Origin of the sequence: Streptomyces sp. NPDC004539, assembly GCF_040610055.1 — a bacterium.
In the GTDB taxonomy this organism is placed as follows: domain Bacteria; phylum Actinomycetota; class Actinomycetes; order Streptomycetales; family Streptomycetaceae; genus Streptomyces.
This window is the reverse complement of record NZ_JBEXLS010000006.1, coordinates 339,456-396,348: the sequence shown is the minus strand read 5'-3', so window position 1 is coordinate 396,348 and position 56,893 is coordinate 339,456. Positions and strand designations below refer to the sequence as shown.

Here is a 56,893-nt window from a genome sequence, read left to right as displayed (position 1 = left end):
GCGCTGGCCGGGAATCTGCTGAGCTACCGGGAGACCGCGCTGTGGTCGGCGACGGCCTACTCGGTGACCGTGCTCCAGCCGGGGCTGGCCATCGTCTGCGGGCTGTGGCTCGGCAACCGGCGGCGGCTGCTGGACGCCCTCACCTCGGACCTCAGGCATCTGCGCGTCGAGACGGAACTGCGGGAGGAGGCGGCACGGACGGCCGAGCGGTCCCGGATCGCCGCCGAGATGCACGACGTCCTCGCGCACCGCCTCAGCCTGATCGCCCTGCACACCGGGGTCCTCACCACCCGGGACGGCCTCCCCGAACCTGTCGTGGAGCGGCTCGCGCTGCTGCGGGCGACGTCCGTGGCGGCCCTCACCGACCTGCGCGAGGTGCTGGGCGCGCTGCGCGACACCGACTCCCCCGCCCTCCGTCCGGCCGTGCGGGAGGTGCGCGAACTCGTCGAGGAGGCGCGGCACGCGGGCCAGCGGGTCGTCCTCGTCATGGACGGCACACCCGAACTCGCGCCCACCACACACCGGCTCGCCGTCTACCGCCTCGTCCAGGAGGCCCTGACGAACGCCCGCAAGCACGCGGCCGGCGCACCGGTGACCGTACGCGTCTCCTACGACCCTCCGGAGACGTTCGTGGAGGTCACGAACCCGGCGGGGTCGGCGGGGCCGGACGCCGCGGGGTCCGGGTACGGGCTGATCGGGCTGCGGGAGCGGGTCGGCGCGCTCGGCGGGCGGTTCTCGGCGGGGCCGGCGGGCGGGGGCGCGTGGCGGCTGACGGGGCGGCTGCCGCATCCTGCGGAGGCGGAACGGCCGTGACGGCGGGCCGGGAGGGCGGGCTTGGCGGCACGCCGGGGAGTGGCCGTGGCGGGCACGCCGAGGGGTGGCCTCGTGGGAACGCCAGAGGCCGGTGTCGTGCTCAGCTCTGGCCGGTGAAGCGGGCCAGGTCGAAGCGGCGGGCGGCGAGGTCCTCGGGGCGGATCAGCCAGTAGAGGGTGCCCTCGTCGCCGCCCCAGGACATGCCGAGGTCGCTGTCGAACTGGGCGAGCGGGACCCAGCGTTCGGCCTCCTCGTCCGAGCCGCCGGAGATCTCGTGCTCGACCGGGCCCTGGAGGGGGATCGCGTGGCCGCCGATCTGGTGGCCCGCGCTGGTGCGCAGCCGGGAGAACGCCCGGACGAACGGGCGGAGTTCGGGCGGGGTCTCGCGGGGGTGGGGCCAGGGCCGGGTGTCGCCGAGGAGGGCGCGCCGGGACTGGGGCAGCAGCAGGTCGGGGGCGCTCTCCTCGGTGCCGGCGGTGAGGTCGACGCGCGGGTAGGGGGTGAGGGGCGCGGGGGTGTCCGCCGCAGCGGTGGGGGTGTCCCGCGGGACGTACAGGACCTGGGCGCCGATCCAGGTCTCGGGGTCGTGGGCGGAGACGAAGACGTCGTCGCCGAGCCGGCCGTCCCAGAAGAAGAACAGCAGGGTGCCGTCCGGCGGGAACTCCTCGGAGAGGCTCTCGCGGGGCAGGGCGGCGCAGTCGACCGAGGCGACGAAGGACAGCGGGCCGTGTCCGGGCCACTCGGGCCAGGGGGTGGCGGCGGGGAGGTGCGGGGTGCCGCCCAGGACGGCCGCGACCGGTTCGCCGTCGGCCGCGTGACGCAGGCGGGCGCAGGGGCGCAGGAGTGCCGTCCAGGCGTCGGCCAGGGCGGGCGGGAGGTGTGCGGCGGCCGGCCGGGAGTGGTGCGCGTCGGTCATGGTCTTCCTCGGGTCGCCCGGAGGCGTTCGGCGGGGGCGGCCGGGGAACGGCCCTGGTCCCCGAGGGGGTTGAGCGTACCGGCACGTGCGGCGTCCGCGGTGCCGGGGGAGGCGGCACCGCGGACGCGCTGTGGGGGGGGTGTCGTGGTCAGCGCAGGCGGACGTCCACCCGGTACCGCCCCGACGCGAGCCGGTACGACGCCACTCCGTCCGCGTGTCCGAGGAACCGCACCCCGTCCGCCCGCGCGAGCGGTGTACGTCCCTCCCTAACCGAGTCCGCCGAGGCGGCCGGCAGGCTCAGGGTCGCCTCGGTGTTGGCCGGGACGAGAGCCTCGTACGTCAGGCTCCGGCCCGTGTCGGCCACGGTCCACTCGCTGCGGATCTCGCCGTACGGGCAGACGTGGGACGCGGCGACGTGCCCGATGCGGCCGGTCGGGTCGAGGTGGGGGCGCAGGACGAACCGTTTGAAGCCGGGGTGCTCGGGGTCGGGGGCGATGCCCGCCATGTAGGCGTACATCCACTCGACGATCGCGCCGTACGCGTAGTGGTTGAAGGAGTTCATGCTGACGGGCCCGAAACCGTCGTCCCGGGAGTAGGAGTTCCACCGCTCCCAGACGGTCGTCGCGCCGTTGCGGACCGAGTACAGCCACGACGGCATCGCGTCCTGGTGCAGGAGCCGGTACGCGAGGTCGGCGCGGCCCTCGTCGCTGAGGACGGGGGCGAGGACGTTGACGCCGAGGAAGCCGACGGAGAGCGTGTTCTCGGCGTACCGGACCCGGCTGCTGTCGGGGTGGGCTGCCTTGTACGCGGCGTCGTTGCCGATGTTGTCCGCCAGCAGGCCGACCAGTGCGCGGCGTTGGGCCTCGGTCTCGTAGAAGCCGAGTTTCAGGACCCACAGGAGCGCGGTCTGGGTGTTGTCCTCGGTCTTCTGGTTCGGGTCGGCGCCGGGCTCGATCGGGGACGCCGGGCCGAGGCTCGACCTGACGGTGACCGAACTCCCCTCCCCCGTCAGGTACTTGGCGATGAACGCCTGCCGGATGTGCCCGAACAGCTCCTCGTAGGCCCGCCCTTCGCCGGCGCGGCCGATCGCCGGTGCCATCCGGGCCATCAGGTGGGCGACGTACCCGTAGTAGACGTCGCTCGTGAGCTGGGCGCTGGTCTTCTGCGGGGCGAGCCAGTCTCCGGTGAGGGAGCCCTGTCCGGCGTAGGTGTCGCCCGTCTTCCCCCGTATCCAGTCCAGGTACCGGACCATCGCGGGCCAGTTGTCGCGGACGATCGTCGCGTCGCCGGTCATCTGCCAGACGGTCCAGGGCAGGACGACCCCGCAGTCGGCCCAACCGCTGCCGCCGCCGGGGAAGTTGTAGCGCCCGCCGGGGGCGACCCCGGTGAACTGGGCCCTGTCCTCGCCGTAGATGGTCTGGGAGTCGACGACGGTGTCCTGGAAGTGGGTGAGGAAGGCGCCCGCGTCGGTGCTGTAGAGGCCGGTGGCGGCGAAGATCTGGGTGTCGCCGGTCCAGCCGAGGCGTTCGTCGCGCTGGGGGCAGTCGGTGGGGACCCAGAGGTAGTTGCCGCGCTGCCCCCAACGGACGTTGCCGATCAGCTGGTTGACGTCGGGGTCGTCGGTGGTGAGGGTGCCGGTCTCGCGGATCGCGGAGGTGGCGACCTTGCCGGTGAGGGCGGTGATGGTGACGGTGTCGCTCGCGGTGACGGACACGTACCGGAAGCCGTAGAAGGTGAGGGTGTCCTGGCGGGTCTCGCCGGTGCGGTCGCCTTTCAGGATGTACGTGCTGGTGGCCTTGGCACTGCGGAGGTTGGCTCGGTAGACGGAGCCCTCGGGGCCGTCGGCGCCCGCGCTGTCGTCGTTGAGCATCTCGGCGAACCGCAGCTCGACCCGGGCGCCCGCCGGTCCGCGCAGGCTGTAGCGGGCGACGCCGACCATGTTCTGGCCGAGGTCGTAGACGGCGGTGTCGCCGGCGCCGATGGTGACGTGCGCGCGGGCCGCCTTCTCCGGGTCGGTGACGGTCCGGGCCCGGTCGACGACGATCCGGCCCCGCCCGTGGGGGCTGTCCTCCTGTCCGGTGACGCCGGTCGCGACGGTGACCGACTGCGGCCGGCGGTCCCAGCGGGGCATCAGGCGGGCGGAGTCGGCAGGGTAGGCGAGCAACTTGGCGCTCGCGTGGGGCACTTGGACGACGTCCCGCCAAGTGCCGGTGTCGTGACCGGACTCGGTCCAGCCCGGCAGTTCCCGACGGGCGTCGTAGGTCTCGCCGTCGTAGATGTCGTCGGCCCGCCAGGGGCCGGTGTCGGTGGCCTTCCAGGTGGTGTCGGGGGTGGTGACGAGGGAATGGGTGGTGCCGTCGGTGTAGCGGATGAGGAGTTTCGCCTTGAGGGCGAGGGGGTTGCCGTCGCCGCTGTAGTAGGTGCTGCCTTCCGAGATGCGGCCGTTGTACCAGCCGTTTCCGAGGACGGCGGCCAGGGTCAGCGTCGTTGCCCGGCCGACGAGTTCGGTGACGTCGTAGGTCAGGTAGGTGGAGCGGGCGTCGTAGTTCGTCCAGCCCGGTGGGAGGAGTTCGACGGTGGGGTTGCCGTCCTGGGGGACGGTGAGGCGGCGGCCGTTGACGTACGCGTCGTAGACGCCGAGGGCGGAGAGGTAGAGGCGGGCCTCGCGGACCCTGGTCCGCAAGGGGGTCTCGGTGCGCAGGAGAGGGGCGCCGGGGGTGTTCGGGGTCTTGTCCTTCATGCCGATCCACTGGGCGCCGTCCCAGCCGGTGACGCCGTCGGTGCTCAGCAGGCCGGTCTCGAAGAAGGCGACGGGGGCGGTGCCGATCGTGCGGCCGTGGGTGTCCCAGGCGGTGACGGTCCAGTGGTAGCGGGTCGAGGGGCGCAGGGCGGGGCCTGCGTAGCGGACGGCGACCGCGTCGGAGGACGGGACGCGTCCGCTGTCCCAGATGTCGGCGCGGGTGGCGGTGAGGCGGTCGGGGGAGGTGGCGACGAGGATCTGGTAGGCGCCCTGGGCGGTGCCTCGGGCGTCGGAGCGGGTGTGCCAGCCGAAGCGGGGGGCGGGGGTGTCGATGCCGAGAGGGTCGGTGCGGTGTTCGACGGTGAGGGCGGTCACCTCGCCGTCCCGGGAACGGGGGCGGGGTGCGGCCGAGGCCGGGGGCGGGGGGAGCGCGCCGGCGACGGCAGCTCCGGCGGTGGCGGCGAGGACGGTTCGGCGAGGGAGGCCGTGCGGGGTTCCTGGTTCATGGGTCACACCGGGGTCCTTTTCTGTGGGGGTGGGTCGGCGCCGGTTTCCTGGTGGGGCGGAGTGCGGCTTCCAAGAGGCGGCTGCCGAAGGGATCAGCGTGCGGCGCGGTAGTCGGCGTCCATCTCCTTGAGGAGCTGCGCCGGGGTGGACCGGTCGCTGAAGATCTCCTGGAGGCCGCTGAGCATGGTCTGCTGGACCTTCGCGTCGGGCCAGAGCTGGTCCATGAAGGGCACGGTGCGGCCCGTGGTGATGTAGGCGGCGAGGTCGGTGAGGGCGGGGTCCGTGCGGTGGCCCGTGCCGGGGAGGGTGGGGAGGCTTCCCTGTTTCGAGGCGAACAGGTTCATGCCCTCGGGGGACATGACGAAGTCGACGAACTTGAGGGCGAGCCGCTCGTTCTTCGCCTTGGCGTTCACGCCGTATCCGGCGCCCGCGGCGGCGGGGACGAGGGTCTGTGCGGGGGTGTCGGTGGCCGGCAGCGCCTTGAAGGTGAAGGTGCCTTCCGGGTTCTTGCCCTTGAGGAGGGCGATGACCCAGTTGCCCTGGACGAGGCCCAATGTCCTGCCGGTGGCGGCGAGTTGCTGGCTGGCCTCGTAGCTGGTGCCGAGGGGGTTCTTCTGGAAGCAGCCCTCCTTCTCCATCGCCAGGTACTTGTCGAGGGCGGTGGTCCACGGCGAGGCCGCGAAGGTGGCGTCACCGGCCCGCATCTTCCGGTCGAAGTCGCGGTCCGGCCCGTAGACGGTGGTGGCGACGAGGGCGTACAGGACGAGCTGGGTGACCCAGTTGTCCTGGATGCCGAGCGCGAACGCGGGGGTGCCCTTCTCCTTCGCCGCCCGGCAGAACGCGAGGAGTCCGCTCCAGGTGTCCGGCGGGGTCAGCCCGGCCTTGTCGAGTGCTTGTTGGTTGTAGATCGCGCCGATGCCGTTCTGGCCGAAGATCGCGGTGTACGTCTTCCCGTCGTCCTGGGCGACGGCCTTGATCGCGGCCGGGAGCTTCGCCGCCCAGGGCCGGTCGGAGAGGTCGCGGAGGTAGCCGGGGCGGGCGAGGACGTGGGTCGCGGCGGGGTTGCCGTCGCCGGGCCACACCGACATGACGTCGGGTGCGGTGCCCGAGGAGAGCTGGGTGCGGATCTGCTGCTGGTACTGGTCGGCGCCGCTGGTGGTGAGGCGGACGTCGACGCCGGGGTTGGCCGTCTCGAACGCCGCGACGACGGCCTCGACGGACCCCTGGTCGACGGAGGCGACCGTCAGGGTTCCAGAACTCCCTCCGGAACCCCCCGAGTTGGTGCCCCCGCTGCACGCGGCGAGCAGGGCGACGGCGGCCAGCGCGGCCACCGGGAGACGTGTCTTCATGGTGTGTTCCCCTCGGAGAGGTCTCATCCCCGCAGCCCTCCCGCGAAGCCGTTGATGATGCTGCGCTGGAGCGCGAAGTACACGGCGAGGACCGGCAGGACGCTGATGACCAGCGCGGCGAAGACGAGGTTCCAGTCGGTGACGTACTGGCCGACGAACCCGGCGATCGCGACCGACATGGTCTGCTGCCCGCTGCCGCTGAGGTACAGCAGGGGCGTGAAGAAGTCGTTCCACACCGCGACCGTGTTGAGCACGAGGGCCGTCACGGTCACGGGCTTGAGCATCGGCAGGACGACGTACCGGAACCCCTTGAGCGGTGTGCACCCGTCGAGCAGGGCGGCGTCCTCGAAGTCGCGGGGCAGGGCGCGCAGGAACCCGGTGTAGAGGAAGACGGTGAACGGCACCTGGAGTCCGGCGTAGTAGAGGACGAGCGCCCACGGGGTGCCGAGCAGTCCGAGGTCGCGCATCGTCTGGTAGAGCGGCAGCGCGCCGAGCTGGAAGGGCAGGACGAGGCCGAGGAGGACCACGAGGTACGTGCCCCGCGACCAGCGGGCCGTGACGCGGGCCAGCGGGTAGGCGGCGAGCGCGGAGACGGCGAGGACGACGGCGACGCTGCACGCGGTGACGAGCAGGCTGTTGGCCAGCGCCCCGCCGAGCGCGCCCTGTTCCCATGCCTGCCGGAAGTTGTCCAGCGTGGGCGAAGAGGTCGGGGTGAGCGGTGAGGAGGTGTCGGAGGCGGGTCTCAGCGCCAGGTTGACGAGGACGTACACGGGGAACGCGACGCACAGGGCGGCTGCCGTCATGGCGAGTTCGAGGGCGAGGGTGCGGGGGCGGTAGCGGCTCATGAGGCGGCCCTCTCGCCGCGGGCCAGCAGCGTGTACTGGCCGGTGGAGACGGTGGCGACGACGGCGGTGAGGACGACCGCGAGGGCGATGCCGTAGCCGAACTCGCCCAGGGTGAAGGCGTCTTTGTAGATCAGGGTGGAGATGGTGTCGGTGGCGTGTCCGGGGCCGCCGCCGGTCAGGGCGTAGACCTGGTCGAAGAGTTTGATGCCGCCGATGACCGAGAGCATCAGGTTGACGGTGAGCGCGGGGGCCAGCAGGGGACGGGTGACGGACCAGAACCGGCGCAGAGGTCCGGCGCCGTCGATGGAGGCGGCCTCGTGGATCTCCTGGGGCACGGACTGGAGTCCGGCCAGGAAGATGACCATCGAGTAGCCCGCGTACTGCCAGACGGTGACGCCGACGACGGACCACAGGGCGAGGTCGGGGTCGCCCAGCCAGTCCTGGGCGCGGGCGCCGAGGACGGTGTTGACGGCGCCGTCCGGGCCCAGCAGGTTGCGCCACAGGTAGGCGGTGACGATGGGGGTGATGACCGCCGGGGCGAACAGCAGCACCCTCAGGAGGTGGCGGGTCTTGATCGCGGAGTTCACGCCGAGGGCGAGCAGCAGGCCCAGGGCGTTCTGGACGACCGTGACGGCGGCGGCGATCAGGAGGGTGTGGCGGATCGCGGCGAGCGCGTCGGCGTCGTCGAGCATGTCGGTGAAGTTGCCGAGTCCGACGAAGGAGAAGTGCGGGTCGAGGCCGTCCCAGTCGGTGAAGGCGTAGTAGACGCCGCGGGCGCTCGGGACGAGGACGACGAAGGCGAAGAGCAGCAGCGCGGGGAGGGTGAACCACCAGGGCGGGGTGGTTCTTCGGCGGGTGGTCACAGCCGGCCTCTTCCTTGGAACGTTTCAAAGAGGGGTGCGGGTGGAGCGGTTCCGGAGTGGGTAACGTTTCCCAAAGGGTGTGGCCAGACCTTAAGGAGGGACCGGGGGGACGTCAAGAGATCGCGCAGTAGACTGCCGGGCAACGTTTCCCGTTCGATCGGAGGCCCTCGGGATGACGCCGCCCACGCAGCCCACGCCGCCACGCCGCGTCACCATCGTCGACGTCGCGCGGCACGCCCAGGTGTCGACGACCGCGGTGTCCAAGGTGCTGCGCAACGCCTACGGCGCGAGCCCCGAGATGCGGGCGAGGGTGCGGCGCGCGATCGAGGAGCTGGGGTACCGTCCGCTGGCCGCCGCGCGGGGGCTGCGGGGGCGGACGTACACGGTCGGGGTGATGCTGCCGGACATCCGCAACCCGTTCTTCCCCGAGATCCTCGACGGGATCACCGGGCGGCTCGCCGACACCGACTACCAGGTGTTCCTGGGCCCCGGCTGCAACGGCGAGAAGGAGGAGGCCCGGGTCACGGAGGCGATGATCGACCGGGGCATGGACGGCCTCGTCCTCGTCGCCCCGGTCTCCTCCCGCACCCGCCTCGAAGCGGTCGCGGCCACCGTCCCCACGGTCGTCGTCGGCCGGCACGGCCACTCCGCCGCGTACGACACGGTCGTGGACGACGACGTCGCCGGCGCCGCCCTCGTCGTCGGCCATCTCGTGGAGCTCGGGCACCGCCGGATCGCCCACATCGAGCACCGCGAGACCGATCCGACGCGGGCCGCGGAGATGCCCAACGCCCAGCGGGCGGACGGCTACCGGCGCGCGATGCGGGCGCACGGGCTGGTGGACGACGTCGTGTCGACGAGCTACACGCAGCGCGGCGGCTACGAGGGGGCGCGCGAGCTGCTGGCCCGCCCTCAGCGCCCCACCGCCGTGTTCGCCGGCGCGGACATCGTCGCGATGGGCGTCCTGGAGGCCCTCTCCGAGGCCGGCCTCACCACCCCCGGCGACCTCTCCCTCGCCGCCTACGACAACACCGCCCTCGCCGCCCTCGCCCCCGTCTCCCTCACCAGCGTCGACCAGGCCGGCCGACAGCTGGGCGACAACGCGGCCCGCCTCCTCCTCGACCGCATCGAGGACCGGGGAAAGCCGTCGGCCCAGGTGAAACTGTCACCGACCCTGGTGGTACGCCGCAGCACGGCGGCCCCGGGACAGCTCAGGCTTCAACGGAGGCCATGAACTCCAGCACACGGCGGTTGGTCTCCGTCGCGTGGTCGATCCGAACAGCGCGCAGAGCGGGGTGCGGATCGTGGACAGCTCGCCGTCGGTCAGCGGCAGCGGGGCCGGGCGGCGGACGCGGTAGGCGCGGACGGCCGTCCGGATCATGGCGCGCAGCTCGGTACCGTCATCGTGGTCCTAGTGCTTTCTGCCGAGGCCCGATGCGTCGTCGGACCGATCTCTCGGGGCGGGAAGATCCCTATCGTCGGTGGAATGAGCGATGCGGTGGAGGGCGCGGGCCGGGACCGTGCGCTGGGGGTTCTGCGGGCCTACGCGGACTGTGACGCGGAGGCGGTGGAGGGCGTGCTGGCGGGGCTGGACGAGGGGGGCCGGCTGGAGGTGTACGCCGTGCTGAGCGGGCTGCTGCACACCACGGCCGGCATCATGGAACTGACCGGCGCGCGGCACGACTCGGGGCGGATCGTGCGGTGTGCCGACGAGGTCGCCGCGGTCGCCCCGCCGCACTACGAGTTCGCGATCTCGGAGGCGACGCGGGCCTGGGCGCGGGGCGACCGGTCGGCGCTGCGGGCGGTGTCCGGGCGGGATCTGCCGGGCGCGGTCCATCTGACCGCCGTCTTCGTGACCGTGCTGGGGATCTCCCTGTGGGGGCGGAGCGGGTTCCTCGCCGTCCTGCGGACCTTCCACGACACCATCGACGCCCTCACCGACGACCGGCCCCCCGGTCCCTGACTCTCGCCGGCCCCGTCGTCGATGCCGAAAGCCTGCGGGGCCGGCGAGAACCCTGCTCCGCAGGTCACCCGGTGGCGGCGACCAGGGCCGTGAGGTCGTCCTCGTACGTCAGGTAGCGGCCCGTCAGCGCGTCGGCCTCGCCGCTCGCCAGGCGCAGCAGGTTGGCGAGAGCGGCGGGGAGGGTGGCGTAGCCGCCGGACCGGCGCTGGGCGGCGAGCCAGGAGTCGATCCGGCGCTGCCAGGGGTCCACCGCCTCGTGGGCCGGGGCGGCTCCGATGCCGAGGTCGAGGAGGCCGGGGTGGTAGCTGAAGGCGGCGATGTCGTGCGGGAGGAGTTCGATCGCCAGGTTCTCGGTGAGCTTGTTGATCGCCGCCTTGGAGACCGAGTAGGCGCTGACGTAGGGCCAGCGGGTGTGGCCGGCGTGGCTGGAGATCGTGATGACCCGGCCCCGGCCGCGCTCGATCATGCCGGGGAGCACCGCGCGGCAGGCGGCGAGGGTGCCGCCCAGGTTGACGTCCATCGCGCGCTGCCACTCCACCGGGTCGCTCTCCCAGGCGGGGCCCGCCGGCCCGGCGACACCGGCGTTGTTGATGAGCACGTCGATGCCGCCGAGGCGGTCGGTCGCGAGTTTGACGGCGGCGGCCAGTTCCGCGTCGTTGGTGACGTCCGCGACGGCCGTGACCACCTCGGGCCCGCCGTCCAGCCCTGCCGCCGCCGCTGCCTGCGACTCGGCGGTCCGCGTGGTCAGCACCAGCTCCGCGCCCGCCGCGTGCGCGGCCTCGGCGACGGCCCGGCCCAGTCCGCCGGCCGCGCCGGTGACGAGGACCCGCAGCCCGGACAGGTCCGTCGGACCCTGTGACATCACAACCTCCGGCATGATCAACCACCTTTCTGAGAAATCGACCCCATGGCGAGCGGCCCGGTTCAGCCGCCCGCCTCTGCCGACAGCTCCGCCCCCAGCTCCCGGTCCAGATGCTCCGCGAGCCCCCGCAGCGCCGCGTGGTCGAACACCAGCGTCGCGGGCAGCCGCAGCCCCGTGAGGGCGCTCAGCCGGTTGCGCAGCTCCACGGCCGTCAGGGAGTCGAGCCCGAACTCGTGCAGGTCCCGGTCCATCGACAGGGCCCGCGCGTCCTCGTGGCCGAGGAGTTCCGCCGCGATGGACCGCACCTCGGTGAGGAGGCGTTCGGCGCGCTCGGCCGGGGCGAGGGTGCGCAGGTCGACGGCCGGCGCGGTGACCGGTGCGGCCGGGACCAGGCCCCGCAGCAGCCCCGGTGCCCCTCGCAGCCGCAGCCGGCCAAGGTCGAAGGAGGCCAGGGTGAGGGCCGCCTCGTCCTGGCGGAGCGCCTCGTCGAAGAGGGCGAGGGCGAAGGGGGTCGGCAGGGGGAGCGTGCCGTCGGGGAAGTCGCGGTCGCGGACGGTCGCGGTCATCGCGGTGATCTCCTCCCAGAAGCTCCACGCCTGGGCCTGGACCGGCAGTCCCTCGGCCCTGCGGCGCTCGGCGAAGGCGTCCAGGAAGGCGTTGGCGGCGGCGTAGTTGCCCTGCCCGGGGCTGCCGAGGACACCGGCGACGGAGGAGAACAGGACGAACGCGGCGAGCGGGGTGTCCCGGGTCAGCTCGTGCAGGTTCAGCGCCCCGTCGACCTTGGGCCGCAGCACCTCCTCGACCTGGTCGGCGGTCATCCCGGTGACCACCCCGTCCGCGAGGACCCCGGCCGCGTGCACGACCCCGACCAGCGGGAACCGCTCCGGTACGAGGGACAGCGCGCCGGCGAGGGCCTCCCGGTCGGCGGCGTCGCACGCGGCGACCACCACCTCGGCGCCCAGCTCGCGCAGTTCCGCGACGAGCGCCTCCCCTCCCCCGCGCCGGCTGGTGAGCAGCAGGCTGCGCACCCCGTACTCGGTCACGAGGTGCCGGGCGAGGAGCGACCCGAGCGTGCCGGTGCCGCCGGTCACCAGGACCGTGCCCCCGCCGAGGTCGGGCCGCGCGCCGCGCGCCGGCGCCACGCGCGCCAGCTCCGGTTCCTGGAGCCGTCCCCCGGTGATCCGGACGTGCGGCCGGGCCGCCGCCACCGCGTCCGGGACCCGGTCCGCCGAACGCGGATCGGCGTCCGTCTCCACCACCAGGAACCGCCCGGGATGCTCGGCCTGCGCGGAGCGCACGAGTCCGCGCGCGGCGGCGTGCGCGAGGTCGCCGGCGTGGGTGAGGACGACGAGCGGGCCCTCCTCCCCCGCCAGCCACTGCTGGAGCCGCGCCAGTGTGTCGAGGGTCGCCTTGCGGACGTCGCCCGGCGGCGGCGTGTACACCTCGGCGTCCGGCGCCCCCGCACCCGCTGTCCCCGCACCCGTACCCGTCCCGGCCACCTCCGTCCATCGCGTCCGGTACACCGAGTCCGTCGGCACCGCCCCCGTCAGCTCCCGCAGCGCCACGCTCCGCAGCCCGAGCGTCCCCCGGAACATCGGTGCCCCGTCGAGGCTCGACACCTCCACCAGGACCTCCTGCCCGTCGGGCACGAGGCGGACGTACGCGTCGGTGTCCTGCCGGTCCCCCGCCCACACGTCGCGCCAGACGAACGGCAGGCGGACCTCGCCCCCAGAGACGTCGGAGGCGGCGGGGGCCGTGAGGGCGAGGGCGTGCAGGGCCGTGTCGCCGAGCACGGGGTGCAGTCCGGTGCCGTCGAACCCGCCGGGCGCCTCCTCGGGCAGCCGGAGTTCGGCGAAGAGTTCCTCGCCGTGCCGCCACAGGGCCCGGACGCCCTGGAAGGCGGGCCCGTACTCGTAGCCGCGGGCGGCGAGCGAGGCGTAGTCGACGTCGAGCCGCTCGGCGCCGGCCGGCGGCAGGACCGGTTCGAACCCGGCCGGGGCCGCCCCGTGGACGGAGCCGTGGGCGTTGCGCTGCCAGCGGCTGCCGGGCCGGTCGGTCCTGCTGAACACCTCGACCGTGCCCTGTGCCGGGTCCAGCACGACCTGGAGTTCGGCCGTGCCCTGCCGGGACAGCACCAGGGGCGCCTGGATGACGAGTTCGCCGACGCTCCCCCGCGCGGCCCGCAGCGCGAGGTCCAGCAGGGCGGTGCCCGGCAGCAGGCAGGTGCCGTTCACGGCGTGGTCCGCGAGCCAGGGCTGGTCGACGGGTGAGATCCGGCTCGTCGCGACGAGTTCCCCGCTGCGCGCGGACTCCACCAGCGACCCGAGCAGCGGGTGTCCGCCGGCCGTCCGGGGTGCGGCGGCGGTGGTGAGCCAGTAGCGGCGGCGCCGGAACGGGGTGGTGGGCAGCGGCACGGGCCGGCCGGCGGCGGGGGTGAGGCGGACGCCGTCCACGCCCCGGACGTACAACTGCGCGGCCGAGGCGAGGAAGCGGTCCGGGCCGCCGTCGTCGCGGCGGAGGGTGCCGGTGACGACGGCGGTGGTGCCGGTGTCGTCCAGGGTCTCCTCGATCGCGGGGGCGAGGACCGGGTGGCCGCCGGACTCGACGAAGACCCGGAACCCGAGCTCGGTGAGGTGTTCGACGGCCGGCCGGAAGCGGACGGGTTCGCGGAGGTTGCGGTACCAGTACTCGGCGGTGAGGGCGGAGGCGTCGGCCCACTCCAGGTCGACGGTGGAGTACATCGGCACGGCCGGCTCGGCCGTGCGCACCTCGCCCAGCCGGGCGAGGAACTCCTCGCGCAGGGGTTCCACGCGGGGCGAGTGGGAGGCGTAGCCGATGCGGACACGGCGGGCGTGGACGCCGTCGAGGGCGCACTCCGCGAGGAGGCCCTTGAGGGCGAGGTCGTCCCCGGCGACCGACGTCGAGTTCGGGCCGTTGAGCCCGGCCACCCACAGCCGGTCCGGCCACCTCTCGACGAGCCAGTCGACCTGCTCGCGGGGTGCCGACACGGCCACCATGCCGGTGCCGCCGCCGAGTCCGGCGGTGACCTGTCCGCGTACGGCGACGATCCGCGCGGCCTCCTCCAGCGGCAGCGCGCCGGCGACGTGTGCGGCGGCGATCTCGCCGACGGAGTGGCCGAGCACGGCGTCCGGTTCGACGCCGTGGGCGCGCCACAGGGCGGCGAGGGAGACGGTCACGGCGAACAGGGCGGGCTGGACGACGTCCACGCGTTCCAGCCGGGCGGGGTCGGCGAGGACCTCGGTGAGCGACCAGTCGACGTGCGGGGCGAGGGCGCGTTCGCAGGCGAGGAGGGACTCGGCGAACACGGACTCGCCCAGGAGTCCGTCGGCCATGCCGACCCACTGGGTGCCGTGTCCGGGGAACACGAAGACGGTCTTGCCGTCGACGTCGGCGGTGCCGGTGACGACGTTCGGGGCGGGTTTCCCGTCGGCCACGGCCCGTACGCCGGCCAGGAGTGCGTCGTGGCCGGTGCCGATGACGACGGCTCGGTGGGGGAAGCGGGCGCGGGTGGTGGCGAGGGAGTGGGCGAGGGCGGAAGGGGTGGTGGCCGTGGTGGCGGGGAGGAGGCGGGCGGCCCAGTCGCGGAGGCGTTCGGGGGACTTGGCGGACAGGGGCAGGGCAACGGCCTCCGGTTCGGGGGCGACCGGCGGCGCGGGTTCGCCCGGCGGCTCCTCCAGGATGAGGTGGGCGTTGGTGCCGCTGATCCCGAACGAGGAGACGGCGGCCCGCGCCGGGCGCCCCCGCTCCGGCCACGGCATGCTCTCGGTCAGCAGCCGGACGTCCCCCGCCGCCCAGTCGACGTGCGAGGTCGGCGCGTCCACGTGCAGGGTCCTCGGCAGGGTGCGGTGACGCATCGCCTGGACGACCTTGATGACCCCGCCGACCCCGGCGGCGGCCTGCGTGTGCCCGATGTTCGACTTCAGCGACCCGAGCCAGAGCGGTACGTCGCGCCCCTGCCCGTACGTCGCGAGGAGCGCCCCCGCCTCGATCGGGTCCCCGAGCCGGGTCCCGGTGCCGTGCGCCTCGACGGCGTCCACGTCGCCCGGCCGGAGCCCGGCGTCCTGGAGGGCGAGGCGGATCACCTCGCGCTGGGCGGTGCCGCTCGGCGCGGTGATGCCGTTGGAGGCGCCGTCCTGGTTGACGGCCGACCCGCGGATCACCGCGAGCACCGGGTGCCCGGCGCGGCGCGCGCGGGAGAGCCGTTCGACGACGACGAGTCCGGCGCCCTCGGCCCAGCCGGTGCCGTCGGCGGCCTCGGCGAACGGCTTGCACCGCCCGTCCTCGGCGAGCGCGCCCTGTTTGCTGAACTCCAGGAAGCCCTGCGGGCTGCCCATGACGGCGACCCCGCCGGCCAGGGCGAGTTCGCACTCCCCGCGCCGGACGGCCTGGGCGGCGAGGTGGAGGGCGACGAGGGAGGAGGAGCAGGCGGTGTCGAGGGTGAGGGCGGGTCCGCGCAGGCCCAGCGTGTAGGCGATGCGGCCGGAGGCGACGCCGCCCTGGACGCCGGTGGCGAGGTAGCCCTCCAGTTCGCGGGGGACCCGGTCGAGGTCGCCGATGTAGTCGTGGAGCATGAGCCCGGCGTAGACGCCGACGCGTTCGCCCCGCAGGGAGGCGGGGTCGACGCCCGCGCGTTCCAGGGCCTCCCAGGCGAGTTCGAGGAGCAGCCGGTGCTGGGGGTCGGTGGCGAGGGCCTCGCGGGGCGAGATCCCGAAGAACTCGGCGTCGAAGTCGCCCGCGTCGTGCAGGAATCCGCCGCGCCGGGTGGTGGAGCCTGCATGGAGCCGCTCCAGGTCCCAGCCGCGGTCCTCGGGGAAGCCGGAGGTGGCGTCGGTCTCCTCGGCGACGAGCCGCCACAGCTCGTCGGGGGTCGTGACACCGCCGGGGTATCGGCAGGCGAGCCCGACGAGGACGACGGGGTCGTCGTCGGCGGCCGTGGTGACGGCGGGGGCCGACTCCTCGGCGCCGCCCGTGAGTTCTGTGTGCACGTGGCGGGCGACGGCGCGGGCGGTGGGGTGGTCGAAGACGAGGGTGGTGGGCAGGCGCAGGCCGGTGGCGGCGGCGACGCGGTCCCGGAGGCGGACGGCGTCGGCGGAGGTGAGGCCGTGCTCGCGCAGTGCCTGGTCGGGGTCGACGGCGGTGGACTCGCCGAGGACGACGGCGACTTCGCGGGTGACGACGTCGAGGAGGGTGCGGTGGAGGTCGCCGCCGGTGAGGTCGGCCCGCTCGGGGAGCTGCTGCGGTTCCACCGGACTCAGGGCGGTGACGAGGGTGGCGCCGGGCCTGCTCAGGGCGACGTCGAACGCGTCGCGGACCCGCCGGTCGGTGAGCCCCTCGGCGAGCACCAGCGTCGTCCCGGCGACGGTGACGGTGGTACCGGTGACGGTGACGGGGATGCCGTCCTCGACGAGCTGTGCGCCGTGTCCGTCGGTCAGATGTCCGGCGAGGAGGTCGACCAGGCGGGCGTCGTCGCCCGTCACGGCGACCTCGCGGCCGGCCCAGGACCGCAGCGGCTCGGCGCCGGGCACGGGGACCGGCTCGCCGTCGGCCCGGACGAGTCGCAGCCCCTCGTGGGCGCCGGAGACGCCGAGGAGCCGGCCGGGGAGGTCGGCCAGCAGACGGCGCAGCACCTTGCCGGTGGCCGTCCTCGGCAGCGCGGCGACGGCCCTGATCTCCACCGGCACCTTGAAGTAGGCGAGTTCGCGCCGGCAGCGGGCGAACAGGTCGGCGCAGTCCACGCCGTCCGGTCCGGGTACCACGAGCGCGGCCGGGAGCTGCCCGAACTCCTCGTCGTCCAGGGCGGTCACGGCGGCGTCGCGGACGCCGGGCGCCTTGAGGAGGACGGCCTCGATCTCGGTGGGGTGGACGTTCTCGCCGCCCCGGATGATGACGTGGTTGCGGCGGCCGGTGATCCACAGGTAGCCGTCCGCGTCGCGGCGGGCGAGGTCGCCGGTGTGGTACCAGCCGCCCTTCAGCGCCTCGGCGGTGGCCTCGGGCCGGTTGTGGTAGCCGAGCATCAGGTTCGGGCCCTTGACCAGGATCTCGCCCTCGGCGCCGGTGGGGACGTCCGCGCCGGTGTCGGGGTCGACGACGCGCAGGCCGAGGCCGGGCAGCGGCAGTCCGCAGGAGCCGGGGCGGGGGTCGCCGCCGGGCCGCATGGTGGCCATGGGGCCGTTGGTCTCGGTGCAGCCGTAGTGGTCGGTGAGCGGGACGCCGAACGCGGTCCGGAACGACTCGGCGAGCGCGGGGGTGGTGACCGCGCCGGCGACGAGGCAGACCCGCAGCGCGGGCAGGGTGAGCCCTTCGGTGGCGGCGGCGTGGACCAGGTTGTGGTACATCGTGGGCACACCGGCGAGGAAGCTGTAGGGGCGGGCGCGCAGTTCGGCGAGGACCTCGGCGGGGGCGAACCCTGGGACGAGGTGCGCGGAGGCCCCGACGGCGGTGACGGCCACGACGCACAGGCTGTGGCCGAAGGAGTGGGACAGCGGCAGCGGCCACAGCAGCGTGTCGTCCGGGGACAGTTCGATGATCGGCGCGTAGCAGGTGGTGGCGTTCCACAGGACGGCGCGCAGGGTCGACAGGACGCCCTTGGGGAGGCCGGTGGTGCCGGAGGTGTAGAGCAGGAACGCGGGTTCGTCGAGGCCGAGGTCGTCGCGGGGCGGGGTGTGCGGGTCGCGGGTGACGATGTCCTCGTAGCCGTCGTCGACGACGATCACGTGCCGGTCCCCGGGCGGCAGGGCGGTGCGGACCTGGCCGGCGTGGGCGGTGTCGGTGATGACGGCGAGGGCGTCGCTGTCGGTGAGGACGTGGGCCAGTTCGGCGTCGGAGGAGTGCGGGTTGACGGGGACGGCGACGCAGCCCGCCCGGTTGACGCCGAGGTAGCTCTCCACGATCTCGACGCGGTTGCCGAGGAGGATCGCCACCCGGGAGCCCTTCGGCAGTCCGAGGCCCGCGAGGTGGCCGCCGAGGCGGGCCGTGCGGCGTTCCAGGCCGGCGTGGGTCACGGTGCGCCGGGGGTCGGAGAACGCGATCTTCGTCCCGCGTGACTCCGCGTGCCCGCGCAGCAGTTCGGGCAGCGGTCGGACCAGGTCGCTGGGGGTCGCGCGCATCTGTGTCTCTTCTCGCGGTGCGGTCATGGATGGACTTGCGTCAATGATCCGGCACTGCCGGGCGGAACGTGCGGGGTGCCCCGGGGCTGCGTGCCCCCGCCGCCGCGGGCCCCGGGGTGCGGTCGGTGCCGCGGTCAGTGCCTCGGCGTCAGGTGGAAGATGCAGCTGTAGGGGAGGTCGAGTTCGGTGCGGTCGGCGAGCCGCCACGGGGAGCGGGCGATGGCGGCCTCCCAGTCGCCCGGGGAGGGGATGTACTGGTCCATGAGGGCGTGGGTGTACTCGAAGCCGAGGGAGAAGACGGGGGCGGCGGCGTCGCTGCTGAGGTCGGAGCGGTAGGTGTCGCCGAGGAGGAGACGGCGGGCGTCGGGGAACGCCCGGCGGACCTGTCCGAGGGAGGTCACGCACTCCTCCAGCGGCCACAGGTCGTGGCCGGGGAAGAAGGAGAACACGAGGTCGACTCCGGGGTGGCGGCCTCTCGCCGGGCGGGAGACGTCCGCGTGGACGATCTCGACGCGGTCGCGGAGTCCGGCGTCGGCGACGGCCTTGGTGGCGGTCTCGACGGCGCCCTCGTCGGGGTCGAGGCCGACGAACCGCTTGCCGGGGTAGCGGTGGGCGAGCCGGATGACACGGTGTCCGCTGCCGCAGCCGAGGTCGGCGGCGCACTCGAACGCGAGGCCCGCGGTGACCCGGTCGAAGACGGGGTCGACGTGGAAGCGGCCGTAGTCGTGGCAGGCGCGGGCGATGGCGCGGCCGTCCCGCAGCCGCGCGGCGTCCTGGCCGCGGCCGGCGCGGGCGAAGGTGTCGGCCTGGGCGAGGATCGGCGCGTGGCCCTTGACGAGCCACACGAGGTAGCCCTTGTTCTCCCGGAGTTCGGTGAAGCGCGGGCCGGGGACGAGGGTGACGCCGTCGTGGACGGTGGCGACGGCGTCGGCGCCCTCCAGGACGTCCGCGATGAGGCGCAGGGCGCGGAAGCTGAGGCCGTGGTCGCGGGCGAACGTGTCGAGGGCGCAGGCGCGGTGCTCGTCGAGCTGGTCGACGAGGCCGAGTTCGGCGGCGGCGGTGACGGCGGAGGCGAGGACGGTGCCGTTGAACGCCTGGCGCATGGAGAGGGGGGCGACGGTGTCGGTGGTCATCGGGGGTCTCCTGGGGGCGGGTGGGGGGTGCGGGCGGCTCCGGCGCGGCGCACGAAGGCGAGGACCTCGCAGGGGGTGGCGGTGCCGGCGGGGGCGACGCGGGGGCGGAGGATCATGCGAGCGCTCCCACTGCGTTCGCGACGAGGAGCGGCGGCGCGGCTCGCGGGCGGCCGTCGCGGCGGCCGGGGCGGAGCCGGCGGGCGCGGGCACCGGGGCGTGGCGTCGGGGTGCGGGTTCCGGGGCGGGGCCGGGGTGGGGGCGCCGGGCGGGGAGCCGGGGGGCGGACACCCGGCCGGTGCCGAGGAGCGACTCGACGCGGCCGGCGGCGGTGTCCGGCGCCGTGCGCGGCCGGCGCGCCTCGACGCGGGCGGGCCCGGCGGGGGCGCGTCCCCTGCGGGCCGGGGTCCCGGACGCGTCACGGGCCCGCCCCTCGTCCGTCGAGGCCGGCGCACGTCAGCCGAGCGGGGCAAGGTCGCCGGGGCAGCCGTGCTCGCGGGTCACGGGGGTGACGCCCGTGCGGCCGGCCGGGGCCCGGACCCTCGGTCTCCCTCCGAGGGCGGCGGCGGTCCTCATCGGCCGCGTTCCGGTCTCGGCGGGCGCCATTCGAGGTGTCTGCGCACGGCGTGCCTTCCTGTCGAGCCGGTCATGCGGGGGAACCCCGGCGGGTCGGGACACGGAACGCTCGTGTGTCGGAGAGCTCGCTACCGGGCTGCCACCAGAAAAGACCTAGCGCATTCAGGGGTCACGCCGTCGTGCCACGGGGTGGCACGACGATGGTTGGAGATGGGCGAGTGCAGGTGACACTGCGCCGGGAAGTCCCTCGTGGTCACTTCCCCGCGAGGTCCAGGGCGATGTCGACGATCATGTCCTCCTGGCCGCCCACCAGTCCCCGTCGGCCGACCTCCATGAGCAGCGTCCGCGCGTCCACCCCGTAGCGTCCGGCGGCGGTCTCGGCGTGCCGCAGGAAGCTGGAGTAGGCGCCCGCGTACCCGAGGGTGAGGGTCTCGCGGTCGACCTGGACCGGGCGGTCGCGCAGGGGCCGTACCAGGTCGTCGGCGGCGTCCTGGAGGGCGAACAGGTCGCAGCCGTGTCTCCAGCCGAGGAGGTTCGCGACGGCGGTGAACGCCTCGATGGGGCAGTTCCCGGCGCCGGCGCCCTGTCCGGCGAGGGAGGCGTCGACGCGCGTCACGCCTTCCTCGACGGCGGCGACGCTGTTGGCGACGGAGAGGGAGAGGTTCTCGTGGGCGTGGATGCCGATCTGGGTCCCGGGGTCGAGGACGTCCCGGTAGGCGCGGACGCGGTCGCGGACGCCGTCCATGGTGAGCCGGCCGCCGGAGTCGGTGACGTACACGCAGTGCGCGCCGTAGGACTCCATCAGCTTGGCCTGGTCCGCGAGTTCCCGGGCGGGGGCCATGTGGCTCATCATCAGGAACCCGGAGACGTCCATGCCGAGTTCGCGGGCGGTGGCGATGTGCTGGGCGGCGATGTCGGCCTCGGTGCAGTGGGTGGCGACACGGACCGAGCGGACGCCGAGGGCGTGGGCGTGCCGGAGTTCGGCGATGGTGCCGATGCCGGGGAGGAGGAGGGTGGTGAGGACGGCGTTCTCGACGGCGTCGGCCGCCGCCTCGATCCACTCCCAGTCGGTGTGGCTGCCGGGCCCGTAGTTGAGGGAGCCGCCCGCGAGCCCGTCGCCGTGGGCGACCTCGATCGCGTCGACCCCGGCGGCGTCGAGGGCGCCCGCGATCCGGGCGACGTCGGCGGGGTCGACGCGGTGGCGGACGGCGTGCATGCCGTCCCGGAGGGTGACGTCCTGCATGTACAGCTCGGTGCTCATCGTCCGGCCTTCGCGATCGTCTCGGCGACGCGCACGGCGGCCGAGGTCATGATGTCCAGATTCCCGGCGTACGCGGGCAGGTAGTGGGCGGCGCCCTCGACTTCGAGGAACACCGAGACGCGGGTGGTGACCGGCCCGGCGTCCTCGGGCAGCAGGGTGTGCACGGGTTCGTCGTCCGTGACCGGCGTGAACTGGACCTCCTGCTTCAGCCGGTACCCGGGGACGTACTGGGCGACCCGCTCGGCCATCTCCTTCACGGACGCCCGGATCGCGTCGTGGTCCGCGTCCCCGATCAGGCAGAACACCGTGTCCCGCATGATCATCGGCGGTTCGGCGGGGTTCAGGACGATGACCGCCTTGCCGCGCGCGGCCCCGGCGACCGTCTCGATGGCGTGCGCGGTCGTCTCGGTGAACTCGTCGATGTTGGCGCGGGTGCCGGGCCCGGCGGACTTGGAGGCGATGGAGGCGACGATCTCGCCGTAGTGGACCGGGGTGACGGCGGCGACGGCCGCGATCATCGGGATGGTGGCCTGGCCGCCGCAGGTGACCATGTTGAGGTTCGGCGCGTCGAGGTGCTCGTCGAGGTTGACGGGCGGCACGACGAACGGGCCGAGGGCGGCGGGGGTCAGGTCGAGGAGCTTCTTGCCGTAGGGCGCGAGCTTCGCGGCGTTGGCGATGTGCGCCTTCGCGGAGGTCGCGTCGAAGACGATCGCGATCTCGTCGAACCCGGGCATCGCGATCAGCCCGTCCACGCCCTCGTGGGTCGTCGGCACCTTGAGCCGGGCGGCGCGCGCGAGGCCGTCCGACTCGGGGTCGATGCCGACCAGCGCGGCCATCTCCAGCGTCTCCGACAGCCGGAGGATCTTGATCATCAGGTCGGTGCCGATGTTGCCGGACCCGATGACGGCGACCTTGGTCCGTCCGGTACTCATGCGTCCCTCTTCTCCGAGAACACGGCCGTGACCTCGCCGAGCGCCCCCACCTCGGCCCGTATCCGGGTCCCCGGCGGTGCCGGGACCATGGGTCCGAGCGCCCCGGACAGGACGACCTGCCCGGCGCGCAGCGGCTCCCCGAAGGCGAGCGCCGTCCGTGCCAGCCACTCCAGCGCGTTCAGCGGATCGCCGAGGCAGGCGGCCCCCGACCCCTCGGAGACGAGGACGTCACCGGCGTACAGCCGCATGTCCGCCTCCCGGGGCTCGAACTCGTCGAGGGTGAGCCGGCGTCCGCCCAGGACGTACAGTCCGCTGGACGCGTTGTCGGCGACCGTGTCCGTGAGGGAGATGTCCCAGTCGGCGATCCGGCTGTCGACGATCTCCAGCGCGGCGACCGCGTACGCGACGGCGTCCCGGGCTCGCGCCGGGTCGGTCACGTCCGCCCTGAGGACGAACGCGATCTCCGCCTCGGCCTTGGGCTGGAGGAGTCTCTCCGAGGGCACCTCCGCGAGCGCGGAGACGTCCATGTCCGCGAAGAGGACACCGAAGTCGGGCTGGTCCACGCCCAGTTGGGCCTGGACGGCGGGTGAGGTCAGGCCGATCTTCCGGCCGGTGACGACCGCGCCCCCGGCGAGGCGGCGCCGGGTCAGCTCCTGCTGGACGGCGTAGGCGGCGTCGAGGTCCGTCGTGCCGAGGAGGTCACGGACGGGGGCGACGGGGCTTCCCGAGGCGCTCGCCCCGGCCAGTCGCTCGGCGGCTTCCTGCACGGTCATCCGGGTCACCTTCCCTGTGCCGTCGCGACGGCGAACCCGGCGATCCACGCGGGTATCGGCTCGTAGAAACGGGATGTCATGTCGTAGGCGCCGGTCGCGGCCAGTGAGGCGAACGCGGCGATCCAGGAGCGGACCTCGTGTGCGGAGCCGCCGCCCTCGACGGCCATCCCGGCGACGGTCCAGCTGTCGAACTCGGCCAGCTCGCCCTTCTCCAGGTGGTCGAGGAGCCGGTTGTCCCAGGTGGGGTTGATGGGGATCATCGCCGAGGAGCCGGCCACGTAGTCGCGGCCCGCCTGGACGACCCGCTGCTCGCCGCGCGCGCGTTGTTCCGGGGTCGGGGGGCGGCCCTCGATGAGGGCGTCGGCGACGCGGGGCGGGGCACCGTCGAGGACGGGGACGGGCGGGTCGTGGGAGAGGCCGCCGGAGGCGAGGAACAGGACCCGCCGGTCGAGTTCGGCGGCGGCCTCGCCCAGGGCGGTGCCCAGGGCGCGGACCCGGCTGACCGGGCCGAGCGGGGTGGCGACACCGTTGACGAAGACGGGGACGACGGGGACGCGGTCGATGCCGCCGAAGAGGACTTCGAGGGGCTGCGCGAATCCGTGGTCGACGGTCATGCGGGCGGAGACGGTGAGGTCGACGCCCCGGTCCAGGACGCCCTGGGCGAGGGCTCTGGCGGCGGCCGTGTCGACGGACAGGGGGCCCGCCTGGGTGTCGAAGTCGCCGACCGCGTGTGCTTCGGTGGCGAGACAGAAGGGGGGCATCTCCTTGTAGAAGAAGCCGTTGTAGTGGTCGGGGGCGTAGAGCACGACGAGTTCGGGGTCGAAGTCCCGGATGAAGGAGCGTGCCGCGTCGACGGCGTTCTCGACCCTCAGGAGGACGTCGGGTTCGGGGTCGTTCTTCCCGATGAGCGGCGAGTGGGACAACCCCACGGCGGCTGCGGTCATGGCGAAGGTTCCTTAGGGGTGGATGACGAGCTTGCCGGTGAGTCCGCCGTCGATCATGAGCTGGAATCCCTTGTGGATGTCCGTCAGCGGCAGCGTCCGGTCGATCACGGGACGGGTGCCGGTCGCCTCCATCATCCGCAGCATCGCGACGAGTTCGGCGCGGGTGGCGCCGGTGGAGCCGAGGACGCGCTGCTGGAGGTAGAAGATCCGGCCGAGGTCGGCCGGCGGGTTCGTGCCGCTGGTCGCGCCGGCGATGACGACCGCGCCGCCGGGGCGCAGGGACTTCAGGGAGTGCGACCAGGTCGCCTCGCCGACGGTCTCGATGACGACGTCGACGCGTTCCGGGACCCGTTCCCCGGTGGCGAGCGCGGCGCGGGCGCCCCAGGCGAGCGCCTCGGCGCGTTTGGTCTCGCTGCGGCTGGTGGCGTAGACGACGGCCCCGGCGGCGACGGCCAGCCGGATCGCCGCGGAGGCGACGCCGCCGCCCGCGCCCTGGACGAGGACCCGGTCCCCGGCGGTGATCCGGGCCTGCGTGAACAGCATGCGGTAGGCGGTCGTCCAGGCGACGGGCAGGCAGGCGGCCTCGTCGAAGGAGAGCCAGGCCGGTTTCGGCACGAGGTTGCGGGTCGGGACGGTCAGGTACTCGGCGAAGGCCCCGTCGTGCCGCTCGGACAGCAGCGCCCGGTCGGGGTCGAGGGTCTCGTCGCCGCGCCCGGCGTCCGGGTCGCCGAGGACGGGGTGGACGATGACCTCGTTGCCGTCGTCGTCGTAGCCGGCGGCGTCGCAGCCGAGGACGATCGGGAGCCGCTCCGGCGGGTGGCCGACGCCCCTCAGGGTCCACAGGTCGTGCATGTTGAGGGAGGAGGCCACGACGCGGACCCGGGACCAGCCGGGCTTCGGCGCGGGCTCGGGGACGTCGCGCAGCACCAGGCCCGACAGCGGGTCGGCGGCGCTCTGGGAGATGGCGGTTGCAGCTAGCACCCGGTCACGTTCGCCCGGACCGGGCGGGGTTCCCCAGCTCGTGTTCCGCTGTGCAGCACACAAGGCGGGTCCGGAGCTGCCGGGCGGCGCGGCGTGCTTAGAGTGGTCGTGTGTCCTCGGAAAACGCGCTGGTGGCGCACAACGTCCGGTTACTCAGGGAGCGGCGCGGGCTGTCCCAGACCGAGCTGGCGCGGCGGGCGGGGCTCGCGAAGCAGACGCTGTCGCGGCTGGAGCAGGGGACGGGCAATCCGACGGTGGACACGCTGTTCGCGATCGCTGCGGCGCTGCGGGTGCCGGTCGCCCGGCTGGTCGCGGACCGGGGCCGGACCGTCGCCGTGCACCGGGGCGAGGAGGTCGGGTGGGAGCGCGCCGCCGGTTACGAGTGGCGGGCGCTCGGGCAGGTGTACGGCTCGGGTGTCGTCGAGAACTTCCTCGTGCGGGTCCCGGCCCGCGAGGGCGGGGCGGCCGAGGCGCATCCGGCGGGCACGCTGGAGCAGGTGTACGTGGTGAGCGGGCGGGTGCGGGTGGGGCCCGCCGACAGCCCGGTCGAACTGTCGGCGGGCGATTCGGTGCGTTATCCGGGCGACCGGCCGCACGTGTACGAGTCGCTGCACGGGGTGAGCGTCGTGCACGTCATGGTGAGTGTGCCGTACGGCGGAGTGCGGCTCTGAGGCGGTGTCACGGCGGCTCGTTCTTCCGGACCGGCCCGGTGTGCCGTCAGGCCGTGGGGCGGACGGTGAGGGTGCGGGCCGCGGCGTAGGCCACGCGGCGCAGGGCGGGGGCGTAGCGGACGGGGTCGAAGCGGTGGTCGGCGCCGGCGACGGACAGGCCGGCGACCGGGCGGCCGGCGGGGCCCATGATGGGGACGGCGACGCAGGTCAGGCCGAGGGCGACCTCCTGGCGGTCGTAGGCGATGCCCTCGCGGCGGATACGGCCGAGGTCGGAGCGGAGCCGGTCGGGGTCGGTGAGGGTGTACTCGGTGCGCGCGGGCAGTCCCGCGGCGACGGCGGCCTCGGCGGCGTCGTGGTCGAAGGCGAGGAGGGCCTTGCCGACGCCTGTGCAGTAGGCGGGCAGCCGGGCGCCGATCCGGGAGGGGGAGCGGGTCGTGCGGTGGCCGTGGATCTTGTTGACGTAGACGATCTCCGTGCCCCGCAGCACCGCCAGGTGAATCGTTTCGTGAGTGAGTTCGTACAGATCGGCGAGGTACGGCAGGAGCCGTTCCTGGAGGAGCTGCGGGGTGGGGCCGTAGACGCGGTTGCCCATGTCGTAGAGCTGGGTGCTCAGCCGGTAGTTGCTGCCCACCCGCTCGACGAGTTCGTTGCGCTGGAGGATGCCCAGCAGGCGGAAGGCGGTGGACTTGGTGAGGCGGGCCCGGCGGGCCAGTTCGCTGACGCCGATGTCCTCGTCCTCCTCCGCGAGGGACTTGAGGAGGCCGAGCGCCTTGTCGACCGCGGTCTGCTGGTCGGTCGCGGCATCGGGGTGAACGGACATGGGGGGAGGAGCAGGCATGGGGGACTCCTGAGGAAGAAGCACCGGCTGACCATTGAAGTGGACGCCTGTCCAATCTATGAGACCCACGCGGCGCTTGTAAACGTCTTGTGCGCAGGCCCGCAACAGAGGTCCCGCCGTACGCGTCTGCGCAGGCGGGACCCCTTTTCACTGGGTGAAAACCCGGTCGCGGGTCTCGGGCAGGGCGAGCGCGCAGCCGAGGCTCACCAGGCACAGGGAGCCGGCGTAGGCGCCGAGCACGAGGGGGGACTCCCAGTGGGCGGTGAGCCAGGTCGCGACGAGGGGGGCGAAGCCGCCGCCGAGGGTGTTGGCGAGGATGAAGGCGGCGGAGGCGCCGGTGTAGCGCAGGCGGGCCGGGAAGAGTTCGGGGAGGAACGCGGCGATCGGCGCGAACATGAACGTGAAGAGGGTGAGGCCGACCGTGAACGCGCCGGTGATCAGCCAGCCGTTCCCCGTCTCCAGCGAGCCGAACATGGGCAGCGCCCACAGCACGCTGCCGGCCGCGCCCGCGATGATCACGGGCCGCCGGCCCACCTTGTCGGCGACGCGGGCCGTCGGCACGGTCACCAGCGCGGCGACGCCGGCGGCGACGCTGGCGGCGGTGAGCATCGTGGACTGGGGGATGTCGAGCGCCTTGGGGCCGTACGACAGGCTGTAGACGACGGTCAGGTAGTAGACGGCGGAGCCGCCGACCGTCACACCGAGGCCGAGGAGGATCTTGCCGGGGTGTTCCCGCAGCAGGGTGCCGAGGGGGAAGCGCGGGGCGGGTTCGGCGGAGCGCTGCTGCTGGAAGACGGGCGATTCGGTGACCCGGCTGCGCACCCACAGGCCGATGACGACGAGGAGGGCGCTGAGCAGGAACGGGATGCGCCAGGCGCCGTCCTCGAAGCCGTCCTTGCCCGCGATCGCGAGCGTCGGCAGGATCACCGCGCTGGACAGCAGGAAGCCGAGCGGCGGCCCCGCCTGCGGGATCGACGCGTACAGGGCGCGCCGCCCCGGGGGCGCGTGCTCGGCGGCGAGCAGCACCGCCCCGCCCCATTCGCCGCCCATGCTGACGCCCTGCACGAGCCGCAGGGTGACCAGCAGGACCGGGGCGAGGACGCCGGCGGTCTCGTAGGTGGGCAGCAGGCCGACGCCGACGGTCGCGACGCCCATCATGACCAGCGACAGGACCAGGGCGCGTTTACGGCCGAGGCGGTCGCCGATGGTGCCGAACAGGACGACGCCGACGGGGCGGGCGAGGAACGCGGCGGCGAAGGTGAGGAACGCGGCGAGGGTGGAGACGGTGGAGTTCCCGGAGGGGAAGAAGGCGGGGCCGAGGACGAGGGCGGCTGCGGTGCCGTACACGGCGAAGTCGTAGTACTCGACGACGGTGCCGACGAGACTGGCGACGGCGACGCGGGACACGTCGGTCTTCGGTGCCGGGGGTGCCTCGACGGCACGGGTGGTTTCGGACATGGAGCGGCTCTCCGAACGTTCGCGGACATGACGGACGCGAGGTGCACGAAGGTCATGAACGACGTGAAGGGGACTGGAGACGGGACTGTAGAGAGGGGGTGATTCCGTGGCGGCGCCCGTGTGCCGCTGTACGGAACGGGCGTGGTGAACGCCCTGGAAAGCGGTGTGCCGCACCACGGAACGGGCACTGGGCCGCCGCTTCCCGGGTGACGTCTGCTGGGGTCATGCAGCAGCCTCCCCGTGTATCCGGACCACCGGTCGACGTCAGCGCGTACGTCGACCTCGACGACGGCCTCGTCGACCGCACGATCTTCGCCGACGCCCAGGTGTACCGGCAGGAGCTGCGCCGCGTCTTCGCGCCGAGCTGGCTGTTCCTCGCGCACGAGAGCCAGTTCACGAAACCCGGCGACTTCTTCACGACGTACATGGGCGAGGACCCGGTGATCGTGGCGCTGGGCCGGGACCGGCGGCTGCGGGCGTTCCTCAACGCGTGCCGGCACCGCGGGATGCGGGTGTGCCGGGCCGACCAGGGTGCCGCGAAGGCGTTCACGTGCAGCTACCACGGCTGGTCGTACGACATGTCGGGGAAGCTGGTCAACGTCCCCAACGAGGACGACTATCCCGCCCAGTTCGACCGGGCGGGGTGGGGGCTCGTCGAGGTCGCGCAGGTCGAGACGTACAAGGGCCTGGTGTTCGGGACGTGGAACCCCGAGGCGCCGCCGCTGGCCGAGGCGCTGGGCGGGATGACCTGGTACCTGGACGCGATGCTGGACCGCGATCCGGAGGGCACCGAGGTGGTCGGCGGGGTCCACAAGTGGGTCCTGGAGGGCAACTGGAAGCTCGCCGCCGAGCAGTTCGCCTCCGACTGGTACCACGTCAACATCTCGCACGCCTCCGCGCTGATGGTCATGTCCCCCACCGGCAAGGGCCCGAAGACGGAGATCGTCCAGACCCCGGGCCGCCAGTACACCGACCCGCTCGGGCACGGCGCCGGCTTCCCCACGCACCCCAAGAGCCGCTTCGACGACCGGGTCGTGCACGACTGGTACGACTACGACGCGCTGCGCGAACGCCTCGGCGACGCCCGCGTCGAGGGCCCGATGACGACCGGCCACGCGACGGTCTTCCCGAACTTCTCCTACCTCCCCGTCAACGGCTCGATCCGCGTCTGGCACCCCAAGGGGCCGGACAAAATGGAGGTCTGGGCCTGGACGATCGTCGACCGGTCGATGCCGGACGAGGTGAAGAACGCCCAGCGCCTGTACAACCTGCGGACGTTCGGGCCCACCGGGATCTTCGAGCAGGACGACGGCGAGAACTGGAGCGAGGTCCAGGCCACCGCGCACGGCTTCGTCTCCGGCTCCATGACCCTCAACTACCAGATGGGCCTGGGACTCGAGGAGAAGGACGGCGTCCACCCCGGCATGACGGGACGCCTCTACAGCGACGGCGCCGCCCGCGGCTTCTACGCCCGCTGGCGCGACCTGATGAACACGCCCGCCTGGCACGAGAAGGAAACATCATGAGCACGACGAGCACCGGAATCCGGGTCGCCGAGGTGGGCGGCATCGAGGAGGGCGAGGCGCTGCGGGTCCCCGCCGAGGAGACCGGCCACGGCGACGCCATCGCCGTCTTCCACGACGACGGCACCTACTACGCCCTCGACGACACCTGTACGCACGGCCAGGCGTCGCTGGCCGAGGGCTGGATCGAGAACGGTGAGGTGGAGTGTCCCCTGCACAGCGCCCGTTTCTGTCTGAAGTCCGGTGAACCGCAGTGCATGCCGGCCACCCTCGCCCAGCGCACGCACCGCGTCGAGGTCCGTGACGGCGGCGTCTGGCTGCACCCCGGGACCGACGCGTGAAGCACATCGCCGTGGTGGGCGCGGGCCTGGCCGCCGTCTCCACCTGCGCGGCCCTGCGCGCCCAGGGGTACGACGGCGGACTCACCCTGTACTCCGCCGAACCGGGTCTGCCCTACGACCGTCCCCCGCTCAGCAAGGACGTCCTGCTCGGCAAGGCGCAGCGCGCGGACGTCCTGCTGCGTCCGGCCGACTGGTACGACGCCCACCGCGTCGTCCTGCGCCCGGGCATCCCGGTCCGGGCCGTCCGCCCCGGTGAGGGCGGGCTCGAACTCGACGACGGGACACGGGAGAAGGCGGACCGCGTCGTCCTCGCGACCGGCGGCACCCCGCGCACCCTGCCCTTCCCGGGCACGCACACCCTGCGCACCTGGGAGGAGGCCGAACGCCTGCGGGAGCGGCTGCTGCCGGGGGCCAGGGTCGTCGTGGTCGGCGCGGGCCTGATCGGCGCCGAGACGGCGGCGGCGGCCCGGGTACTGGGCTGCGAGGTCACCCTGGTCGACCCGGTCCCGGTGCCGCTGGCGGCCGTCGTCGGCGACGCCGTCGCGGGCGCCCTGCACCGCAGGCACACCATCGAGGGCGTGCGGGTGATCACGGCCGGCGTGGACCGCGTCGAGGGCTCCGTCGTCCACCTCACGGGGGACGCGGGACAGGTCGTCGCCGACACGGTCGTGGCCGGCATCGGCATCCGCCCGGCCACCGAACTCGCCCTGACGGCCGGGCTGTCGGTGGACAACGGCATCGTCGTCGACACCGGCCGGCGCACCTCCCACCCGCACGTGTACGCCGTCGGCGACGTCGCCCGGCACGACGGCAGTCCGGTGCGGCACGAGCACTGGGAGGCCGCCCAGCGGGACGGCGAGGCCGCCGCGCACGGCCTCCTGGGGCGGCCGGTGCCCGAGGAGGGCGCTTCGTGGTTCTGGTCCGACCGGCACGGGTCGCGGCTGGAGGCCGTCGGCACGATGGCGGACGCCGAGCGGGTCGTGCTGCGCGGCTCCCCCGAGGTCAGCGGCTCCCCCGACGACAGCGGCTCGCCCGACGGCAGCGGCTCCCCCGGCGCCGGTTTCGTCGCGTTCGGGCTGCGCGGCGGGCGGCTGGTCGCGGCGGCGGCGATCGACCGGGTCCGCGAGATCAAGGCGGCCCGCCGCCTGATCGACCGGGGTGTGCCCGTCGAGGCCGCCCAACTCGCCGACGAGACAGCCGACTTGCGGACCCTGCTGAAACGCTGACACCACCCGCCCGACCCGTGCCACCCCGTGGCACACGCGCTCCCCGAACCACCCCCGCCGCGCTGGAATGACCCCCAGCGCGGCCCGCAGGAGGACCCCCTCATGAGCATTCACCCCCCGGAGACGGTGTCCGACACCGACATGCGGCTCCACTTCGAGGTGCAGCGCCTGTACGCCGTCGAGGCGCGCCTGCTCGACCAGCACCGGTACGCCGACTGGCTGGAGCTGTTCACCGAGGACCTGCACTACTGGGCGCCGGTGCGGACGAACCGGCTGCGCCGGCAGCAGGCCATGGCGGACGGGGCGCCGGGCGAGGTCGCCATCTTCGACGAGACGAAGGCCAGCCTGATCTGGCGCATCCGCCGCTTCGACTCCGGGATGGCGTGGGCGGAGGACCCGCCGTCACGGACCCGGCACCTGATCACCAACGTCCTGGTCGAGCCCGGCGAGGAGCCGGACACCTGGACGGCGACCTCGGACTTCCTCTGCTACCGCAACCGGCTGGAGCGCGAGGTCGACCTGTACGCGGGCGGCCGTACGGATGTCCTGCGCCGGGCCGGCGACGGCTCGCTGCTCATCGCGCGCCGCACGATCCTCCTCGACCAGAACGTCCTGCTCGCCAAGAACATCAGCACCTTCCTGTGAAGCACCCTTTCTGTGACGTACCGGAGAACCACGTGAGCACAGCACAGACCGAAGAGCCGAAACTCGTCGAGCACACCGCGGCGACCACACTCGGGACCGTGGCGGTGAGCGAGGCCGGGGCGGGTCCGGCGCTGGTGATGCTGCACGGCGGCGGCCCCGGCGCGAGCGCGGTCGCCAACTACCGGCAGAACCTGCCCGCGCTGGCCGGGCGGTTCCGGGTGATCCTGCCCGACCAGCCCGGTTTCGGCGGGAGCTACCGGCCCACCGAGGCCGACCTCGACGCCCGCTCCATCACCGAGATCACGGTCGACGCCCTCCTCCAGACCCTGGACGCGCTCGGCGTCGACCGCTTCCACCTCCTCGGCAACAGCCTCGGCGGCGCGGCGGCCATCGCGACCGCCCTCGAAGTCCCGGACCGGGTCGAGAAGCTGGTCCTCATGGCACCCGGCGGCGGCTGGCTGCCGTTCGGCCCGACGCCGACCGAGGGCCAGAAGGCGATGTTCCGCTACTACAACGGCGAGGGCCCGACGCTGAAGAAGATGCGGGACTTCATCGGGGTGATGACGGCCGAGCCGAAGCGCTGGGCGGACACCGCGCAGGCCCGCTACGAGGCGTCCCTCGACGAGTCCCACATCGCCTTCTACCACCGCTACAACGCGTCCTTCGCGAAGCGGCACGGCATGGACCCGCTGTGGCAGCGGGTGCACAGGATCAAGGCGCCGACGCTGCTGCTGTGGGGGCGCGACGACCGCACGATCACCCTGGACGGCGCGCAGCTCATGCTGAAGCAGATCCGGGACGTCCAGCTGCACGTGTTCGGGGGCTGCGGCCACTGGGTGCAGCTGGAGCGGCAGGCCGAGTTCGAGCGGCTGGTCACCGACTTCCTCGCGGAGGGCTGAGCCATGGGCTGGCTGGACAGTGACGTCGCGCTGATCACCGGCGGCGGTTCGGGCATCGGGCGGGCGGTCGCCTTACGGTTCCTCGACGAGGGCGCGCGGGTCGCCGTGTTCGGGCGCGGCGCCGAGCAGTTGAAGGAGGTCGTGGAGGAGGCGGGCGACCTCGGTGAGCGGCTGCTGACCATCACCGGGGACGTGCGGGAGCCGGACGATCTGCACCGCGCGGTGCGGGCGACGGTCGAGCGGTTCGGACGCCTGGACGTGCTGGTGCCGAACGCCGGGATCTGGGACTACCACCGCAGTCTGACCCGGCTCGACGGCAAGCAGCTCGCGGAGGCGTTCGACGAGCTGTTCGCCGTGAACGTGAAGGGGTACGCGCTCGCCGTCGAGGCGGCCTGGCGGGAGCTCGTCGCGAGCGGCGGCAACATCGTCATGACGCTGTCCAACGCGTCCTTCCACACCGACGGCGGCGGCGCCCTCTACACCGCCAGCAAGCACGCCTGCCTGGGCCTGCTGCGCCAGTTCGCCTACGAGCTGGCCCCCCGGGTCCGGGTCAACGGCGTCGCCGTCGGCGGGATGCGCACCAAGCTGCGCGGCCCCGAGAGCCTCGGCCTCCAGGGCCGTACGCTGGCCGACTCGTTCGCCCGCAACGAGGCGTCCGGGATCGAGCAGCAGCCGCTGATCCCGCTGTACGACTCCAGCGTCGAGCCGGAGGACTTCACCGGCCCGTACGTCCTGCTGGCGTCCCGCGTCAACAGCTCCACCGTCACCGGTGCCGTGATCCCCGCCGACGGCGGCATAGCCGTGCGGGGTTTCCGCAGCGCGGCCGGCGGCGCCGGACTCTGAACCACCCCCTGTCTCGCCTGTTTCGCCTGTTTCCCGTTCCTCCCGTACGACCGCCATCGAAGGAGCCGACGCCATGGCCGCCGTCGACATCAGCCCCGCCACGGCGCTCTGTCGCAGAGCCCAGTCACCGACCCCCGCCGCCCTCGTCTACGAGGGCCGGGAGATCTCCGCCGCCGAACTCGCCGCCCGGTCGGCCGAGTTCGCGACCGGCCTGGCCCGGCACGGGCTGCGCCGGGGCGACCGGATCGCCTACCTGGGCTTCAACAGCGTCACCTTCTTCGAGACGTTCCTCGCCGCGGCCCACCTCGGGGCGGTGTTCGTGCCGGTGAACTTCCGGCTCGCGGCGGACGAGGTGCAGCACATCCTGGTGGACAGCGGCGCCCACACGCTGGTGGTCGAGGAGGGGCACCGGGAACTCGTCGAGTCGGTGCTCGCGGAGGTGCCGGCCCGCCGTCATCTCCTCGTCGACACCGACCCCGCGTGCCCGGCGGCCTCGGAACCGGCCGCCGTGTGGACGCCGCTGTCGGCGCTGCTCGGCGACGGGTCGCGGGAGCGGAGCGTGCTGCACGACGGCGACCTGGCGATCCTGATGTACACGTCCGGGACGACGGGCCGCCCGAAGGGGGTGATGCTGACGCACGGCAACGTGTGGTGGAACGCCGTGAACGTGGACAGTGTCGTGGACACCCGCGCCGACGACGTGAACCTCGCGGTCGCCCCGCTGTTCCACATCGGCGGCCTCAACGCGCTGACGCTGCGCACCCTGCTGCGGGGCGGCACGGTCGTCGTCCGGCGTGCCTTCGACCCCGAGCGGTGCGTCGCGGACCTGGCCGAGTACCGGGTGACGAGCTTCTTCGGGGTGCCCGCGATGTTCGCGGCGCTGACCCGGGTGCCCGGATTCGAGCTGGCGGACCTGGGCGCGCTGCGGGCGGCGATCGTGGCGGGCGCGCCGGTGGCACCGCAGCTGATCAGGGAGTACGGCGAGCGGGGCGTCCTGCTCCAGCAGGCGTGGGGGCTGACCGAGACGGCGCCCTTCGCGACGTACCTCCCGGCGGGCCTGACGCTGGAGAAGACGGGGTCGGCGGGGACGCCGATGCCGTACACGGAGGTCTGTCTCACCGAGCCCGGTACGGGGGCCCGTATCCATGAGGCCGACGCGCGGGGCGAGATCTGTGTGCGGGGGCCGAACGTGACGTCGGGGTACTGGAACAACCCGGAGGCGACGCGGGCCGCGTTCGACGACGCGGGCTGGTTCCACACCGGGGACATCGCGCACCGGGACGGGGACGGGCACTACTTCATCGTCGACCGCCTCAAGGACATGATCATCTCGGGTGGGGAGAACGTGTACCCGGCGGAGGTGGAGCGCGTCCTGCACTCCTGTCCCGGGGTCCTGGAGGCGGCCGTCGTCGGTGTGCCCGACCCGAAGTGGGGCGAGACCGTCCTCGCCGTCCTGGCCTGCGCGCCGGGGACCGCGCCGACGGTGGAGGAGGTACGGGAGTTCGCGGGCCTGCATCTGGCCCGCTACAAGCTGCCGACCCGGGTCCTGATCGCCGGTGAGCTGCCGCGCAACGGGAGCGGGAAGCTCGACAAGGCGGAGCTGCGCCGCTGGGTCGAGCGGCAGACCGCGCCGGCACTCTGAGCCGGGTCCGGGCGTGCCTGATCCACGCCCGGGCCCACTTCACCACCTGGGAAATCCTCCATGATCCATCGCGTCGCCCAGCACCCCGTGCGTGCCTGCTACCCGTACGGCGGTCACGACCTGCTCGTCGAACTCCCCCTCCCGGAGGGGGAGTTCCTCCCCGCCCTGTTCGCCGCCCACCCCCGCTGCCGCCGGATCGTCGCCGCGCCCGCCGAGGACGACGCCCCTGGCCGGCTCGCCCTGGAGGAGGCGGGGTTCCGCCCGGTCGCCGAGGCGGACCTGCCCACCGGGACGGTCGTGCTGTACACGGCCGAGCCCGCCAAGATCATGGGGGTTTCGACGGCCCTGGACGACATGCCGCATTGAGCGGAGTCCGCGGGGGTTCTGCGGATTCGGGGTCCCGGGGACGGGGGATGCCATAGAGTGCGGCCACTGTTCTCGGGGATGGGGGAACCCCAGTGCTGTTGTCTCGTCGGCGCGTTGTGATGCTGGGCCTGCTGGTCGTCGCGGGCAGCCCATGGGTACAGAAGCCGCTCCTGGAGCACTACTACGAGCACTACTACGACGACGGCTCCACGCAGTGGCTCATCCAGGCGGCGTTCGCCCCGGCGTGGCAGTACGACCCCGCGAAGACGGACGGCGGCGAGTATCTGCTCTCGAACGGGCTGCTCACCGCGCTGATGTTCGCGGGCGTCCTGCTGCTCCCCGCGCGGATGCCGACGCGGCTGCCGGAATGGCTGCGCTGCGTCCTCGGGGCCGTCCTGGCGGCAGAGGCGGCGTACCTGGTCCAGTGGGCCGTACCGGAACTGTTCTACGCGCACGCCTCGGCCATCGAGTTCGGCGGGGAGACGCTGAGGAACTTCCTGCGCTCGGGCCTCGTCTTCGGGCTCGCCGCCGGGCTGCTGTTCGCACTGCTGAGCAAGGGGTCGCCCGGGACGCGCGTGTCCGCCAGGACGGTGCGGGCGTTCTCAGGCCGGAGGAGTAGAGGGACGAGAGAGGGGCTGGGTGTGAAGACGGTACCGATGAGCATGCCGCTCGGGCGTACACCGGGGGACGTCACCAGGTATCTGTGCGCGGCTGCCTACACGGACGAGATCTTCGCCCGCCGGGTGGTGGACGAGGTGCTGGCGGACGAGGCGAGCGCGGTCGCGCCGTCGCCGGACGTCGATCTGGTCGCGGTGACGCTGCACTGCCTCAAGGCCGAGAAGCTGCGTTACGGGCGTGACCTGCGGCTCTCGGCCGCCTTCGCGGTCGTGGCGGTCGTCGCGCCGCTGTGGCTGATCCCGGCGGGGATGCTCCTCGGGGTCGTGCAGCGTCCCGTGCAGCCCAGCCTGTCGACACGTGGCCGCCACCATCCCGACGGCAAGGTGCTGGTGAGCGCGGGGATCTCGGCCGGTGTCGTCGGGCTGCTCGCGATCTACTTCGCCGTGCTGCTGTCCTCGCTGCCGCTGCCGGGGTTCATCGCGTGGCTGCTCGGCGCCTACGCGGGCGGTGTCCCGGCGGTGCTGGCGTCGCTGGGCGCGGTGGCGTTCGCGTACACCATGGTCGTCCGGCACGAGACGCAGATCGACCAGTTGCTGCGGTCGACGATGACGCGCGGGACGTTCGGGTCCGCGCCGCCGCCGGCGCCGCCCCACAAGGACTGGATCACGAAGCGGCTCGGGGCGATCGGCGAGGCGCAGAACGGGAACGTGACGATCTACAGCGGCTACGCCCCGTGGATGGGGTACGGCGCCACTCAGTCCAAGTACCCGCTGACGGTGCCGCTGCTGCCGGCCGACGACCCGACCGGCGCGGGCCGGCCCGCCGAGCCCCGGCCGTTCACGGTGACCGAGCTGATCGACCACGTCCGCACCCGGTTGCGGTCGACCGCCGGTGAGGAGGCGCTCGGTTCGCTGGCGATCGAGGACCGGGTCTTCGTGAACGGGACGACGCTGGCGGACGACGCGCGGTTCATGCGGGCGGAGACGCTGGTGCCGGTGACGCGGCTGGCCGACGAGACGGTCCGGGAGATCATGCTCCGGCCGACCGGGCACGTCCGGCACTATCTGGCGGTCCATGTGCCGCTGTGGGGCGGGGACGTCGTACCGAGTGTGCTGCTGCACTTCTCGACGGCGAGCCAGACGCTTCAGCTGCACATCGACAACCATGTGATGAGCCCGGTGTTCGCGGCGTACCACGCGGTGGACCGGCTGCGCGGTCCCGGGCTCGGGGCGGACGCGCGGCGCGGGGTGCTGGTGAGCGCGATCGGGCGGACGGGCGGGGCGCTGCTGGCGGCGCCGATGCGGGCCCGGCACCACGCCCGGTTCGAGACACGCCACTCGCGGCGGATGGACGACGAGTTCAAGGCGATGGAGCAAGACCCGGGGTACGACTACGGGGCGCGGGTCAGTGTGCGGGAGCTGGCGCTCGGGCCGGAGTACCAGAACTATTTCCAGGTGCTGGACGCCGAGCGGGTCACGGCGCTGATCCAGCGTCACACGTTCGCGGCGATCCGGGAGTTCCTGGACGAGCGGGGGTACGACACGACGGACTTCCGGGCCCAGCAGCAGACGATCCTGAACCAGGGGGTCATCCAGCAGGGCGGGACGAGCTTCGTCGGCAACCAGGCGATCGGGCCCGGCGCGAGTGCCGTCCAGGGTGTCCCGAAGCAGCAGGGCGGGCCGGCCGCCGCACCGAGCGCGGCCGGGGGCGCCGCCAAGTGACCTTGATCCAGGGGGGTTTCAGCCATGAGTGACGAGGGGCGTCAGGGCCCGTTCATCAACCAGGGCGTCGTCCAGTACGGCGGTACGAGCAATGTCGGCAACCAGGCGGTCGGGCCGGGGGCGACGGCGCATTCGGGCGAGGTCTCCTTCCAGACCTTCGACGCCGGGCGGACCGCCGAACTCCTCGCCCACGTCGAGGCGTTGCTCGCGGCGCACCGGGCGCAGCTCTCCGACCCCGAGGCGACCGGCCGGGAACTGCGGCGGCTGCGGGACGAGTTGGAGGAGCCGCAGCCGGAGGCGGGGGTGGTGCGCCGGGCCCTGACCCGCCTGAACGACTTCGTCCAGCCGGTGACCCCGCTGGTGGTCGCGGTCGGTCAACTGGCGCAGTCGATGCAGGGGTTGCCCGGCTTCTGACCGGACCGTCCCGAGGGCCGCCCCGCACGGGGCGGCCCTTTTCGGGATTCTCCGGACCTCCGCTCCCCCGGCGGTCTACGGTACGAGCACGAGGCGTTGCCCACCGTGACCGTCCGAGGAGGCTCCCGTGCCTGCGCCCTGTGATCCCGCGTACGCCCCGATCGGTGACGTGAGCACCGCGCTCCTGATGATCGACTCCCGGCTCAAGACCCTCTACTCGGGGCGCACCACGACCGACCCCGAGCAGCAGGAGCTGATCGACCAGTACACCGACTCGATGACTCCGCAGGGCGCGCGCGACGTCCTGGACGGCGCCTGCACCCTCATCTACATGTACATGAAGTGGCTGCGGCTCGCCCACGCGGAACACGACCGGGACGTCGTCGAGTACGTCGTCCCCAGCCTCGTCGCCACTCTCCGCCAGATGCCCCGCAGCGTCGGCCCCGAAGCCATCCCCACCATGGTCGGTCTGGTCGTCGCCTCCGCGATGGAACTCAGCCCCAGCCTGTGGCGCCAGCAGTACGGAACCTGGACCAAGGTCGAGATGACGGCCCTGGAGGCGACAGCGACCCTCCTCGCCGAGCACATCAACCGCATCACCGACGACCAGGACTTCGCCACCCGCATCATCACGGACGCGTTGACCCGGGCGGAGGAGGACGCGGAGGGGGAGGACGACGAGGAGGGGGAGGAGGACGACTAACAGGCTTCGGTGAGGCCGTGGCGCAGGCGAAGGAGTCCTCGGCGGATGTGGCTCTTGACGGTGCCGAGGGGCCAGCCGGTGTGTTCGGCGATCTGGGTCTGGGTGAGGTCCTCGTAGAAGGCGAGGCCGAGGGCGCGGCGTTGGGCCGGGGGGAGTTTGGCGAGTTCGGTGCGGACGAGGAGCCGGTCGAGGAGGGCCTCGGGGTCCGGGGGTGCGGTGGGTGCGGGGCGGAGTTCGGCGCGGCGGGTGCGGGCGGTGAGGGCGTCGGCGATGCGGTGGCGGGTGATGCCCATGATCCAGCCGGGGAAGGTGCCGAGGTGAGGGCGGTAGCCCTGGCGGCCCCGCCAGACGCCGAGGAAGACCAGCTGCGTGACGTCCTCGGCCTCCTTCGCGTCCCCGAGGGAACGCCGGGCTGCACTGTGCACCAGCGCCGACCACCGGTCGTAGGCCGCGGCGAGACACGCCTCGTCACCCGCGACGACCCCCTGGGCGAGTTCGTCGTCCGCCAGCGCGGTGGGGTTCATGGCGGGGGGCTCCTCAGGTCGGGGGCCCCATCGTGCGAGTGTGCGTGGCGGGCCTCAACCTGCGTCGGTTGTGCGTCGTGTTGCGGGAGGGTGGGCGGATGAACAGCTTGCGGCAGGGTGCGGTCAGGGGCGCGGCGGACTCCCGGAACGAGGGTGCGGACGGCGTCCCCGGCGCGCCCCGCTCCGGGTCCCTCCGCCCCGGCCCCTCCCCCGGCCTCACCACCGGCGCCCTGGCGCAGCGTCTCGGGATCGCCCCCACCACCCTGCGCACCTGGGACCGCCGTTACGGCATCGGCCCCGCCGCGCGGACGGACGGGCGGCACCGGCGGTGGGGTGCGGAGGACGTGGCGGTGGTGGAGCGGATGTGCCGGCTGACGTCGGCCGGGGTGGCTCCGGCGGAGGCGGCGCGGGTGGCGGCGGGCGGCGGGGACGCGGAGGCGGTCGCCGACGAGGCGGAGCAGGTGCTGCCGCTCGGGGACGTGCGGCGGGAGTGCCGGGGGCTCGCCCGGGCCGCCGTCCGGCTCGACGCGCCCGCCGTGGAACGGCAGTTGAGCGCGGCGGTGGAGACGTACGGGGTGACGGTCGCCTGGGAGGAGGTGATGGCGCCGGTGCTGCACGCGGTGGGCCGCAAGTGGGCCTCCTCCGGGGACCGGTACGTCGAGGTGGAGCACCTCCTGTCCTGGCACGTCTCCACCGCCCTGCGCCGCCGCGCCGCCCCCGCCCCGGGCCCCGACCCCGTCGTGCTGGCCTGCGTCCCCGACGAACAGCACACCCTCGCCCTGGAGGCCCTGCACGCCGGCCTCGCCGAACGGGGCCTGCCCACGAGGATGTTCGGGGCGGCCGTCCCGGTGCCCGCGCTGACCGCGGCCGTGGACCGGCTCGGCCCCGCCGCGGTCGTGCTGTGGGCGCAGACCCGGTCCACGGCGAGCCTCGCGCTGGCCCGGCGGATCGCGGGTGCGCGGTGGGGCGTGAAGGGGGCCCGCCGGGGGCCGCTGGTGGTGCTGGGCGGGCCCGGCTGGCTGGGGCGGGTGGGCGAGGGCATGGTGTGGCCCGGCGGTCTGCGGGACGCGCTGGACACGCTCAGTCGAGGCCGCGGGCCCGCTTGAAACGGGCGAGTCCGTCGGAGAGGTCGACGATCGGGTCGGGGTAGTCGCCGGCCGCGAGCCGGTCGAGGCCGCGCAGCTTCCACGGTTCGTGGACCGACGGCGCCTCCAGCGCGGCGAGTTCGGGGACCCAGCGGCGTACGTACGCGCCGTCGGGGTCGTAACGCTTCGCCTGCGTCACGGGGTTGAGGACGCGGTTGGGGCGGGAGTCGGTACCGGTGCCCGCCATCCACTGCCAGTTGAGCTGGTTGTTCGCGACGTCGCCGTCGACGAGCAGCTCCAGGAAGTGCGCGGCGCCCACCCGCCAGTCGACGTACAGGGTCTTCGTGAGGAAACTCGCGGTCAGCAGGCGGCCCCGGTTGTGCATCCAGCCCTCGTGCAGGAGCTGGCGCATCGCCGCGTCGACGATCGGGTAGCCGGTGCGGCCCGCCTTCCACGCCTCGACGTCCTCCCGCGCGTCGTCCTCGGTGCGCCAGCGGTCGTGCTTGGCGCGGTAGTCGGTGTGCGCGGCGTGCGGGCGGGCGGCGAGGACCTGCCGGTGGAAGTCGCGCCAGGCGAGCTGCCGGACGAACGCCTCCGGCCCCGGGCCGTCCACCGTGCGCGCCCGGTGGACCAGCTCCACCGGGGAGAGCGTGCCGAAGTGCAGGTGCGGGGAGAGCTTGGAGGTGGCGTCCCCGGCGAGGTCGTCGTGCCGGTCCTCGTACGCCGCGATCCCGCCGCGCAGCCAGGCCGCGAACCGTGCCCGCCCGGCCGTCTCGCCGCCCCACTTCCCGGTGTGCGCGGGCAGCGGCTCGGACTCGACGCCGTCGGGGACGCGTACGGTGCGCGGGGCGGCGAGGGGGTTGCGCAGGGGGGTGCGCGACCAGTGCCGGTGGTACGGCGTGAACACCGCGAAGTGGTCCGAGCCGGCCGGGAGCACGGCGCCGGGGGCGATCGCCGTGCTGACCGTGTCGTGCACGTGCAGCCGGACGCCCTCCGCCTCCAGCGCCTTGCGCAGCCGCTCCTCCCTGCGCTGCGCGTACGCGCTGACGTCCGCCGCCAGGTGGACCTCGTCGGCGCCGGTCCGGGCGGCGGTCCGGCACACCTCCTCGACGGGTTCCCCGGTGCGCAGGACGAGCCGGCCGCCGCGTTCGCGCAGGCCGGTGTCGAGGTCGTGGAGGCAGTCCGCGAGGAACGCGAGGCGGTGGGGGGCGGCGAAGCCGGCGGCGTCCACGGCCGGGTCGCGGACGAACAGGGGGACGATCTGCCGGGCGCCGTCCAGGGCCGCCCTCAGCGGGGGGTGGTCGTGGAGGCGGAGGTCTGAGGTGAACAGGACGATCGAGGTGTGCATGACGCTGGCTCCCGGGGCGGTCGGTTCTCCGAGAAGCGTTTCCCTCCGGGGGGCGGGATCGGATGCACGGTCACCGGAACGCCGTACCGGGTCCGCCGTCAGTCGCCGATCCTGACGTCGACGGCCCTCATGTCCAGCCCCGGTTCCCGTTCGGCGGCCTCCCACACCCGGTCTCTGACGCGGGCGGCGAGCCGAGGGAGTACGGCGCCGGCGGGGGCCCGGACATCCACGCGGACCTCGACGCCGCCGCCGTCGGCCCGGAGAATCCGGCAGCAGTCCGCGCGGACTCCGGGCACCGTCTCCGCCGCCGCCCTCAGGGCACGCGCCACGTCGGTGGGGTCGGTCATCGCCGGGCCTCCCGTACTGGTGTCGGACGGCACGGTGCCGTCCCGTACGGATCACTTCCGCCGTGGGGCGCCGTCCGGATGCACCTCGATGCCCTCGATGTCGAAGCGGCCGTCCGCCGTGAGCGGGTCGGGGGTGCCGGCCGGGTCCAGGAGGTGCGCCACGAGCGCGGCCGTCGTCCGGTGCCAGGTGCGGTAGCGGCGCAGCATGGCGTGATCGCCCCCGGCGACCACCCCCCACTCGACGCGCGCGGCGATCCCCTCGGCCCGCCGCATCACCTCGGCGGTCTCCTCGGCGGAGGTGACGCGGTCCCGGTCGCCGTGCAGCGCGACCACGTACCGGCCGGCCACCTGCTCCACCGGCTCCCCCGCCGGCCACCACGGCGCCAGCCCCACGACGCCCCGCACCAGCTCGTGCCCGGCGGCCCGCAACGCCGCCCGCCCGCCCATGGAGTGCCCGACCAGCACAACAGGCACGTCCCCCATCCGCTCCCCCACCTCGTCGAGCGCCCTCAGGGTGTCCCGCACCGGGTCGGCCCGCTCCCCGTTCCACCCCCGCACCCGGTACCGCACCCGCGTGACCAGCACATCCTCCTCGACCACGTCCACCACGGCCCGCCGCACCGGCTCCATCCGCAACGCCGCCAACTGCCGGCGCCGCGCCGGCCGCACATCCCTCTCCGCCCCACCGTGCAACACCATCACCACCGCCCGAGCCGCCCCGTCCACCAGCACCCCTCTCGCTCCGTCCCCCACCGATCTTCCCCCACCCCGCCCCGCACGTCACTCCCCTCACCAACTCCCGTACGCCTCTCCGGTCCCCGGGTCGCCGTCATGCGGACGTCCGGTTCCGGCCGGCGCGGGCCGGGGCGTTCACTCCAGCGGCTCGTACGCGAACCAGTCGAAGTGGACGGTGCCTTCGGCGGCGTACATGCCGAGTACGCGGCCGGTGAAGCCGCCGGCGACCTCGGTGGAGAGGTAGCGGCCGTCCAGGGAGGCGAGTTCGGTGAAGGTGCCGTCGGGTTCCTCGACGCCGAGGGTGAGGGTGTCGGGGCCGGTGCGGGAGTCGAGGGGTTTCGTGGGGGTGATGTCGACGCGGAGAACGAGGGGGCCGGGCGGGACGGGGTGGGTCGCGACGACGGGGTCCAGGGAGCCGACGCGGGCCCGGACGCGGACCTCGCCGGGGCCGGCCTCGACGGCGTAGTGGTGCTGTTCGTCGAGGCGTACGGCCAGGCCGCCGCGCCCCTGGGCGGGGTCGATCAGGGTGCGGGCGCGGCAGGTGAGGTGCTGCTGGCGGCGGCCGGTGAAGACGGCGTCGGGTGCGTCGAGGGAGGTGCCCCGGGCGTGGAGGGTGAGCCAGCCGGGGCGTTCCCCGGTCGTGCAGTGGGCGGCGGGCCGCTCGCGCGGGGAGATCCACTGCGGGGCGAGGGCGGCGTCGTCGAAGTCGTCCCGCTGTCCGTCCGTCGGGTGGGGGCCGGAGACGGGTTCGCCGACGACCGGCCAGCCGTCGGCCCAGGTGACGGGGGCGAGGAACGTCTCGCGGCCGAGGACGTGCCAGCCGGGGGTGCCGCCGCCGGGGCGGACGCCGAGGAAGACCATCCACCAGGTGCCGTCGGGGGCCTGGACGAGGTCCGCGTGGCCGGTGTTCTGGATCGGGTGGTGGGTGCCCCGGTGGGTGAGGACCGGGTTGTCGGGGCAGGGCTCGAACGGGCCGTCGGGGGCGGGGCCGCGGGCGATGGCGACGGAGTGGCCGCGTTCGGTGCCGCCCTCGGCGATGAGGAGGTACCAGTGGTCGCCGACGCGGTGGAGGTGCGGGGCCTCCGGGGCCTGCGCGCCGGGGCTGCCGGACCAGACGGCGCGGGCGGGGCCGAGGGTCTCGCCGGTGGTGGGGTCGATGCGGTACTGGCGGACGCCGGCGACCGTGCACCAGCAGGTGCCGTCGTCGTCCCAGGCGAGGTCGGGGTCGATGCCGTGGACGTCGGGCAGCAGGACCGGGTCGGACCAGGGGCCCGCCGGGTCGGTGGCGGTGACGATCAGGTTGCCGTCGGTGCTGACGTTCGTGACGATCAGCCAGAAGCGGCCGTCGTGGTGGCGGAGGGTGGGGGCGTACAGGCCCCCGGAGGAGAGGGTGTCGGGCGGGAGGCGCAACTGGCCCGGCCGGTCGAGGGCGTTGCCGATCTGCGTCCAGTGCAGGAGGTCGCGGCTGTGGAAGAGGGGGATGCCGGGGAAGTACTCGAAGCTGGAGCAGGCGAGGTAGTAGTCGTCGCCGACCCGGCAGACGCTGGGATCGGGGTGGAAACCGGGGATCACGGGCTGGTTGCCGACCATGGGGTTCACGATCCCCGGGACCGCCGGGGCTTGGCAAGTGTCGTGCCGTGGATCAGAAAGTTTCGTCCGGTGGCGGCGCCGTGCTCTCCCTGACCGTCAGCCGCGTCGCGATCTCCAGGCCGGTCTGCGGCGCCCGCTCGCCCCGCCCGAGGAGCAGGGCCAGCTCGGTCGCGGCCACGGCCATCTCGGTGAGCGGCTGGTGCACGGTGGTGAGCGGCGGATCGACCCAGCCGACGACCGGCAGATCGTCGAACCCGACGACGCTGAGGTCCCCGGGAATCCGCAGCCCCGCCTCCCGGGCCGCCTGGTAGACCCCCAGCGCCTGGAGGTCGTTGGCGGTGAAGACCGCCGTGGGCCGGGCGGGCAGCGCCAGCAGGGCCCGCGCCGCCTCGTGCCCGTCCTCCCGGGTGAGCGGCGCGTGGACGACGAGGTCCGGGTCCTCGGGCAGTCCGGCCGACCGCAGGGCCGAGCGGTACCCGTCGAGCCGTGCGGCGCAGCAGAGCTGGTCGCGGGGGCCGCCGATCATGGCGATCCGGCGGTGCCCGAGCCCGGTGAGGTGGCGGGTCGCCGCGCGGCCCCCGGACCAGTTGGTGGCGCCGACGAACGGGACGTCGTCCGGGAGTTCGACGATCGGGTCGAACACGACGAACGGGATGCCCTTCGCGGTGAGCTGGGCGCGTTCGGCCTCGGTGAGCTGGGCGACGGACAGGACGCAGCGGGGCCGCCGTGAGACGGTGTCGTCCCAGCCGGGGACCGCGTCGTGCAGCCCGAAGCGCGACACCATCAGCCCGACGCCGTGCCGTCGCGCGACCTCCTCCACGCCCCGGATGATCTCCACGGCCCACATGTCCCGCAGCTCCCGGAACACCAGCTCCACGACGTTGCTGCGGCTCGCCCCGGCGGGCTTGCGGTACCGGTACTTGTCGACGAGCGCCTCGACGCGCGCCCGGGTGTCCGCGGAGACCCCCGACTTGCCGTTGATCACCTTCGACACGGTCGGCACGGAGACCCCCGCCGACTCGGCGATGTACGCGATGGTCACCGGGCGGGGCGTCCCGGCTCCGTCGGCTGCGTGCTCCCCCAAGGTGGCCTTCCTCGTCGGTCGTGCCGCCATTCTCGCACCGGCCTCTGGCCGACCCAAGATCCCGGTGTTAGCTTCTCCGCCGCACGGCACGAAAGTTTCCATCGCATCCAGCTTCCTGAGCGGGGGCCGCACGGCCCCCGCGCCCCCACCGAACGGAAGGTGCTCGTGATGAACTCCCCCGGCAGACATGCCCTTTCGCGGCTCCCCGCGCTCCTCGTGGCCCTCCTCCTCGCCCTCCTCCTGTCCCCCGTGACCCCCGCGCACGCCGCCGACCCTCCCCCGCCGAGCTCCCCCGCCGCCCGCAGCGCGGTCGCGGCGATGCAGCCGGGGTGGAACCTCGGCAACACGTACGACGCGATCCCCGACGAGACGTCCTGGGGCAACCCGCCGGTGACGAAGGCGCTGCTCCAGCAGGTCAAGTCGCAGGGTTTCCGCAGCATCAGACTCCCCGTCACCTGGGGCGGACACCAGGGCGGGGCGCCCGGCTACACCATCGACGCGGCGTGGATGGCGAAGGTCGCGCAGGTCGTCGACTGGGCGCTGGAGGAGAATCTCTACGTCATGCTGAACCTGCACCACGACTCGTGGTCGTGGCTCAACACCCTCCCGTCGAACCATGACGCGGTGCTCGCCCGCTACACCGCGACCTGGACGCAGATCGCGGCGCGGCTGCGGGACCGCTCCGACCGGCTGGTGTTCGAGAGCGTCAACGAGCCGACGTTCACCGGGACTTCGGGGGACGACGAGAACTACCGGCTGCTGGCCGAGCTGAACCGGGTGTTCCAGTCGACCGTACGGGCGTCCGGCGGCGGCAACGCGAACCGGCTGCTCGTGCTGCCCACGCTGTACACGAACTCGGACCAGGGCAGGCTGGACGCGCTGGCGGCCGAACTGACCGCGCTGCGCGACCCGATGATCGCGACGACGATCCACTTCTACGGCTGGTGGCCGTTCAGCGTGAACATCGCCGGGTACACCCGGTTCGACGCGGCGTCCGAGCAGGATCTGACCGGGCAGTTCGACCGCGCGTACAACACGTTCGTCGCGCACGGCGTGCCGGTGATCATCGGCGAGTACGCGCTCCTCGCCTACGACCACACCCGTCCCGGCATCATCGAACGCGGCGAGGTCCGCAAGTACTTCGAGATGCTGGGCAACTACGCGCGGGACCGGCAGCTCACGACGATGCTGTGGGACGCGGGCCAGTTCCTGAACCGGGGCACCCTCCAGTGGCGGGACCCGGAGCTGTTCGCGCAGATCAAATCGAGCTGGACGACACGTTCGGGCACGGCTTCCACGGACCAGGTGTTCCTGTCCAGGTCGACGCCGATCACGGCCCGTACGCTCACGCTCGACGCGAACACCACGAACTTCCAGGGCCTGCGCCAGGGGACCCGCAACCTCCTCCAGGGCCGTGACTACACCCTGAGCGGTGATCAGCTCACGCTCACCGCGACCGCCCTCACCGAACTCGCGGGCAATCGGGCGTACGGGGTGAACGCGACGCTCCAGGCGCGGTTCTCACGCGGGGTGCCCTGGCGGATCGACGTCGTCTCGTACGACACCCCGGTCCTGTCGAACGCGTCGGGGAACGCGAGCGGGCTGAGCGTCCCCACGCAGTTCCGGGGCGATCAGCTCGCGACGATGGAGGCCAGGTACGACGACGGGAGCAACGCGGGTCCGGCGAACTGGACGTCGTACCAGCAGTGGGACAGCGCGTTCTCCGCGTACACGAGTGACGCGATCAAGCTGACCCCGGACTTCGTCACGTCGCTCAGGGAGGGTGCCCGGGTGACGCTGACGTTCCATTTCTGGAGCGGGGCGACGGTGACGTATCACGTCGTCAAGTCGGGCGGGACGGTGACCGGGACGGTCTAGAACGCCATGCGGACGGTTTTCCGCAGGGTGAGGAACTCCTTGTCGAACTCGGTGTCCGTGCGCTCCGCGTAGCGGTTGACGGAGATGTCCCGGCTGCGGAGGCGGCCGGTGACGCGGAGCGCGCGTTCCGGGTCGCGGGTGAAGAGCGTCGTCGTGCGGGCGGTGCCGGCGTGGACGGCTTCGTCCTCGTGGGCGAACGGGGCGACGGTGACGACGGGGCCGGGCAACTCGTCGATGTCCGCGGGGAGTTCGGTGAGCACGGTCGGGCGGACGAACCAGTCGTCGCCGGTGAGGCCGCCGGTGACGATCCGTCCGCCGCCCATGAGGAGGCCGGCGACCTTGTGGTACTGGGCGGGGCCGGCGAGCGGTCCGACGACGGTCAGCGGGTCCGCGGGGTCGCCGACCTGGAGTGTGCGGGCGGTTTCGGCGAGCCGGTCGAGGAACGCGCAGTACACCCGTTCCTGCACGAGGAAGCGTGAGCCGTCGAAGGCCGCGCCGGTGACGGCGGCGTCCAGGTCGGCGTCGTCGCACACGATCACGCTCGGGCGTTCCACGAGGTCGAGGGCGACCGGCGTGAGGTTGACGGCCGCGCCCATCGCGACGACCCGGCCGGTGACCCGGGAGCCGGTGAAGGCGATCCGGTCGACGGCGGGGTTGCGGGTGAGGGCGGCGCCGACGTCCCCGAAGCCGAGGACGACGTTGAGGACACCGTCCGGGATTCCCGCCCGGAGGGCGAGGCGGCCCAGCAGGGCGGCGGAGGCGGGGCTGTCCCCGGAGGGCTTGAGGACGACGGTGTTCCCCCGGGCCAGCGCCGGGGCGACGATCCGTACGGCGTTCAGGAGAGGGGTGTGCCAGGACACGATCCCGGCGACGACCCCCGCGGGCGTCCGGGCGTCGTCCTCGACACAGTCGACGGCGAACCGCACGCACTCCGCGGCCCGCGGAACGTCGCACCCCGCCCGCGCCCGCCCCACGTCCCGTCCGTCCGCACGGGCGAACTCCCCGGCGGACTCCTCCACGAGCCCCGCCAGCCGATACAGCAACCGCCTGCGCTCCGGCAGCCCCGTCCGCGCCCACGGCCCCCCGTCGAACGCCCGCCGCGCCGCGGCGACAGCAAGCTCCGCGTCCAGCGCGGCCCCCCGCGCCACAGCGGCGTACGGCGCACGCGTGACGGGGTCGACATCGTCGTACAGAGCTCCGTCGACAGAACCTGTCTCGGCCCCGTCGATGACGTGCAGGATCTTCACGGCGCGCATTCCTCGAACGACGATGACGGCTCGTCAGTCTTCAACGATTTCGCGATACATGTCAAGGAATTGCCGGATGAGACCGTTTCTGAGACCGATAGCACCGCCTGTCCGGGCCCCACCCGCAAATCATCCACACACGGCCCCGGCACATTCAGCCATTTCGGTGAGCGTCTGCTTGTCACGCCCTCACCCCCTCCCCGGTCATAGGGGTATGACGGCATCGTGTCGTCCGCGCGGAGGAGGGGATTCGTGGAGGAGCAGGCGGTGTACGTGCTCGATCCGACGGGTGCGGGGCGGGAGGTGGAGCACCGGGTGCTGCGGGAGCGGGGGCCGGTGACGCGGGTGGAGGTGCTCGGGGTCGAGGTGTGGGCGGTCACGGAGCCGGAGGTGATCAAGGGACTGCTGACCGATCCGAGGGTGTCGAAGGACGCACGGGCGCACTGGCCTCGGTTCGCGGAGGTGGTGCCTCGGTGGCCGCTGGCCTTGTGGGTGGCGGTGGAGAACATGTTCACGGCGTACGGGGAGGACCATCGGAGGCTGCGGCGGATGGTGGCGCCGTCGTTCACGGCGCACCGGATGAGGGCGCTGGCGCCGACGGTGGCGGGGATGGTCCGGGAGCTGGTCGGCGGACTGCCGGCCGGGGAGGAGGCCGTGGATCTGCGGGCGCGGCTCGCGTACCCGTTGCCGATCGCCGTGATCAGCCATCTGCTGGGCGTGCCGAAGGAGCGGGCGGACGACTTCCGCGAGGTGGTCGACGGGGTCTTCGACACGACCCTCACCCCGGAGCAGGCGCAGGCGAACACCGCGCTGCTGTACGAGAAGCTGGCCGGCCTGGTCCGTACGAAACGGGAGTCGCCCGGCTCCGACCTGACCTCGCAGTTCATCGCGGCCCGCGACGAGGAGGGCACCGGCTTCTCCGAGGAGGAGCTGCTCGGGACGCTGGTGCTGATGCTGAGCGCCGGCTACGAGACGACGGTGAACGTCATCGACCAGGCGATCACCCTCCTCCTGACGCACCCCGGCCAGCTGGAGCTGGTCCGCTCGGGCGAGCGCGGCTGGCCGGACGTCGTGGAGGAGACCCTCCGCCTCGAACCCGCCGTCACCCACCTCCCGCTGCGCTACGCCCTCACCGACATCCCCCTCCCCGGCGGCGTCACCGTCGCTCAGGGCGACCCGATCCTCATGTCGTACGGCGCCGCGAACCGCCACCCGAATCCGCGCGGCGCCGACGCGGACGTCTTCGACCTCACCCGCGCCGACAAGGAGCACCTCGCCTTCGGCCACGGCGTCCACTTCTGCCTGGGCGCCCCCCTGGCCCGCCTGGAGGTCACCGAGGCCCTCGCCCAGCTCTTCGCCCGCTTCCCGGACATCCGCCTGGCCGTCCCTGCGTCCGCCCTCCGCCCCCTGCCCTCCCTGATCAGCAACGGCCACCAGGAACTCCCGGTCGTCCTCGGCCCCTGAACCGCGTCCTCAGCCGTCCACGAGGTCCAGCGCCCCGAAAGTGTGCCGCTGCCACAGGCGGCGGGACGTCTCCTGCGGGTAGGGAGTGACCGTCGGGGCGGTGGACAGGGTGAGGGTGAGGCGGCGGTCGGGGGTGTACGGGGGCCAGCCGGGGGTGCCGGTCGCCGCGAAGGTGGTCCAGGCGTGGCGGAGGTGGGTGGAGAGGGCCTCGGCCTCGGGGGTGGGGGCGGGGCCGATGAGGAGGTGGGCGAGGGGGCCGTCGTAGACGCCGAAGGTGAGGGGGACGTCGAGGGCGTGGCAGGCGCCGGTCGACCAGGTGAGGTCGTAGAGGTGGGCCCGGCCGCCGCCCGCCGTGTGCGCCTCGGCGAGGTGGAGGGAGGGCATGCGGAAGAAGCGGTCGGACTGGACGAGTTCGTAGAGGCGCTCCGGCGACGCGTCGGGGTGGGCCAGGTGGTAGTCGGGGCCGGGGCCGAAGTACGCCAGCGCCTCCTCCGCCATCGCCTCGTCGACCCTGCCGAGCAGCCCGCCGGTCAGCAGGAACAGCCGGAACTCGTCCCGGTTGTGCCCGACGACCAGCTCCACGTCCGACGCGACCCCGGCGGCGAGCCCCTCCCAGGGCGCGCACGGCAGGACGTCCCCGTCGACGACGGGCGCGTACGGCGTCGTCGTGAGCGCGGTCGGTCCCCAGCGCGCCAGGTGGTCCCGCATCCGCAGCCGGGTCCCCGCCTCGGGCAGCCGGCGCGGGTCGACGCGCGCCAGGTCGGCCACCGTCGGCCGCAGCCCCAGCGTCGCGGCGAGCGCGTGGGCGATGTCCCGGGCCAGCGGGACGGCGAAGAAGCCGCCGGGCACGCTCTGCGCGACGGCCCGCCGGAACAGCCCCCGGGCGCGCGGCATGGTCATGAGCGCGGCGATGGAGCCCGCGCCCGCGGACTGGCCGAAGAGGGTGACGCGCCCGGGGTCCCCGCCGAACGCGCCGATGTTGTCGCGCACCCACTCCAGCGCGGCGACCTGGTCGAGGAGCCCCCGGTTGGCGGGAGCGCCCTCGATCAGCGCGAACCCCTCGACGCCGACCCGGTAGTTGAGGGTCACGACCACGACCCCGCCCTCCCGGGCGAGGCGTCCGGCGTCGTAGCCGGGGTCGGAGGTGTCGCCGAACTTGTAGGCGCCGCCGTACAGCCAGACCATGACGGGCAGCCGGCCCGCGGGCTCAGGCGTCCAGACGTTGACGGTCAGCCAGTCGTCCCCGCCGTCCCCGGGACCCTCCTGCGGGACGGGCGGCCCGAACGCGAGGGCGTCCCGGACGCCGTCCCAGGGCCGGGGCGGCTGCGGCGCGGCGAACCTCAGCTCCCCCACGGGCGGCCGGGCGTACGGGACGCCCCGGAACACGGCGAGCCCGTTCTCCCGGTGGCCCCGGACGGTACCGGCGGTGGTGCGGACCTTCGTCATCGGCGTCTCCTCACCTTCGTATGATCACCCTGCGACGTACTGGTGACATTTCCTTCTTCGGAAGGTCTGTCGGACGTCACCCGGAACCAGCACAATCGGGCCATGACGATCACCGCGGCCAAGGCGCCGCCCCAGCACGACACGCTTGTCGACCTGGTCCGGGGGGTGCTGACGGGCGCCGTGGTCGGCGGATCGCTGTCGGCCTTTGTCGTCGGGATCGTCATCGAGAAGGTGCCGCTGATCGTCGCGTCGCTGGCCGTGCCCGCGGTGTACGGGCTGCTGCTGTTCCTCGTCGGCGGGCCGCGCCGCGCCCGGGAGGCGGCCGTCGTGCCGCGCACGGCGCTGGCGATGATCGAGAGCGTGGAGGCGATCGGCAGCGAACACAGCGACGTGCCGGTGAAGTTCGAGGTCAGCGTCGTCCCCGAGGACGGTCCCGGGTACCGGGTCCGGTTCCGGCAGGACATCAACCTCGCGGAGCTGCCGGCCTACCGGCCGCGCGGGGTGGTCGTCGTCGAGTACCCGCCGGACACGCTGTGGAAGATGCGGATCGTCAAGCGGCCGACGCCGGAGTGGGAGGAGCGGGCGGCGGCGGCCCGGCTGGACTCGGTGCCGGGTCCGGTCGTGGAGGCCAACGCGGCGGAGGGGTGCGCGCTCGGCTGTCTCACGGTGCTGGCGCTGCTGCTCGCGGCGGCGGGCGTCGTCTTCGCCTTCCGGGGCGACCTGTTCGACTCCGGCCCGGCGTCGCCGTCGTCCTCGTCGTCGTCCTCCTCTTCCTCCTCCGACTCGCGGTCGCAGACGGACACGACGGTCGTGACGTCGTCGACCGGGACGCTCTCGCTCGGGCCCGGCCAGTCGATGCTGGACGCCGGTGAGCTGCGGCGGTCCGTCGAATCGTTGACGCAGGGAGGAACCAAGGGGGAGGCGCTCAGCGTCGTCGTGCAGGAACGGCTGCTGACGGTCGTCTTCTCCCCCAGTGGCGCGAAGGGCACCGGGTTCGATCCCCGGTCGCTGCCCTTCGACCGTGTCCCCGCGCTGGTCGAGCAGGCCGGGAGCGGTCTCGGTACCCGGCAGAGCTGGCAGCTCACCGCCGCCGGTACGGACGGGAACGTCACGCTCAGGGTCTCGGTGACCGGGAGCGGGGGTGCGGGCTCGCTGGAGGCGGACGGGCAGGGGAACGTCGTCCGGCACAGCGGGAGTTGAGGGAGAGCGCATGGGTCTGTACCTGGCGGTGTGGTGTGCGGTGCTGGGCGTGCTGGCGTTGGCCGGGTACGGGAGGTCGCTGTCGGGGATGAGCCGCGCGCAGCGCACGGTACGGGCGCCGGCCCGGATCGAGCAGGTACGGGAGCCGCTGCACGGGGGGTCGAAGCGGGACGGGGTGTCCGTGGTCGTCTCCTACGTCGAACCGGAGACCGGGGAGCGGGCCGTCGTCACGAACGAGGGCGAGCGCGGGGAGATGATCACCGCGGCCTGGGTGGGGCGGGAGATCGAGGTGAGCCATCTGCGGGGCAGACCGCACGCCTACGAGTTCTCCAGCGCCCCCGTGGAGCCGGGGCGCGGGCTCGGCTGGCCGAACTTCGCGGTGTTCCTGATCTACGCCGGGGTGGTGGTGTATCTCGCGGTGGAGCGGGCGTGGCCGTGGGCGCTGGTCGGGTTCTGCGGGCCGTGGGCCGTCATGGGCATGCTCTATCTGCCGGGGAACGCGCGCGAGAGCCGGCGCCGCAGGGACCGGCTGGCGACGATGGACGCCGTCCCGGGGACGGTGATCGCGGTCCTGAAGGACGTCAGTTCCGACTCCGAGGGCGGCACGGTCACCACGATCACGCCGGTCGTCCGGTTCACGACGGCCGAGGGCGTGACCGTGACGGCGCACTGCACGTCCGGCATCCCGAAGCCCGAGACGTCGTACGGCCGTGACGTCCTGGTCCACCATCTCCCCGGCAACCCGGCCGACTTCACGCTGGACGTCGCGGCCGAGCGCCGCTCCGAGAGCTGGGAGACGCCGTTCGTGCTCGCCCTGGTGACCGTCCTGGTGGGGGCGACCGTCGCGGGAGCGGTGCTGCTGGCCTGAGTTATGTTCTCCCCCATGGAACCGCTGACGTTCGATTACGAGAACCTGCATCTGCGTGTGGACCGGGGGGTGTTCGAGCAGTTCGACCTGGACAGCTCGGCGAGTTCGTTCCGCACTCCGCTGGCCTGGCTGGGCGCGACGGTGCACTTCAAGAAGCCGGACCGGCCGGGGACGCTGTACGTCGGTGTGGTCCGCGATCCGCGGGCCGCGCTGTACGGCACCGACCGGCTCGGGTTCCGGTACGCGACGTCCCCGTCCTTCCAGGTGCCGCCCGGCGACGAGGCGTTGTTCCGGGCGTACTTCACTCAGGTCGCGCTGCTGGCCGACCGGGCGGTCGTCACGGCGTGAGTCGTCACGGTGTGAGGGGCAGCGCCTCGAAGCGGTGGTCCTGCCAGAGGCGGCGGGAGGTCTCCAGCGGGTAGGGCTCGACGGAGGGCTCCGTGTCGAAGATCCGGGTGAGGCGCCGTTCGGGGTCGTAGGGGTGCCAGCCGGGGTCGCCGGTCGTCGCGAAGGACGTCCAGGCGGTGCGGATCTGGTCGGTGAGGAGGCGGGCCTCGGCGGTGTCGCCGGGGCCGATCGCGGCGGGGCCGAGGTGGGCGTCGTAGGTGCCGAAGAGCAGGGGGCCGTCGAGGCCGTGGCAGGCGCGCAGGAGGCCGTTCGTGCCGGGGGACTGCCAGGCCAGGTCGTACAGGTAGGCCGTACCGCCGCCCTTCGTCTGGGCCTCGGCGAGGTGCAGGACCGGCATGCGGAACAGCCAGTCGGACTGGACGCGTTCGAAGAGGTCCTCGGCGCCGAGGCCGGGGAACGCCGCGCGGAAGTCGGTGCCGGGGCCGAAGTGCTTCACGGCGTGGGCGGCCTGTTCGTCGGTGACCTTGCCGAGGAGGCCGCCGAGGAGGAGGAAGGTGCGCCACTCGTCGCGGTTGTGGCCGATGATCAGGTCGACGTCGCGTCCGGCGCCGTCCGCGAGGCCCTGCCAGGGGGTGACGGGGAGGATCTCGCCGTCGACGACGGGCGAGTAGAGGCTCAGGGTGTGGGCGAAGGCTCCCCACCGGTCCTCGCGGAGCCGCATCTTGTCCTGGACGGCCCGTCCGATCGCGGGCAGGTCCAGCGGGCCGATCCCGGCCAGGGCGGCGGCGGTCGGCCGCAGTCCCGCCTCGGCGGCGACGGCGGCGCCGATGTCACGGGCTAGGGCGTCGGAGAGGTACGTCCCCGGCAGGCTCTGTCCGACGGCCCGCCGGAAGAGCCCGGCCGCGCTCGGCATCACCATCAGCGCGGCGACGGACCCGGCACCGGCCGAGTCTCCGAGGACGGTCACCCGGTCGGGGTCGCCGCCGAACGCGCCGATGTTGTCGCGCACCCACTCCAGCGCGGCGACCTGGTCGAGGAGCCCCCGGTTGGCGGGAGCGCCCTCGACGGACAGGAACCCCTCCGCGCCGAGGCGGTAGTTGAGGGACACGAAGACGACGTCGCCGTCGCGGGCGATGTCCTGGGCGTCGTAGCCGGGGCTGCCGGAGAAGCCGTGCTGGTAGGCGCCGCCGTGTATCCACACCATGACCGGGCGGTGGGCCGCCGGGTCCGGGGCGGGGGTCCACACGTTCAGGGTCAGCCAGTCGTCGCCGGTCGTCCTGAAGAGTCCGCTGTCGTCGGTGCGTCCGGCCATGCCCGCCTCCTGCGGGGAGGGCGGGCCGAAGGCGAGGGCCTCACGGACGCCGTCCCAGGGGAGCGGGGGGCGGGGGGCCTGGAAGCGGTCCTCGCCGATCGGGGGGCGGGCGTAGGGGATGCCCCGGAAGACGGCGAGGCCGGCTTCGGCGCGGCCTCGGACGGTTCCTGAGGTGGTGCGGATCTGGGGGTGGTCTGACATGTCGGCCTCTCTGGATCTCTCACTGACAGCTTTGTAAAGCACTCCATTTAACAGTTGCCCATTTTTTGACAGCTGTCTAGTCTCGGAGTCATGCCCGTCAGCCAAGACCGCCGCGTCCTGCGCAACCGCGCCGCCCTCATGGCAGCCGCCGTACGCCTGGTCTCCGAGCGCGGTACGACCGCGCTGCCCGTCGCCGAGCTCTCGGAGGCCGCCGACGTCAGCCGCCAGCTCGTCTACCTCCAGTTCGGCGACCGGGACGCGCTGCTGGTCGCGGCGGCGGCCGACCTCGTGGAGCGCGAGCTGCTGCCCGAGGTGCGGGACGCCGCCGTCCCGCACGAGACGCGGATGCTGGCCATGGCCCGGCACTTCGCCCGGCACCGCCCCTTCTACCGGGCGCTCCTCACCGGCTCCTGCGCCTTCCCCATGACCCGCGCGATGAACAGGCTGTTCGGCACGCTCATCACGACGGAGTCGCTGCGGGAGGCGTTCGAGGCGTTCGACGAAGCGGCGGCGGCCGACATGAAGGCGTTCATCACGGGCGGCACGGGCGCGCTCGTCAACGACTGGATCGTCGACGCCGACGACCCCCTCGACCCCGAGGAGCTGGCGGCCCGTCTGCTGCGCCTCACCACCATGCTCTCCCCCAGCCGGAGGTCCCCCCGATGAACATCGGCAGCCACCTCGTCCAGCGCGCCCTGCGCCTGCCCCCGCCCCGCACCCGCGACCTGACGGTCACCCGCGATCTGCGCGTCCCGATGCGCGACGGCGCGGTCCTGCTCGCCGACCACTGGCGCCCGGCGGACACCCCCGGCCTGCCGACCGTCCTCGTCCGCGTCCCCTACGGCCGCGCCGGACTCCTCGGCAACTCGATGGCCCGCCCGCTCGCGGAACGCGGCTTCCAGGTGCTGATCCAGAGCACGCGCGGCACCTTCGGCTCCGACGGCCCCTTCGACCCGCTGCGCCGCGAACGCGAGGACGGCCTCGACACCCTCGACTGGGTGATCGCACAGCCCTGGTTCGGGGAGTCGATGATCCTGTTCGGCCCGAGCTATCTCGGCTTCGTCCAGTGGGCGGTCGCCGACTCCCTGCCGCCGCAGGTCAAGGCGATGATCCCGGTCGTCACGGAGTCCGCGCTGACCCTGGAGTTCCTGCGCCCGGACGGCTTCTCCCTGGAGACCCCGTTCGGCTGGGGCGTCCAGGTCGCCGGGCAGGAGCGCCCGTTCGCGATGCCGCGCCAGCTGCTCGGCGCGAAGCGGGTCCAACGGGCGCTGCACACACTGCCGTTGAACAAGGCCGACCACGCGGCCGTCGGCCGCCGGTACGACTACCTCCAGGACATCCTGGTCCACGACGCCGGCTCGCCGTTCTGGCAGGCCCTCGACCACCGCGACCGGGTGGCGGACACGCGGGTCCCGGTGAGCAGCGTCGGCGGCTGGTACGACATCTTCCTGCCCGGCCAGCTGCGTGACTTCCGGGTCCTCCAGGACGCCGGCCGTCCGGCCCGCCTCACCGTCGGCCCCTGGACCCACACCTCTCCTGGCTCCGGCGCCCTCGCCGTGACGGAGGCCCTCGGCTTCGGCCTCGACCTCGCGGAGGGCCGCGAACCGGCCGGGCGGGCGCCGGTCCGGCTGTACGTGATGGGCGCGGACACCTGGCGCGACTTCCCGTCCTGGCCGCCCCCGGACCACACACCCCGCCGCCTCCACCTCCAGCCGCACGCCGCCCT

At 73.3% G+C, this 56,893-nt stretch carries 47 protein-coding genes and 1 pseudogene (2 of these 48 only partly in view); 23 read left to right on the top strand and 25 right to left on the bottom strand.

All coding sequences use genetic code 11. The features are described 5' to 3' along the window. Positions 1–813, top strand: the 3' portion of a protein-coding gene (locus ABZX85_RS15935; RefSeq protein WP_355867935.1) for a histidine kinase. Its footprint begins 219 nt before the window's first position; the window shows 813 of its 1,032 coding nt (coding positions 220–1,032); its start codon lies off the left edge, out of view; it ends in the stop codon at positions 811–813. Between the two features lie 100 nt (positions 814–913). Here the strand turns inward: ABZX85_RS15935 and ABZX85_RS15930 are convergent, their stop codons facing one another. From ABZX85_RS15930 to ABZX85_RS15910, 5 genes are all read right to left on the bottom strand, one after another. Beyond that, positions 914–1,729: a YwqG family protein gene (locus ABZX85_RS15930; protein ID WP_355867702.1), complete on the bottom strand. Its 816-nt coding sequence runs from the start codon at positions 1,727–1,729 to the stop codon at positions 914–916. A gap of 148 nt (positions 1,730–1,877) precedes the next feature. Next, positions 1,878–4,982, bottom strand: a complete 3,105-nt coding sequence (locus ABZX85_RS15925; protein WP_355867699.1) for a family 78 glycoside hydrolase catalytic domain — start codon at positions 4,980–4,982, stop codon at positions 1,878–1,880. Positions 4,983–5,068: 86 nt separating this feature from the next. After that, positions 5,069–6,325, bottom strand: coding sequence for an extracellular solute-binding protein (locus tag ABZX85_RS15920; protein WP_355867696.1), 1,257 nt, complete (start codon positions 6,323–6,325; stop codon positions 5,069–5,071). 23 nt (positions 6,326–6,348) lie between these two features. Then, on the bottom strand, positions 6,349–7,170 hold the full coding sequence (locus ABZX85_RS15915; RefSeq protein WP_355867693.1) for a carbohydrate ABC transporter permease: 822 nt from the start codon (positions 7,168–7,170) through the stop codon (positions 6,349–6,351). Further along, positions 7,167–8,033 carry a sugar ABC transporter permease gene (locus ABZX85_RS15910; protein WP_355867690.1) on the bottom strand — a complete coding sequence of 289 codons (867 nt, stop codon included), beginning with the start codon at positions 8,031–8,033 and terminating at the stop codon, positions 7,167–7,169. The genes ABZX85_RS15915 and ABZX85_RS15910 overlap by 4 nt, the downstream gene beginning before the upstream one ends. A gap of 172 nt (positions 8,034–8,205) precedes the next feature. Between ABZX85_RS15910 and ABZX85_RS15905 the strand changes: the two genes are divergently transcribed. After that, positions 8,206–9,267 (top strand): LacI family DNA-binding transcriptional regulator, encoded by a 1,062-nt coding sequence (locus ABZX85_RS15905; RefSeq protein ID WP_355867687.1) that lies wholly within the window; start codon positions 8,206–8,208, stop codon positions 9,265–9,267. Here ABZX85_RS15905 and ABZX85_RS15900 read toward each other — a convergent pair. Then, positions 9,245–9,437, bottom strand: a pseudogene (locus ABZX85_RS15900) (alpha/beta hydrolase); the annotation flags it as partial. The gene ABZX85_RS15905 and the pseudogene ABZX85_RS15900 sit on opposite strands and share 23 nt — an antisense overlap. Positions 9,438–9,519: 82 nt before the next feature. Here ABZX85_RS15900 and ABZX85_RS15895 point away from each other — a divergent pair. Continuing rightward, the gene (locus ABZX85_RS15895) at positions 9,520–9,996 is read left to right on the top strand and encodes a hypothetical protein (RefSeq protein ID WP_355867685.1); all 477 of its coding nucleotides are present in this window, start codon (positions 9,520–9,522) and stop codon (positions 9,994–9,996) included. A gap of 64 nt (positions 9,997–10,060) precedes the next feature. On the opposite strand, the gene ABZX85_RS15890 is transcribed toward ABZX85_RS15895, so the two are convergent. From ABZX85_RS15890 to ABZX85_RS15855, 8 genes are all read right to left on the bottom strand, one after another. Continuing rightward, entirely contained in the window at positions 10,061–10,873 is an 813-nt protein-coding gene (locus ABZX85_RS15890; protein ID WP_355867682.1) for an SDR family oxidoreductase, read from the bottom strand. 47 nt (positions 10,874–10,920) lie between these two features. Beyond that, positions 10,921–17,985, bottom strand: a complete 7,065-nt coding sequence (locus ABZX85_RS15885; RefSeq protein ID WP_355867679.1) for a type I polyketide synthase — start codon at positions 17,983–17,985, stop codon at positions 10,921–10,923. Positions 17,986–18,119: 134 nt separating this feature from the next. Then, the gene (locus tag ABZX85_RS15880) at positions 18,120–19,118 is read right to left on the bottom strand and encodes a class I SAM-dependent methyltransferase (protein ID WP_355867676.1); all 999 of its coding nucleotides are present in this window, start codon (positions 19,116–19,118) and stop codon (positions 18,120–18,122) included. An 826-nt stretch (positions 19,119–19,944) separates the two neighbouring features. Beyond that, positions 19,945–20,952 carry a 4-hydroxy-2-oxovalerate aldolase gene (gene dmpG, locus ABZX85_RS15875; protein ID WP_355867673.1) on the bottom strand — a complete coding sequence of 336 codons (1,008 nt, stop codon included), beginning with the start codon at positions 20,950–20,952 and terminating at the stop codon, positions 19,945–19,947. Further along, positions 20,949–21,884 (bottom strand): acetaldehyde dehydrogenase (acetylating), encoded by a 936-nt coding sequence (locus tag ABZX85_RS15870; protein WP_355867670.1) that lies wholly within the window; start codon positions 21,882–21,884, stop codon positions 20,949–20,951. Before ABZX85_RS15870 ends, dmpG begins: the two co-directional genes overlap by 4 nt. Beyond that, a complete protein-coding gene (locus ABZX85_RS15865; protein ID WP_355867667.1) occupies positions 21,881–22,657 on the bottom strand; it encodes a fumarylacetoacetate hydrolase family protein in 777 nt (258 codons plus the stop codon). The genes ABZX85_RS15870 and ABZX85_RS15865 overlap by 4 nt, the downstream gene beginning before the upstream one ends. Before the next feature lie 5 nt (positions 22,658–22,662). Next, entirely contained in the window at positions 22,663–23,601 is a 939-nt protein-coding gene (locus ABZX85_RS15860; RefSeq protein WP_355867664.1) for a 3-carboxyethylcatechol 2,3-dioxygenase, read from the bottom strand. A gap of 12 nt (positions 23,602–23,613) precedes the next feature. Continuing rightward, positions 23,614–24,582, bottom strand: a complete 969-nt coding sequence (locus tag ABZX85_RS15855; protein WP_355867661.1) for a zinc-binding dehydrogenase — start codon at positions 24,580–24,582, stop codon at positions 23,614–23,616. A 110-nt stretch (positions 24,583–24,692) separates the two neighbouring features. Between ABZX85_RS15855 and ABZX85_RS15850 the strand changes: the two genes are divergently transcribed. Then, complete coding sequence (locus ABZX85_RS15850) at positions 24,693–25,253, top strand: XRE family transcriptional regulator (protein WP_355867658.1); 561 nt, start codon at positions 24,693–24,695, stop codon at positions 25,251–25,253. Positions 25,254–25,299: 46 nt separating this feature from the next. On the opposite strand, the gene ABZX85_RS15845 is transcribed toward ABZX85_RS15850, so the two are convergent. Together ABZX85_RS15845 and ABZX85_RS15840 are read right to left on the bottom strand one after the other, a co-directional pair. Beyond that, positions 25,300–26,091: an IclR family transcriptional regulator gene (locus ABZX85_RS15845; protein ID WP_355867655.1), complete on the bottom strand. Its 792-nt coding sequence runs from the start codon at positions 26,089–26,091 to the stop codon at positions 25,300–25,302. 147 nt (positions 26,092–26,238) lie between these two features. Beyond that, positions 26,239–27,549 (bottom strand): MFS transporter, encoded by a 1,311-nt coding sequence (locus tag ABZX85_RS15840; RefSeq protein ID WP_355867652.1) that lies wholly within the window; start codon positions 27,547–27,549, stop codon positions 26,239–26,241. Positions 27,550–27,773: 224 nt separating this feature from the next. On the opposite strand from ABZX85_RS15840, the gene ABZX85_RS15835 reads away from it, so the two are divergent. The 11 genes from ABZX85_RS15835 to ABZX85_RS15785 all read left to right on the top strand — a co-directional run bounded on the left by ABZX85_RS15835 (position 27,774) and on the right by ABZX85_RS15785 (position 38,490). Continuing rightward, positions 27,774–29,075 carry an aromatic ring-hydroxylating dioxygenase subunit alpha gene (locus ABZX85_RS15835; RefSeq protein WP_355867650.1) on the top strand — a complete coding sequence of 434 codons (1,302 nt, stop codon included), beginning with the start codon at positions 27,774–27,776 and terminating at the stop codon, positions 29,073–29,075. Next, positions 29,072–29,413: a bifunctional 3-phenylpropionate/cinnamic acid dioxygenase ferredoxin subunit gene (locus ABZX85_RS15830; protein WP_355867647.1), complete on the top strand. Its 342-nt coding sequence runs from the start codon at positions 29,072–29,074 to the stop codon at positions 29,411–29,413. The genes ABZX85_RS15835 and ABZX85_RS15830 overlap by 4 nt, the downstream gene beginning before the upstream one ends. After that, positions 29,410–30,639: an FAD-dependent oxidoreductase gene (locus ABZX85_RS15825; protein WP_355867644.1), complete on the top strand. Its 1,230-nt coding sequence runs from the start codon at positions 29,410–29,412 to the stop codon at positions 30,637–30,639. Before ABZX85_RS15830 ends, ABZX85_RS15825 begins: the two co-directional genes overlap by 4 nt. A gap of 102 nt (positions 30,640–30,741) precedes the next feature. Continuing rightward, the gene (locus ABZX85_RS15820; RefSeq protein WP_355867641.1) at positions 30,742–31,284 is read left to right on the top strand and encodes a 3-phenylpropionate/cinnamic acid dioxygenase subunit beta; all 543 of its coding nucleotides are present in this window, start codon (positions 30,742–30,744) and stop codon (positions 31,282–31,284) included. 32 nt (positions 31,285–31,316) lie between these two features. After that, positions 31,317–32,183, top strand: coding sequence for an alpha/beta fold hydrolase (locus ABZX85_RS15815; protein ID WP_355867638.1), 867 nt, complete (start codon positions 31,317–31,319; stop codon positions 32,181–32,183). A gap of 3 nt (positions 32,184–32,186) precedes the next feature. Beyond that, entirely contained in the window at positions 32,187–33,026 is an 840-nt protein-coding gene (locus tag ABZX85_RS15810) for an SDR family NAD(P)-dependent oxidoreductase (RefSeq protein ID WP_355867635.1), read from the top strand. A gap of 73 nt (positions 33,027–33,099) precedes the next feature. Beyond that, entirely contained in the window at positions 33,100–34,668 is a 1,569-nt protein-coding gene (locus ABZX85_RS15805; protein ID WP_355867632.1) for a long-chain fatty acid--CoA ligase, read from the top strand. Between the two features lie 60 nt (positions 34,669–34,728). After that, positions 34,729–35,034, top strand: coding sequence for a hypothetical protein (locus tag ABZX85_RS15800; RefSeq protein WP_355867629.1), 306 nt, complete (start codon positions 34,729–34,731; stop codon positions 35,032–35,034). A 92-nt stretch (positions 35,035–35,126) separates the two neighbouring features. Next, a complete protein-coding gene (locus ABZX85_RS15795) occupies positions 35,127–37,373 on the top strand; it encodes a hypothetical protein (protein WP_355867627.1) in 2,247 nt (748 codons plus the stop codon). Positions 37,374–37,397: 24 nt separating this feature from the next. After that, positions 37,398–37,787 (top strand): hypothetical protein, encoded by a 390-nt coding sequence (locus ABZX85_RS15790; protein WP_355867624.1) that lies wholly within the window; start codon positions 37,398–37,400, stop codon positions 37,785–37,787. 127 nt (positions 37,788–37,914) lie between these two features. Continuing rightward, positions 37,915–38,490 carry a hypothetical protein gene (locus ABZX85_RS15785; RefSeq protein WP_355867621.1) on the top strand — a complete coding sequence of 192 codons (576 nt, stop codon included), beginning with the start codon at positions 37,915–37,917 and terminating at the stop codon, positions 38,488–38,490. Here ABZX85_RS15785 and ABZX85_RS15780 read toward each other — a convergent pair. Next, positions 38,487–39,014, bottom strand: a complete 528-nt coding sequence (locus ABZX85_RS15780; protein WP_355867618.1) for a sigma-70 family RNA polymerase sigma factor — start codon at positions 39,012–39,014, stop codon at positions 38,487–38,489. The two genes, ABZX85_RS15785 and ABZX85_RS15780, sit on opposite strands and share 4 nt — an antisense overlap. A 98-nt stretch (positions 39,015–39,112) precedes the next feature. Between ABZX85_RS15780 and ABZX85_RS15775 the strand changes: the two genes are divergently transcribed. Next, the gene (locus ABZX85_RS15775; protein WP_355867615.1) at positions 39,113–40,120 is read left to right on the top strand and encodes a MerR family transcriptional regulator; all 1,008 of its coding nucleotides are present in this window, start codon (positions 39,113–39,115) and stop codon (positions 40,118–40,120) included. Here the strand turns inward: ABZX85_RS15775 and ABZX85_RS15770 are convergent. From ABZX85_RS15770 to ABZX85_RS15750, 5 genes are all read right to left on the bottom strand, one after another. Continuing rightward, entirely contained in the window at positions 40,095–41,447 is a 1,353-nt protein-coding gene (locus ABZX85_RS15770) for a deoxyribodipyrimidine photo-lyase (protein ID WP_355867612.1), read from the bottom strand. The two genes, ABZX85_RS15775 and ABZX85_RS15770, sit on opposite strands and share 26 nt — an antisense overlap. Positions 41,448–41,545: 98 nt before the next feature. Next, positions 41,546–41,794 (bottom strand): hypothetical protein, encoded by a 249-nt coding sequence (locus tag ABZX85_RS15765; protein ID WP_355867609.1) that lies wholly within the window; start codon positions 41,792–41,794, stop codon positions 41,546–41,548. Positions 41,795–41,845: 51 nt separating this feature from the next. Continuing rightward, positions 41,846–42,493 carry an alpha/beta fold hydrolase gene (locus tag ABZX85_RS15760; protein ID WP_355867932.1) on the bottom strand — a complete coding sequence of 216 codons (648 nt, stop codon included), beginning with the start codon at positions 42,491–42,493 and terminating at the stop codon, positions 41,846–41,848. A 171-nt stretch (positions 42,494–42,664) separates the two neighbouring features. Continuing rightward, positions 42,665–44,119: a glycoside hydrolase family 43 protein gene (locus ABZX85_RS15755; protein ID WP_355867606.1), complete on the bottom strand. Its 1,455-nt coding sequence runs from the start codon at positions 44,117–44,119 to the stop codon at positions 42,665–42,667. Between the two features lie 52 nt (positions 44,120–44,171). After that, positions 44,172–45,233: a LacI family DNA-binding transcriptional regulator gene (locus ABZX85_RS15750; protein ID WP_355867603.1), complete on the bottom strand. Its 1,062-nt coding sequence runs from the start codon at positions 45,231–45,233 to the stop codon at positions 44,172–44,174. Positions 45,234–45,371: 138 nt separating this feature from the next. On the opposite strand from ABZX85_RS15750, the gene ABZX85_RS15745 reads away from it, so the two are divergent. Further along, positions 45,372–47,081: a cellulase family glycosylhydrolase gene (locus tag ABZX85_RS15745; RefSeq protein WP_355867600.1), complete on the top strand. Its 1,710-nt coding sequence runs from the start codon at positions 45,372–45,374 to the stop codon at positions 47,079–47,081. On the opposite strand, the gene ABZX85_RS15740 is transcribed toward ABZX85_RS15745, so the two are convergent. Further along, on the bottom strand, positions 47,078–48,328 hold the full coding sequence (locus ABZX85_RS15740; protein WP_355867597.1) for an aldehyde dehydrogenase family protein: 1,251 nt from the start codon (positions 48,326–48,328) through the stop codon (positions 47,078–47,080). The genes ABZX85_RS15745 and ABZX85_RS15740 overlap by 4 nt on opposite strands. Before the next feature lie 252 nt (positions 48,329–48,580). On the opposite strand from ABZX85_RS15740, the gene ABZX85_RS15735 reads away from it, so the two are divergent. Continuing rightward, complete coding sequence (locus ABZX85_RS15735) at positions 48,581–49,792, top strand: cytochrome P450 (protein WP_355867594.1); 1,212 nt, start codon at positions 48,581–48,583, stop codon at positions 49,790–49,792. 9 nt (positions 49,793–49,801) lie between these two features. On the opposite strand, the gene ABZX85_RS15730 is transcribed toward ABZX85_RS15735, so the two are convergent. Beyond that, positions 49,802–51,238 carry a carboxylesterase family protein gene (locus ABZX85_RS15730; protein WP_355867591.1) on the bottom strand — a complete coding sequence of 479 codons (1,437 nt, stop codon included), beginning with the start codon at positions 51,236–51,238 and terminating at the stop codon, positions 49,802–49,804. A gap of 102 nt (positions 51,239–51,340) precedes the next feature. Between ABZX85_RS15730 and ABZX85_RS15725 the strand changes: the two genes are divergently transcribed. The 3 genes from ABZX85_RS15725 to ABZX85_RS15715 are packed head-to-tail and all read left to right on the top strand — an operon-like array spanning position 51,341 to position 53,654. Continuing rightward, positions 51,341–52,438, top strand: a complete 1,098-nt coding sequence (locus tag ABZX85_RS15725; protein ID WP_355867588.1) for a hypothetical protein — start codon at positions 51,341–51,343, stop codon at positions 52,436–52,438. A gap of 10 nt (positions 52,439–52,448) precedes the next feature. Further along, positions 52,449–53,306, top strand: a complete 858-nt coding sequence (locus ABZX85_RS15720; protein ID WP_355867585.1) for a DUF3592 domain-containing protein — start codon at positions 52,449–52,451, stop codon at positions 53,304–53,306. Positions 53,307–53,321: 15 nt separating this feature from the next. Next, positions 53,322–53,654 (top strand): hypothetical protein, encoded by a 333-nt coding sequence (locus ABZX85_RS15715; RefSeq protein WP_355867582.1) that lies wholly within the window; start codon positions 53,322–53,324, stop codon positions 53,652–53,654. 4 nt (positions 53,655–53,658) lie between these two features. Here ABZX85_RS15715 and ABZX85_RS15710 read toward each other — a convergent pair whose 3' ends face one another. Further along, positions 53,659–55,167 (bottom strand): carboxylesterase family protein, encoded by a 1,509-nt coding sequence (locus ABZX85_RS15710; protein WP_355867579.1) that lies wholly within the window; start codon positions 55,165–55,167, stop codon positions 53,659–53,661. 90 nt (positions 55,168–55,257) lie between these two features. Between ABZX85_RS15710 and ABZX85_RS15705 the strand changes: the two genes are divergently transcribed. Then, positions 55,258–55,833, top strand: a complete 576-nt coding sequence (locus tag ABZX85_RS15705) for a TetR/AcrR family transcriptional regulator (protein WP_355867576.1) — start codon at positions 55,258–55,260, stop codon at positions 55,831–55,833. Further along, on the top strand, positions 55,830–56,893 hold the 5' portion of the coding sequence (locus ABZX85_RS15700) for a CocE/NonD family hydrolase (protein ID WP_355867574.1). Its footprint extends 574 nt past the window's final position; the window shows 1,064 of its 1,638 coding nt (coding positions 1–1,064); its start codon is at positions 55,830–55,832; the stop codon falls past the right edge of the window. The genes ABZX85_RS15705 and ABZX85_RS15700 overlap by 4 nt, the downstream gene beginning before the upstream one ends.

Bases quoted from the DNA above. Each gene is read 5' to 3' on its own strand.
- ABZX85_RS15790 (WP_355867624.1), top strand. From the start codon at position 37,398: ATGAGTGACGAGGGGCGTCAGGGCCCGTTCATCAACCAGGGCGTCGTC.
- ABZX85_RS15920 (WP_355867696.1), bottom strand. From the start codon at position 6,325: ATGAAGACACGTCTCCCGGTGGCCGCGCTGGCCGCCGTCGCCCTGCTC.
- ABZX85_RS15810 (WP_355867635.1), top strand. From the start codon at position 32,187: ATGGGCTGGCTGGACAGTGACGTCGCGCTGATCACCGGCGGCGGTTCG.
- ABZX85_RS15885 (WP_355867679.1), bottom strand. From the start codon at position 17,985: ATGCGCGCGACCCCCAGCGACCTGGTCCGACCGCTGCCCGAACTGCTG.
- ABZX85_RS15820 (WP_355867641.1), top strand. From the start codon at position 30,742: ATGAGCATTCACCCCCCGGAGACGGTGTCCGACACCGACATGCGGCTC.
- ABZX85_RS15755 (WP_355867606.1), bottom strand. From the start codon at position 44,119: ATGGTCGGCAACCAGCCCGTGATCCCCGGTTTCCACCCCGATCCCAGC.
- ABZX85_RS15705 (WP_355867576.1), top strand. From the start codon at position 55,258: ATGCCCGTCAGCCAAGACCGCCGCGTCCTGCGCAACCGCGCCGCCCTC.
- ABZX85_RS15865 (WP_355867667.1), bottom strand. From the start codon at position 22,657: ATGACCGTGCAGGAAGCCGCCGAGCGACTGGCCGGGGCGAGCGCCTCG.
- dmpG (WP_355867673.1), bottom strand. From the start codon at position 20,952: ATGAGCACCGAGCTGTACATGCAGGACGTCACCCTCCGGGACGGCATG.
- ABZX85_RS15730 (WP_355867591.1), bottom strand. From the start codon at position 51,238: ATGACGAAGGTCCGCACCACCGCCGGTACCGTCCGGGGCCACCGGGAG.
- ABZX85_RS15840 (WP_355867652.1), bottom strand. From the start codon at position 27,549: ATGTCCGAAACCACCCGTGCCGTCGAGGCACCCCCGGCACCGAAGACC.
- ABZX85_RS15780 (WP_355867618.1), bottom strand. From the start codon at position 39,014: ATGAACCCCACCGCGCTGGCGGACGACGAACTCGCCCAGGGGGTCGTC.
- ABZX85_RS15710 (WP_355867579.1), bottom strand. From the start codon at position 55,167: ATGTCAGACCACCCCCAGATCCGCACCACCTCAGGAACCGTCCGAGGC.
- ABZX85_RS15845 (WP_355867655.1), bottom strand. From the start codon at position 26,091: ATGCCTGCTCCTCCCCCCATGTCCGTTCACCCCGATGCCGCGACCGAC.
- ABZX85_RS15880 (WP_355867676.1), bottom strand. From the start codon at position 19,118: ATGACCACCGACACCGTCGCCCCCCTCTCCATGCGCCAGGCGTTCAAC.
- ABZX85_RS15720 (WP_355867585.1), top strand. From the start codon at position 52,449: ATGGGTCTGTACCTGGCGGTGTGGTGTGCGGTGCTGGGCGTGCTGGCG.
- ABZX85_RS15835 (WP_355867650.1), top strand. From the start codon at position 27,774: ATGCAGCAGCCTCCCCGTGTATCCGGACCACCGGTCGACGTCAGCGCG.
- ABZX85_RS15750 (WP_355867603.1), bottom strand. From the start codon at position 45,233: ATGGCGGCACGACCGACGAGGAAGGCCACCTTGGGGGAGCACGCAGCC.
- ABZX85_RS15765 (WP_355867609.1), bottom strand. From the start codon at position 41,794: ATGACCGACCCCACCGACGTGGCGCGTGCCCTGAGGGCGGCGGCGGAG.
- ABZX85_RS15830 (WP_355867647.1), top strand. From the start codon at position 29,072: ATGAGCACGACGAGCACCGGAATCCGGGTCGCCGAGGTGGGCGGCATC.
- ABZX85_RS15905 (WP_355867687.1), top strand. From the start codon at position 8,206: ATGACGCCGCCCACGCAGCCCACGCCGCCACGCCGCGTCACCATCGTC.
- ABZX85_RS15745 (WP_355867600.1), top strand. From the start codon at position 45,372: ATGAACTCCCCCGGCAGACATGCCCTTTCGCGGCTCCCCGCGCTCCTC.
- ABZX85_RS15775 (WP_355867615.1), top strand. From the start codon at position 39,113: ATGAACAGCTTGCGGCAGGGTGCGGTCAGGGGCGCGGCGGACTCCCGG.
- ABZX85_RS15915 (WP_355867693.1), bottom strand. From the start codon at position 7,170: ATGAGCCGCTACCGCCCCCGCACCCTCGCCCTCGAACTCGCCATGACG.
- ABZX85_RS15860 (WP_355867664.1), bottom strand. From the start codon at position 23,601: ATGACCGCAGCCGCCGTGGGGTTGTCCCACTCGCCGCTCATCGGGAAG.
- ABZX85_RS15725 (WP_355867588.1), top strand. From the start codon at position 51,341: ATGACGATCACCGCGGCCAAGGCGCCGCCCCAGCACGACACGCTTGTC.
- ABZX85_RS15800 (WP_355867629.1), top strand. From the start codon at position 34,729: ATGATCCATCGCGTCGCCCAGCACCCCGTGCGTGCCTGCTACCCGTAC.
- ABZX85_RS15805 (WP_355867632.1), top strand. From the start codon at position 33,100: ATGGCCGCCGTCGACATCAGCCCCGCCACGGCGCTCTGTCGCAGAGCC.
- ABZX85_RS15870 (WP_355867670.1), bottom strand. From the start codon at position 21,884: ATGAGTACCGGACGGACCAAGGTCGCCGTCATCGGGTCCGGCAACATC.
- ABZX85_RS15890 (WP_355867682.1), bottom strand. From the start codon at position 10,873: ATGCCGGAGGTTGTGATGTCACAGGGTCCGACGGACCTGTCCGGGCTG.
- ABZX85_RS15715 (WP_355867582.1), top strand. From the start codon at position 53,322: ATGGAACCGCTGACGTTCGATTACGAGAACCTGCATCTGCGTGTGGAC.
- ABZX85_RS15895 (WP_355867685.1), top strand. From the start codon at position 9,520: ATGAGCGATGCGGTGGAGGGCGCGGGCCGGGACCGTGCGCTGGGGGTT.
- ABZX85_RS15760 (WP_355867932.1), bottom strand. From the start codon at position 42,493: ATGGTGTTGCACGGTGGGGCGGAGAGGGATGTGCGGCCGGCGCGGCGC.
- ABZX85_RS15770 (WP_355867612.1), bottom strand. From the start codon at position 41,447: ATGCACACCTCGATCGTCCTGTTCACCTCAGACCTCCGCCTCCACGAC.
- ABZX85_RS15930 (WP_355867702.1), bottom strand. From the start codon at position 1,729: ATGACCGACGCGCACCACTCCCGGCCGGCCGCCGCACACCTCCCGCCC.